At 63.7% G+C, this 56,903-nt stretch carries 52 protein-coding genes (1 of these 52 only partly in view); 28 read left to right on the plus strand and 24 right to left on the minus strand.

Annotation, left to right across the window (positions count from 1 at the left end; translation table 11 throughout):
* Positions 1-122: 122 nt before the first annotated feature.
* The 3 genes from MHM88_RS15430 (at position 123) to MHM88_RS15440 (ending at position 3,269) form a co-directional block, all read left to right on the plus strand.
* Entirely contained in the window at positions 123-1,115 is a 993-nt protein-coding gene (locus tag MHM88_RS15430) for an ABC transporter substrate-binding protein (protein WP_239322828.1), read from the plus strand.
* Positions 1,116-1,203: 88 nt separating this feature from the next.
* On the plus strand, positions 1,204-2,010 hold the full coding sequence (locus MHM88_RS15435; protein WP_239322827.1) for an ABC transporter ATP-binding protein: 807 nt from the start codon (positions 1,204-1,206) through the stop codon (positions 2,008-2,010).
* The gene (locus MHM88_RS15440; RefSeq protein ID WP_239322826.1) at positions 2,007-3,269 is read left to right on the plus strand and encodes an ABC transporter permease subunit; all 1,263 of its coding nucleotides are present in this window, start codon (positions 2,007-2,009) and stop codon (positions 3,267-3,269) included. Before MHM88_RS15435 ends, MHM88_RS15440 begins: the two co-directional genes overlap by 4 nt.
* Positions 3,270-3,386: 117 nt before the next feature.
* Here MHM88_RS15440 and MHM88_RS15445 read toward each other — a convergent pair whose 3' ends face one another.
* From MHM88_RS15445 to ettA, 3 genes are all read right to left on the minus strand, one after another.
* Positions 3,387-3,809, minus strand: a complete 423-nt coding sequence (locus MHM88_RS15445; RefSeq protein ID WP_239367274.1) for a tellurite resistance TerB family protein — start codon at positions 3,807-3,809, stop codon at positions 3,387-3,389.
* Positions 3,810-4,078: 269 nt separating this feature from the next.
* A complete protein-coding gene (locus MHM88_RS15450) occupies positions 4,079-4,618 on the minus strand; it encodes a hypothetical protein (protein WP_239367276.1) in 540 nt (179 codons plus the stop codon).
* 40 nt (positions 4,619-4,658) lie between these two features.
* Entirely contained in the window at positions 4,659-6,326 is a 1,668-nt protein-coding gene (gene ettA, locus MHM88_RS15455) for an energy-dependent translational throttle protein EttA (protein WP_239322823.1), read from the minus strand.
* A gap of 236 nt (positions 6,327-6,562) precedes the next feature.
* Between ettA and MHM88_RS15460 the strand changes: the two genes are divergently transcribed.
* Positions 6,563-6,796 (plus strand): hypothetical protein, encoded by a 234-nt coding sequence (locus MHM88_RS15460; protein ID WP_239367278.1) that lies wholly within the window; start codon positions 6,563-6,565, stop codon positions 6,794-6,796.
* A gap of 194 nt (positions 6,797-6,990) precedes the next feature.
* A complete protein-coding gene (locus MHM88_RS15465) occupies positions 6,991-7,206 on the plus strand; it encodes a hypothetical protein (protein ID WP_239322821.1) in 216 nt (71 codons plus the stop codon).
* 101 nt (positions 7,207-7,307) lie between these two features.
* Here MHM88_RS15465 and MHM88_RS15470 read toward each other — a convergent pair whose 3' ends face one another.
* On the minus strand, positions 7,308-7,985 hold the full coding sequence (locus tag MHM88_RS15470; RefSeq protein WP_239367280.1) for an arylesterase: 678 nt from the start codon (positions 7,983-7,985) through the stop codon (positions 7,308-7,310).
* 51 nt (positions 7,986-8,036) lie between these two features.
* Here MHM88_RS15470 and MHM88_RS15475 point away from each other — a divergent pair, with 51 nt between their 5' ends.
* The gene (locus MHM88_RS15475; RefSeq protein WP_239367282.1) at positions 8,037-8,741 is read left to right on the plus strand and encodes an ABC transporter ATP-binding protein; all 705 of its coding nucleotides are present in this window, start codon (positions 8,037-8,039) and stop codon (positions 8,739-8,741) included.
* Positions 8,738-11,278: an ABC transporter permease gene (locus tag MHM88_RS15480; protein WP_239367284.1), complete on the plus strand. Its 2,541-nt coding sequence runs from the start codon at positions 8,738-8,740 to the stop codon at positions 11,276-11,278. Before MHM88_RS15475 ends, MHM88_RS15480 begins: the two co-directional genes overlap by 4 nt.
* 12 nt (positions 11,279-11,290) lie before the next feature.
* Here the strand turns inward: MHM88_RS15480 and MHM88_RS15485 are convergent, their stop codons facing one another.
* Positions 11,291-11,758, minus strand: a complete 468-nt coding sequence (locus tag MHM88_RS15485; protein ID WP_239367286.1) for an Rrf2 family transcriptional regulator — start codon at positions 11,756-11,758, stop codon at positions 11,291-11,293.
* Positions 11,759-11,861: 103 nt separating this feature from the next.
* Between MHM88_RS15485 and MHM88_RS15490 the strand changes: the two genes are divergently transcribed.
* Positions 11,862-12,428, plus strand: coding sequence for a gamma-glutamylcyclotransferase family protein (locus tag MHM88_RS15490; RefSeq protein WP_239367288.1), 567 nt, complete (start codon positions 11,862-11,864; stop codon positions 12,426-12,428).
* Positions 12,425-13,612: a DUF2254 domain-containing protein gene (locus tag MHM88_RS15495; RefSeq protein ID WP_239367289.1), complete on the plus strand. Its 1,188-nt coding sequence runs from the start codon at positions 12,425-12,427 to the stop codon at positions 13,610-13,612. Before MHM88_RS15490 ends, MHM88_RS15495 begins: the two co-directional genes overlap by 4 nt.
* Positions 13,613-13,672: 60 nt before the next feature.
* Here MHM88_RS15495 and gltX read toward each other — a convergent pair whose 3' ends face one another.
* A complete protein-coding gene (gene gltX / locus MHM88_RS15500; protein WP_239367291.1) occupies positions 13,673-14,998 on the minus strand; it encodes a glutamate--tRNA ligase in 1,326 nt (441 codons plus the stop codon).
* A gap of 229 nt (positions 14,999-15,227) precedes the next feature.
* On the opposite strand from gltX, the gene MHM88_RS15505 reads away from it, so the two are divergent.
* Entirely contained in the window at positions 15,228-16,166 is a 939-nt protein-coding gene (locus MHM88_RS15505; RefSeq protein WP_239367293.1) for an MBL fold metallo-hydrolase, read from the plus strand.
* Here the strand turns inward: MHM88_RS15505 and MHM88_RS15510 are convergent.
* Together MHM88_RS15510 and MHM88_RS15515 are read right to left on the minus strand one after the other, a co-directional pair.
* Positions 16,151-17,464, minus strand: coding sequence for an FAD-binding oxidoreductase (locus MHM88_RS15510; RefSeq protein WP_239367295.1), 1,314 nt, complete (start codon positions 17,462-17,464; stop codon positions 16,151-16,153). The genes MHM88_RS15505 and MHM88_RS15510 overlap by 16 nt on opposite strands.
* Before the next feature lie 137 nt (positions 17,465-17,601).
* Positions 17,602-19,260 carry an NAD+ synthase gene (locus tag MHM88_RS15515; RefSeq protein WP_239367297.1) on the minus strand — a complete coding sequence of 553 codons (1,659 nt, stop codon included), beginning with the start codon at positions 19,258-19,260 and terminating at the stop codon, positions 17,602-17,604.
* 168 nt (positions 19,261-19,428) lie between these two features.
* On the opposite strand from MHM88_RS15515, the gene MHM88_RS15520 reads away from it, so the two are divergent.
* Together MHM88_RS15520 and MHM88_RS15525 are read left to right on the plus strand one after the other, a co-directional pair.
* Positions 19,429-20,868 carry an MORN repeat-containing protein gene (locus MHM88_RS15520; protein ID WP_239367299.1) on the plus strand — a complete coding sequence of 480 codons (1,440 nt, stop codon included), beginning with the start codon at positions 19,429-19,431 and terminating at the stop codon, positions 20,866-20,868.
* 8 nt (positions 20,869-20,876) lie between these two features.
* Positions 20,877-21,917 carry a hypothetical protein gene (locus MHM88_RS15525; protein ID WP_239367301.1) on the plus strand — a complete coding sequence of 347 codons (1,041 nt, stop codon included), beginning with the start codon at positions 20,877-20,879 and terminating at the stop codon, positions 21,915-21,917.
* On the opposite strand, the gene MHM88_RS15530 is transcribed toward MHM88_RS15525, so the two are convergent.
* Positions 21,914-23,437: a cryptochrome/photolyase family protein gene (locus tag MHM88_RS15530; RefSeq protein ID WP_239367303.1), complete on the minus strand. Its 1,524-nt coding sequence runs from the start codon at positions 23,435-23,437 to the stop codon at positions 21,914-21,916. The genes MHM88_RS15525 and MHM88_RS15530 overlap by 4 nt on opposite strands.
* A gap of 360 nt (positions 23,438-23,797) precedes the next feature.
* On the opposite strand from MHM88_RS15530, the gene MHM88_RS15535 reads away from it, so the two are divergent.
* Positions 23,798-25,381, plus strand: a complete 1,584-nt coding sequence (locus MHM88_RS15535) for a 2-isopropylmalate synthase (RefSeq protein WP_239367305.1) — start codon at positions 23,798-23,800, stop codon at positions 25,379-25,381.
* A 200-nt stretch (positions 25,382-25,581) separates the two neighbouring features.
* The gene (locus MHM88_RS15540; RefSeq protein WP_239367307.1) at positions 25,582-27,003 is read left to right on the plus strand and encodes a sulfotransferase; all 1,422 of its coding nucleotides are present in this window, start codon (positions 25,582-25,584) and stop codon (positions 27,001-27,003) included.
* A 16-nt stretch (positions 27,004-27,019) separates the two neighbouring features.
* Here MHM88_RS15540 and MHM88_RS15545 read toward each other — a convergent pair whose 3' ends face one another.
* The gene (locus MHM88_RS15545; protein ID WP_239367309.1) at positions 27,020-27,799 is read right to left on the minus strand and encodes a 23S rRNA (adenine(2030)-N(6))-methyltransferase RlmJ; all 780 of its coding nucleotides are present in this window, start codon (positions 27,797-27,799) and stop codon (positions 27,020-27,022) included.
* A gap of 110 nt (positions 27,800-27,909) precedes the next feature.
* On the opposite strand from MHM88_RS15545, the gene MHM88_RS15550 reads away from it, so the two are divergent.
* From MHM88_RS15550 to MHM88_RS15585, 8 genes are all read left to right on the plus strand, one after another.
* Entirely contained in the window at positions 27,910-28,662 is a 753-nt protein-coding gene (locus MHM88_RS15550) for a hypothetical protein (RefSeq protein WP_239367311.1), read from the plus strand.
* 216 nt (positions 28,663-28,878) lie between these two features.
* Positions 28,879-29,925 carry a rod shape-determining protein gene (locus tag MHM88_RS15555; protein WP_239322803.1) on the plus strand — a complete coding sequence of 349 codons (1,047 nt, stop codon included), beginning with the start codon at positions 28,879-28,881 and terminating at the stop codon, positions 29,923-29,925.
* A 57-nt stretch (positions 29,926-29,982) separates the two neighbouring features.
* Entirely contained in the window at positions 29,983-30,933 is a 951-nt protein-coding gene (gene mreC, locus MHM88_RS15560; protein ID WP_239322802.1) for a rod shape-determining protein MreC, read from the plus strand.
* Positions 30,926-31,465, plus strand: coding sequence for a rod shape-determining protein MreD (locus tag MHM88_RS15565; protein ID WP_239367313.1), 540 nt, complete (start codon positions 30,926-30,928; stop codon positions 31,463-31,465). Before mreC ends, MHM88_RS15565 begins: the two co-directional genes overlap by 8 nt.
* Positions 31,462-33,408, plus strand: a complete 1,947-nt coding sequence (mrdA, locus tag MHM88_RS15570) for a penicillin-binding protein 2 (RefSeq protein ID WP_239367315.1) — start codon at positions 31,462-31,464, stop codon at positions 33,406-33,408. The genes MHM88_RS15565 and mrdA overlap by 4 nt, the downstream gene beginning before the upstream one ends.
* On the plus strand, positions 33,405-34,544 hold the full coding sequence (gene rodA, locus MHM88_RS15575; protein ID WP_239367317.1) for a rod shape-determining protein RodA: 1,140 nt from the start codon (positions 33,405-33,407) through the stop codon (positions 34,542-34,544). Before mrdA ends, rodA begins: the two co-directional genes overlap by 4 nt.
* A 111-nt stretch (positions 34,545-34,655) precedes the next feature.
* The gene (locus tag MHM88_RS15580) at positions 34,656-35,066 is read left to right on the plus strand and encodes a VOC family protein (protein WP_239367319.1); all 411 of its coding nucleotides are present in this window, start codon (positions 34,656-34,658) and stop codon (positions 35,064-35,066) included.
* The gene (locus MHM88_RS15585; protein ID WP_239367321.1) at positions 35,063-35,989 is read left to right on the plus strand and encodes a glyoxylate/hydroxypyruvate reductase A; all 927 of its coding nucleotides are present in this window, start codon (positions 35,063-35,065) and stop codon (positions 35,987-35,989) included. The genes MHM88_RS15580 and MHM88_RS15585 overlap by 4 nt, the downstream gene beginning before the upstream one ends.
* Positions 35,990-36,069: 80 nt before the next feature.
* On the opposite strand, the gene MHM88_RS15590 is transcribed toward MHM88_RS15585, so the two are convergent.
* The 10 genes from MHM88_RS15590 to MHM88_RS15635 form a co-directional block, all read right to left on the minus strand.
* On the minus strand, positions 36,070-38,085 hold the full coding sequence (locus MHM88_RS15590; protein WP_239367323.1) for a M3 family metallopeptidase: 2,016 nt from the start codon (positions 38,083-38,085) through the stop codon (positions 36,070-36,072).
* Between the two features lie 98 nt (positions 38,086-38,183).
* The gene (locus tag MHM88_RS15595; protein WP_239367325.1) at positions 38,184-38,990 is read right to left on the minus strand and encodes an amino acid ABC transporter permease; all 807 of its coding nucleotides are present in this window, start codon (positions 38,988-38,990) and stop codon (positions 38,184-38,186) included.
* A 74-nt stretch (positions 38,991-39,064) separates the two neighbouring features.
* The gene (locus MHM88_RS15600; protein ID WP_239367327.1) at positions 39,065-39,856 is read right to left on the minus strand and encodes a transporter substrate-binding domain-containing protein; all 792 of its coding nucleotides are present in this window, start codon (positions 39,854-39,856) and stop codon (positions 39,065-39,067) included.
* A 2-nt stretch (positions 39,857-39,858) separates the two neighbouring features.
* Positions 39,859-40,938: a molybdopterin-synthase adenylyltransferase MoeB gene (locus tag MHM88_RS15605; protein WP_239367329.1), complete on the minus strand. Its 1,080-nt coding sequence runs from the start codon at positions 40,936-40,938 to the stop codon at positions 39,859-39,861.
* A complete protein-coding gene (gene dut / locus MHM88_RS15610) occupies positions 40,935-41,423 on the minus strand; it encodes a dUTP diphosphatase (RefSeq protein WP_239322792.1) in 489 nt (162 codons plus the stop codon). Before dut ends, MHM88_RS15605 begins: the two co-directional genes overlap by 4 nt.
* A 128-nt stretch (positions 41,424-41,551) precedes the next feature.
* A complete protein-coding gene (locus MHM88_RS15615; RefSeq protein WP_239367331.1) occupies positions 41,552-44,056 on the minus strand; it encodes a chemotaxis protein CheB in 2,505 nt (834 codons plus the stop codon).
* 199 nt (positions 44,057-44,255) lie between these two features.
* On the minus strand, positions 44,256-44,657 hold the full coding sequence (locus MHM88_RS15620) for a hypothetical protein (RefSeq protein ID WP_239367332.1): 402 nt from the start codon (positions 44,655-44,657) through the stop codon (positions 44,256-44,258).
* Between the two features lie 292 nt (positions 44,658-44,949).
* The gene (gene coaBC / locus MHM88_RS15625; RefSeq protein WP_239367333.1) at positions 44,950-46,161 is read right to left on the minus strand and encodes a bifunctional phosphopantothenoylcysteine decarboxylase/phosphopantothenate--cysteine ligase CoaBC; all 1,212 of its coding nucleotides are present in this window, start codon (positions 46,159-46,161) and stop codon (positions 44,950-44,952) included.
* Between the two features lie 134 nt (positions 46,162-46,295).
* On the minus strand, positions 46,296-47,183 hold the full coding sequence (locus MHM88_RS15630) for a ChaN family lipoprotein (RefSeq protein WP_239367335.1): 888 nt from the start codon (positions 47,181-47,183) through the stop codon (positions 46,296-46,298).
* Positions 47,184-47,185: 2 nt separating this feature from the next.
* Positions 47,186-48,064 (minus strand): RNA polymerase factor sigma-32, encoded by an 879-nt coding sequence (locus MHM88_RS15635; RefSeq protein WP_239322787.1) that lies wholly within the window; start codon positions 48,062-48,064, stop codon positions 47,186-47,188.
* Between the two features lie 186 nt (positions 48,065-48,250).
* On the opposite strand from MHM88_RS15635, the gene cobU reads away from it, so the two are divergent.
* From cobU to MHM88_RS15655, 4 genes are all read left to right on the plus strand, one after another.
* A complete protein-coding gene (gene cobU, locus MHM88_RS15640; RefSeq protein WP_239367337.1) occupies positions 48,251-48,769 on the plus strand; it encodes a bifunctional adenosylcobinamide kinase/adenosylcobinamide-phosphate guanylyltransferase in 519 nt (172 codons plus the stop codon).
* A complete protein-coding gene (locus tag MHM88_RS15645) occupies positions 48,766-49,347 on the plus strand; it encodes a histidine phosphatase family protein (RefSeq protein ID WP_239367339.1) in 582 nt (193 codons plus the stop codon). Before cobU ends, MHM88_RS15645 begins: the two co-directional genes overlap by 4 nt.
* A gap of 59 nt (positions 49,348-49,406) precedes the next feature.
* Positions 49,407-50,087, plus strand: coding sequence for a glutathione S-transferase (locus tag MHM88_RS15650; RefSeq protein WP_239367341.1), 681 nt, complete (start codon positions 49,407-49,409; stop codon positions 50,085-50,087).
* Positions 50,088-50,200: 113 nt separating this feature from the next.
* Complete coding sequence (locus MHM88_RS15655; RefSeq protein WP_239367343.1) at positions 50,201-51,703, plus strand: YifB family Mg chelatase-like AAA ATPase; 1,503 nt, start codon at positions 50,201-50,203, stop codon at positions 51,701-51,703.
* Between the two features lie 9 nt (positions 51,704-51,712).
* Here the strand turns inward: MHM88_RS15655 and MHM88_RS15660 are convergent, their stop codons facing one another.
* Genes MHM88_RS15660 through rsmI form a run of 4 tightly spaced genes read right to left on the minus strand, consistent with a single transcriptional unit; the run spans position 51,713 to position 54,836 of the window.
* Complete coding sequence (locus MHM88_RS15660; protein ID WP_239367345.1) at positions 51,713-52,600, minus strand: alpha/beta hydrolase; 888 nt, start codon at positions 52,598-52,600, stop codon at positions 51,713-51,715.
* Positions 52,597-53,532 (minus strand): glutathione synthase, encoded by a 936-nt coding sequence (gene gshB, locus MHM88_RS15665; RefSeq protein WP_239367347.1) that lies wholly within the window; start codon positions 53,530-53,532, stop codon positions 52,597-52,599. The genes MHM88_RS15660 and gshB overlap by 4 nt, the downstream gene beginning before the upstream one ends.
* Positions 53,533-53,592: 60 nt before the next feature.
* Positions 53,593-53,967, minus strand: coding sequence for a YraN family protein (locus MHM88_RS15670; RefSeq protein WP_239367349.1), 375 nt, complete (start codon positions 53,965-53,967; stop codon positions 53,593-53,595).
* Between the two features lie 11 nt (positions 53,968-53,978).
* Positions 53,979-54,836 (minus strand): 16S rRNA (cytidine(1402)-2'-O)-methyltransferase, encoded by an 858-nt coding sequence (gene rsmI / locus MHM88_RS15675; RefSeq protein WP_239367351.1) that lies wholly within the window; start codon positions 54,834-54,836, stop codon positions 53,979-53,981.
* A gap of 97 nt (positions 54,837-54,933) precedes the next feature.
* Between rsmI and MHM88_RS15680 the strand changes: the two genes are divergently transcribed.
* Together MHM88_RS15680 and MHM88_RS15685 are read left to right on the plus strand one after the other, a co-directional pair.
* Positions 54,934-56,109 carry a penicillin-binding protein activator gene (locus tag MHM88_RS15680; protein WP_370687499.1) on the plus strand — a complete coding sequence of 392 codons (1,176 nt, stop codon included), beginning with the start codon at positions 54,934-54,936 and terminating at the stop codon, positions 56,107-56,109.
* On the plus strand, positions 56,069-56,903 hold the 5' end (the start) of the coding sequence (locus MHM88_RS15685) for a [protein-PII] uridylyltransferase (RefSeq protein WP_239367355.1). 1,994 nt of this gene lie beyond the right edge of the window; 835 of the gene's 2,829 nt are visible here — the first part of the coding sequence; its start codon is at positions 56,069-56,071; its stop codon lies beyond the right edge, outside the window. The genes MHM88_RS15680 and MHM88_RS15685 overlap by 41 nt, the downstream gene beginning before the upstream one ends.

Here is a 56,903-nt window from a genome sequence, read left to right on the forward strand (position 1 = left end):
GACAGTTGTCAGCGAGGACATGGATCGTAACCATTTGCGAAGGTCCGCATAAAAATTCGCAAAGAAAGCGACCTCCCACATACGCGACACACTCGCGAACCGGTTCAACACGGAGGAACCCCATGTCTCTTAAGACCAAACTCAGCGCCACATCCGCCGCGCTCGCCCTGATGCTGGGCTCGGCTGCTGCCGCAGAGGACATCACCGTCGCCTATTTCCTCGAATGGCCGATGCCGTTCCAATACGCCAAAGCCATGGGCACCTATGAAGAGGAGCTGGGCGTCGGCATCAACTGGGTGTCCTTTGACACCGGCACCGCAATGTCGGCCGCGATGGCCTCCGGCGACGTCCAGATCGCCGTCAGTCAGGGCCTGCCCCCGTTTGTGGTTGCGGCCTCCGCCGGTCAGGATCTGGTGATCACCGACGTTGCCGTCAGCTATTCCGAAAATGACAACTGCGTGGTCGCCGACACGCTGGAGATCGATGCCTCCACCGCCAAGGAACTGGAAGGCAAGCGCGTCGGCGTTCCGATCGGCACCGCTGCGCATTTCGGCTTCCTGAAACAGATGGAGCATTTCGACGTCGACCTCTCGACCATGGAAATCGTCGACATGGCGCCGCCGGAAGGGGCCGCCGCCTTTGCCCAGGGATCGCTCGACATGGTCTGTGGCTGGGGCGGTGCCCTGCGCCGCATGAAGGAACACGGCAACGTGCTGATGACGGGCGCAGAAAAAGAGGCTGCGGGCATTCTGGTGTTTGACGTGATTTCCGCCCCGTCAGATTTCGCCGCCGAAGAGGCCGAGCTGATGTCCGCCTTCCTGAAGGTGACAGCAGAGGCCAACGCCATGTGGAACGCCGGCACCAACAAGGACAAGATGCTCGAAGTGATCGCCAAGGACGCGGGCATGGATCTGGCGGATACCGAAGCCACCATCGCCACCTTCACCTTCCCGTCGACGGACGAGGCCCTGAGCGACAAATGGCTTGGTGGCGGTGTGCAGGAGTTCATGATCGGCGTCGCTGGCGTCTTTGCCGAGGCGGGATCGATTCCGCAGGCCCTCGATACCTACGATTCTGCGGTCGACGCCAGCTTCCTTTCGGCGGTTGCCGAATAGACCGGGCGCGCATCGCCTTTGGGGCCGGCGTGCATCTGCGGATGCCACACCGGCCCACCCCATCCACACCTAACAGCAGGAGCAGCCCATGGACGGCCTCCATATCGACCGCCTGTCGATGCGATTTGACTTGCCCAACGGTTCGCACATCCAGGCGTTGAAAGATGTTTCCATCGAAATCGGCAAGGGCGAGATCATGTCCGTCCTTGGCCCCTCGGGCTGTGGCAAGACCACGCTTTTGAACATTGTCGCAGGCTTCCTTGCCCCCACCGAGGGCGCGGTGCGCATGAATGACCACGAGGTCAAGGGCCCTGCCCCGGAACGCGGCATGGTGTTCCAGCAGGGCGCCCTGTTCGAGTGGATGAGCGTGCGTGAAAATGTCGAATTCGGCCCGCGCATGAAGGGCATGCCGCCGGCGGGTCGCACCGAGATCTGCGATCAGTTGCTGGACACCGTCGGATTGCAGGATTTCGGCGAAAAGGCGGTGTATGAGCTATCGGGCGGCATGCAGCAACGGGTGGCCCTGGCGCGCTGCCTGGCCAATGACCCGGATGTGATCCTGATGGACGAACCGCTGGGCGCACTCGATGCGCTCACCCGGGAGAAGATGCAGGCACTGGTGCTGAAGCTCTGGAAGGAAAGCGGCAAGACCGTGATCCTGATCACCCACTCGGTCGAGGAGGCGCTGCTGCTGGGCGAACGCCTGCTGGTGATGGCCCCGCGCCCCGGCCGCATCCACAAGGAATACCGCCTGCCCTTTGCCGATCAGGGGGTGAACATGGACCTGCGCGAGGTGAAGAAACAGCCGGGCTTTGCGGAAACCCGGGACGAGATCCTGTCGATGATCTGGGAGATGGAAGAGGAAATCATGGGCCGGACGGAGAGCGCGGCATGACCGGCCTTCTGATCCTGCTGGCCTATGTGGCCCTGTTCACCGTCACCTATTTCATCGTCAACGCAATCCAGGAGCGCCGCCGCAACGGGGTCAATTTCACCAGCCTGAAGACGGTGACCTTCGGCGATGAAAGCGCGATCACCCCCAACCGGGCGGCCTCGGTGATCTCGATCCTGGTGATCTTCCTGATCTGGGGCGCGTTCACCGGCTCCAGGCTGGTGCCGGTACATGTGCCGGGGCCATTCCGGGGCGAGACCAGTTTCACCTACACGGCAACCGCCCCGGATGGCGAAACCGCCGAGGCCACCGTGCATGTGCGGGTGCATGACTTCGGCGCGGATGCCGAGCTGCCGGAGGTCACGCCGCGCAGCGGATTTGCCCAGGACGACGCCGACAAGGTCGCCGCCTGGCGCTCGGTGCTGATAAAGGCCGCCAACAACGATGGCGATGATGTCACCGTCACCGCGGTCGAGGGCCAGCCGCTGCAACCGGGGGACACGGTCTCGGTGCCCAACGGCACGGTCACCATGTCCCGCCGCGGCGCGCTGAACTTTGCCCCCGACAAGGGGTTTCAGATGGAGCCGATCTGGATGCCGAGCCCCGAAGCGGTGGTGGCGCGTTTCATCGAGATCGCCTCCGAGGGCTATCAGAACTTTACCCTCTGGGAGCACCTCGGCTGGTCGCTGCTGCGGGTTCTGGCGGGGTTTGCCCTCGGCGCGCTGGTGGGCATTCCTCTCGGCTACGCCATGGGGCTCAGCTCCTGGGTGCGCGGCTGGTTCGATCCGATCGTCGAGTTCATGCGCCCGGTGCCCCCCTTGGCGCTGATCCCGCTGGTCATAATCTGGTTCGGCATCTGGGAGTCGGGCAAGATCGTGCTGCTGTTCCTGGCCGCACTCTGGATCATGACCATCGCCGCCCGTGCCGGCGTGTCCGGGGTCAATATCACCAAGGTGCACGCGGCCTATTCCCTCGGCGCGTCCAAGGCGCAGATCCTGCGGCATGTGATCGTGCCCAACTCGCTGCCGGAGATCTTCACCGGCGCGCGAGTGGCGATGGGGGTCTGCTGGGGCACCGTGGTGGCGGCAGAGCTTGTGGCCGCGCAAAAAGGCGCCGGCATGATGATCATCGCCGCCTCCAAGTTCCAGCTGACCGATATCGTCATCATGGGAATCATCCTGATCGGCGTCATCGGCTACGGCATCGACATCCTGATGCGCAAGGCCGAGGACATCCTGGTGCCGTGGAAGGGGCGCAGCTGAGGCCGGACACCAGACAGCTACAGCATCAAAAAGGGGCGGTCCCGATGCGGGCCGCCCTTTGCAGTGATCCGGTCAGTGTCGCGACCAGAGATCTTTCCCCCTGCGCCGGGGCAGTTCCTAGACCATATGGCGCGCCCGCGAGCCGCGTTCGATGGCCGCCGCATGCAGGCGCTCCACGTTCAGCTCATAGCGGATCTCTTCCAAGAGGCGCAGTTCGTTGTCGTTGAGCGTCCCATCCGCCGCCGCCACGTCGCAGGCCAGCGCATAGCAGGTCTCAAACAGGCGTTCGGGCAGAATATCGCGAACCAGGCCGAACAACGCATCCAGCCCGTCCTCCTGTTCAAAGAGATCAAAGACGGTCCGCGACACCGCCGGAATACGGTCGGCGTCATACTCGGCAAAGATCGGCAACATGTTGACCGCATTCTGGATCTTGACCAGCTCGGCGGTTCGGATGTCCTCGTCCGACGCCGACACCGCCACCATTACCGCCACGAGGCAGTCCTGCGGGGTCAGCAACTGGATGGTCTCTTCTGTCATCTGGAGCGTCCTTTGTCTGTCGTCCGTGCGGGAACCATATGGACCCGCCGCGCCGCGTTCAACGACGAAACCCGCCGCCGGAGGATTTCCGCGTGCCAAGGGCAGCGACGCCTCAGCCGGCCACCGGGATCGGTAATTGCAGAGCCAAGCCTTTCGTTATGGCCCAGGGCCGTAAGGCAAAGCCGCACGGCCCGCGCCTGACCTTCCCCTAGGGAAGGCGCTTTGCACCTTCCCAAGGTCAAGCACGGGCCTGATGTTTGCAGATGTTATCAGTATTCCTCATAACCATCTTCAAACGGAAAGTCAGGATGGTACAGCAAAGCACCAAAACTGCCGGTACTACCTCTCACTAGACCGTGCTTTAGCATAATTCTCGAAAAGGAATAGGTAGCGAACCCAATGTGTCTGCTAACATAGCTTGTATATGCTGAAAACTGCTCCAGACTGTAGCCGAAGCGTTCCCAGTCACCTGGTAAAAGTACTTGCTCCATAAGACGATGTATAAAGTCGTTGCGAAGATCGACGATAGCATTCAAATAAGTAATGTCGCGCCCTTCGATCCCACTCTTCCTTATAGCTTTCATTAGGATGCCGAGAGGGGCACGCCGAATGGAACCGTTTCTAGAAGCGAATAGCTCGACTGCATCAGCTTCATCTAAATCAAGCTTCATCGCGATTTCTGTTTTCGAAATTGAGATGGTCGTTGCGACCGAATCTTCAAAAACGGAAATCGCGCTGAAGGCCCGACCCAGATTTGCCATGGCGATGAGGTTATCGAGGGATTGACTGTCATGGCTAACTGAATTCAACAGTTCGCTCCGACTATCAAATCCCCCGAAGTTCATAAAATTACCGCACGAACTTTTTGTGCTTCAGGCGCTTGGGCTCCAATGCGTCCGGGCCCAGACGGCGTTTCTTGTCTTCCTCATAGTCCTCGAAGTTGCCCTCGAACCACTCCACATGCGCGTCGCCTTCAAAGGCGAGGATGTGGGTACAGATCCGGTCGAGGAAGAAACGGTCGTGCGAGATCACCACCGCGCAGCCCGCAAAATCGACCAGCGCATCCTCAAGCGCGCGCAGGGTCTCGACGTCGAGGTCGTTGGTCGGCTCGTCGAGCAGCAAGACGTTGCCGCCTTCCTTCAGAAGGCGCGCCATGTGGACGCGGTTGCGCTCACCACCGGACAGGAGGTTCAGCTTCTTCTGCTGGTCGCCGCCCTTGAAGTTGAACGAGGAACAATAGGCGCGCGAATTGACCTGCGCATCGCCCAGCTCAATGATCTCGGCGCCGCCGGAAATCGCTTCCCAGACCGTGTCATTGTCGTTGAGGTCATCACGGGACTGGTCAACATAAGAGAGCTTCACCGTGTCGCCATAGGTGACGGAGCCCTCATCGGGCTGTTCCTGGCCGGTGAGCATCCGGAACAGCGTCGATTTACCGGCGCCGTTGGGGCCGATCACGCCGACGATGCCACCTGGCGGCAGCGAGAAGGACAGCCCTTCGACCAGCTGCTTGTCGCCGTAGTGTTTGGCGAGGTTTTCGACCTCGATCACCTTGCCGCCAAGGCGCGGGCCATTGGGGATGACGATCTGGGCGCGGCCGACCTTTTCCCGCTCAGAGGTGCTGGCCATCTCGTTATAGGCGGCGATACGGGCCTTGGATTTGGCCTGACGGGCCTTTTGACCCTGACGCATCCATTCGAGTTCGCGTTCCAGCGTTTTCTGCTTGGCCTTGTCCTCGCGGGCTTCCTGCTCCAGACGTTTGGCCTTTTGCTCCAGCCAGCTGGAATAGTTGCCCTCGTAGGGAATGCCGCGCCCCCGGTCGAGCTCCAAAATCCAGCCGGTGATATCGTCGAGGAAATAGCGGTCGTGGGTGACGCAGAGGATGGTGCCCTTGTAGTCGATCAGGTGCTGTTGCAGCCAGGCGATGGTTTCTGCGTCCAGGTGGTTGGTCGGTTCGTCGAGCAGCAGCATGTCGGGCGCTTCAAGCAGCAGTTTGCACAGCGCCACACGGCGTTTTTCACCGCCCGAAAGATCCTTGATCGCCGCATCATCCGGCGGGCAGCGCAGCGCCTCCATGGAGACGTCGACCTGACTGTCGAGATCCCAGAGGTTCTCGGAATCGATGGCGTCTTGCAGCGCGGTCATCTCTTCCATCAGCTCGTCGGAGTAGTTTTCCGCCATTTCCACCGCGATCTGGTTGAAGCGGTCGACCTTGGCCTTTTTCTCGGCCACGCCCAGCATCACGTTTTCACGCACGCTGAGGCTCTCGTCGAGCTGCGGCTCCTGCGGCAGGTAGCCAACCTTGGCGCCCTCGGCCGCCCAGGCCTCGCCGGTGAAGTCCTTGTCGAGGCCGGCCATGATCTTCATCAGGGTCGATTTACCGGCGCCGTTGACGCCGACGACACCGATTTTCACGCCGGGCAGGAAGGACAGATGGATGTTCTCAAAGCATTTCTTGCCACCCGGGTAAGTCTTGGAGACGCCCTGCATGTGGTAAACGTACTGGTAGGAGGCCATGGGATTGCTCCGTCATTAGGGGAATGAGGTTGGCAGAGGTGATAACCTGTGCGCCGGTCAGGAGCAATCGCTGCCATTCGATCACCACCGGTCATTCTCCGCCGGTTTCGTCAGCATCCACAACCTAAGGTTTACCTGCCGCAAAAACTTCCATATTCTGACCATAATCCTCTGCCAATAATTCCCTGGGGAGAGACTCGGATCATCCCCGAGGGGATGACACCAGGAGGTGAACCATGATTGTGGCAGCAGTCTTGATTGCGATCATCACAAGTGGCGTACTGGCCGTGACAGCCGGGCTGGCCTTTGGCGCACCGGTCTGGCTCTGCCTGTTGATCTACATGCTGAGCGGCTGCGTCACCACCCTGCTGGTGACCGGGATCGTTGGTCTGTGCCAGTGGGTGCGCGGCACATCCGCTGCCCCCGAGCCCGAACCGGACGAGGCCGAAGCAGCGCTGGTTCACGTCTAGGCCGGGATATCCGGGGCAAACCGCGCTCCAATCTGCAAAATATTTGCGCTTTGGCGCCGGCGGTAGGTATGTTAAAAATTTATTAAGCCGAAATTGGTAAGGCTTCTGTGCAGCCGAGGAGAAACACTGCAAGACCTTAACCGGATTGCGGTTTTCTCTGTTTCTGGACGCCAGATAGGGAGGACTTCGGTCAGATGGCCTTTTCGGGTTTCTTATTCGGGATGATTGCCGGGCTGGTCACCGCCGGCATTTCCTTTTTTGCGCTTTCCCTTCCGCTGTGGACTTGCCTCCTGATCTATTCCGGGGCGGGGGCCTTCGGGACCCTCAGCGTGATCTGCATTGGCTATGTGCTGCAGGATCACCGATCAGACTGCTCTCCCGCGGAAGACCAGAGAACCGTCGTCGGCTAGGCCGCACCACACCCGCCGCGGGCAGCGCAAAACGCGGCGATCTGGGCGCGGCGCGCATGCGGTCGCGCGCCAGTGTTGCACGCCCGACAGGGGCCGCAACATCAGCCATCTACGCCGTTGTCGGACGCGTTGATCCGCCGGATCAAGTCCAGCACCTTGGGCCCGAGTGCCGCAACGTTGAGCGCCACCCCGCGCGCGTTTGGATGAATACCGTCGGCTTGCAGGAACTCAGCGATGCGGGAGGGATCCCCGTCCGTTTCTGACATGATGCCGGCAAAAGCCGACGGATGCAGCACAACGTCATGCGCGGCGGCCAGCTCCGGATAGATGCGATCAAAGTCCTCTTTGTAGTCTGCGCCATAATTCCCGGGGGCCTGCATCCCGATCAGCAGGACCTCTGCCCCGGCAGACCGTGACGCCGTGATGATCTGCGCCAGGTTGGCGCGGGTCTCCTGCGGTGGCAGCCCCCGCAACAGGTCATTGCCCCCCAGAAGCACGATCACCCCATCCGGGTCATCCGCCAGCGACCAGTCGATGCGCGCGGCTCCGCCGGTTGTGGTGTCGCCGGACACGCCGGCATTGCTCACGCTCACCGCATGCCCCTGATCGCGCAGCCACGCTTCGAGCTGCGGCACAAAACCATCCTCCTGCGCCAGCCCGTATCCCTGCACAAGACTGTCGCCAAAGGCGGTCAGCCGGATCGGCTCTGCCCAGGCGAATTGCGTCAAAGCCAGGATCGTGGCGAAACTCGCTGCAATTTGCCCTAGAAACTTGCGCATGGCCTCAGACACTCCATATCCATTTGAGATCAAAAAGACAGGTAGCCCCGAATGAGCAACGACGCCCGCCCCGTTCTTACGCTGCAAGATGTGCATTTGTCGCTCAATGGCAATACCGGCCCGGTGCGTATCCTCGAAGAGATCACTCTGGATGTGGAGGCGGGCGAGACGTTGGCGCTGGTGGGGCCATCGGGGTCCGGGAAGTCCTCGCTCCTGATGGTGATGGGTGGGCTGGAGCAGGCCACCGGCGGCAGCGTGCGCGCCATGGGCGAGGATCTGACTCAGCTGAGTGAGGACGCCCTGGCCCGGTTCCGCCGCGCCCATATGGGGGTGGTGTTTCAGAGCTTTCACCTGATACCGACGATGACGGCGTTGGAAAATGTCGCCACACCGTTGGAACTGGCTGGCGCGCGTGATGCGTTTGACCGCGCCCGCGAGGAACTGAAGGCCGTGGGGCTGGGCCATCGTTGCGATCATATGCCCGCGCAGATGTCCGGCGGCGAACAACAGCGGGTGGCGCTGGCCCGTGCGGTGGTGACGCGGCCCGAGATCCTCCTGGCGGACGAACCCACAGGCAATCTCGATCAGGCCAATGGTGCACAGGTGATGGATCTGCTGTTTGACCTGCGCGACCGGCATGGCTCCACGCTGGTGATGGTGACGCATGCGCCTGAGCTGGCCGAGCGCTGCGACCGTACCGTACATTTGCGCGATGGTCGCATCCTGACAAGCGCCCAGCGTGAGGCGGCGGAATGAGCGCTGAGACAGCGGCTCCGAGCCAGCTTCGACTTGCGTGGCGCTTTGCCCTGCGCGAGTTGCGCGGCGGCCTGCGCGGCTTCCGTCTGTTTCTCGCCTGTCTTGCGCTGGGTGTCGGTGTCATAGCCGCCATCGGCTCCATCCGGGCGTCGATCGAGGCGGGGCTTGCGCGCGAGGGCGCGAGTCTCTTGGGGGGCGATGCGGAACTGACATTCACCTATCGCTTTGCTTCCGAGGATGAATCCGCTTGGATGGACAAGATCGCCCGTGATCGCTCCGAGGTGGTTGAGTTTCGCTCCATGGCCGTGGTGGGGGAAGAACGCGCGCTGACCCAGGTAAAATCGGTGGATACCGCCTACCCTCTGCGCGGTGAGGTCCGCCTGACCTCGGGCCAGCCCCTGCACGCGGCACTGGCTGAGGTCGATGGCCGCCCCGGCGCGGTGATGGAAAAGGTGCTGGCTGACCGGCTGGGCCTGAGCGAGGGCGACGGGTTTCGGCTCGGCACGCAGGAGTTCCGCCTGAGCGGCCTCCTCGCGTGGGAGCCGGATGCCGCCGGGTCCGGGTTTTCCATCGGGCCGCGCACATTGGTGCACACCGACGCCTTGGCGCAATCGGGCCTTTTGGCGCCGGGAACGCTCTATTCCACCAAATACCGCCTGACCCTCCCCCCCGAGGCTGACTTGCAGGCGCTGGAACAGGACGCCCGCGCACGATTTGAGGACAGCGGCATGCGCTGGCGCGATGCCCGCAACGGCGCGCCGGGAATTGCGCGTTTTGTCGAACGTCTGGGCGCGTTTCTGGTGCTGGTCGGCCTCTCTGGTCTGGCGGTCGGGGGCGTCGGGGTCTCAACGGCGGTGCGCGCGTACCTCGCGACCAAAACAGAGACCATCGCCACCCTGCGCACCCTCGGAGCCGAACGGCGGGTGATCTTTCTGACCTATTTTCTGCAAATCGGTGTGCTGTCGCTATGCGGGATTGCCCTCGGGTTGCTGCTCGGCGGACTTGGCCCGCTGGTGCTGGGGCCATTGATCGCGGCGCAACTGCCCTTTCCGGCGGTGTTCTCGGTCTATCCCGGCGCGCTGACGGAATCGGCCCTTTACGGTGTTTTGACCGCATTGCTGTTCACCCTCTGGCCCCTTGCGCGGGCGGAACGCATCCGGGCGGCGGCGCTCTACCGGGATGCGGTGGGCGGGACACTCCATTGGCCCGCGCCACGGTACATCCTCGCGACACTTGCGACGCTGGGCCTGCTGATCGCGGCTGCGGCGTTTTTTAGTGGCTCTCCCCGGCTGGCGCTCTGGACTGCGGGCGGGTTGATCGGCGCGCTCATCGTGCTGCTGATTGCCGGGGCCGCCATCGGCGCGCTGGCGCGGATGGGCAACCGGGTGGCACGGGGGCGACCGGCCCTGCGCTGGGCGCTGGCGTCCATCTCTTCGACCCGCGAGGGCGCAATGCCGGCGGTTCTGGCGCTGGGGCTTGGCCTCACGGTGCTGGCCGCGATTGGCCAGATCGACGGCAACATGCGCCGCGCCATTGCGGGCAACCTGCCGGATGTCGCGCCCTCCTATTTCTTTGTCGATATTCAACGCGACCAGATGCCCGCCTTTCTGGAGCGCGTCGAGGGGGACCCACAGGTCAGCAAGGTCGACAATGCGCCGATGCTGCGCGGCATCATCACCCGTATCAATGACCGCCCGGCCAAGGAGGTCGCGGGCGATCATTGGGTGATCCGGGGGGATCGCGGCGTGACCTATGCGGCTGCCAAACCCGCAAGCACCAAAGTGACCGCAGGCACATGGTGGCCCGAGGATTACAATGGGGAGCCGCAGATCTCCTTTGCCGCCGAAGAGGCGGAGGAAATGGGCCTGAAGCTCGGCGATAGCATGACCATCAATGTGTTGGGCCGCGACATCACCGGCACCATCACCAGCTTCCGCGAGGTGGATTTTTCCAACGCGGGCATGGGGTTTGTGCTGACCATGAACGAGGCCGCCTTGCGCGGCGCGCCGCATAGTTATATCGCCAGCGTCTATGCCGAAGAGGAGGCCGAGGCGGCAATCCTGCGCGACGTGGCCCGCGCCATGCCCAATATCACCGCAATCCGGGTGCGCGACGCGATCAACCGCGTGTCCGAAATCCTCGGCCAGCTGGCCACCGCCACCGCCTATGGCGCGGCGGCGACCTTGTTCACCGGGTTTCTGGTTCTGTTGGGCACGGCGGCCGCGGCGGAACCTGCGCGGCGCTACGAGGCGGCACTCTTGAAAACGCTTGGCGCGCCGCGCGGTCAGATCCTGCGCAGCTTTGCGCTGCGCTCGGCCCTGCTGGGCGCGGCGGCGGGGAGTGTGGCGCTGTTGGCGGGCATCCTTGGCGCATGGTCGGTGAGCCATTTTGTACTGGAGACCGACTATGTGGTGATCTGGCCCAATGCGCTTGGGGTGATCGGCGGCGGCATATTAGTAACGCTCTTTGCCGGGCTGGCCTATGCGCTGCGCCCGCTGGCCGCCCGGCCCGCCCGGGTGCTGCGCGCGCGCGACTAGGGGCGCAGCCCTCTAGGCGTGCGCGGCCACCGCTGGCCCTGGACAGGACACAGGTGTCAGAATGCGTTGCAGATCAAAGTTATCGCAGGTCAGGCTTTCCAATGTGACCCCGTCGAGCGCGCCGTAAAAGGCCTCCCCCGCGCGGGTGAGCGCATCGCGCAACCGGCAGGCATCGACCAGCGGGCAGGTGTTGTCGACATCGGCAAAGCACTCCACCATCGGCAGACCGCCCTCGACCTGCCGGAACACATCGCCAATGCAGATGTCGGTGGCGGAGCGGCTGAGCGCAAGCCCGCCATTGCGCCCGCGCTGAGTGTTCAGAAACCCAAGCTGGCTCAGCTGGTTGACCACCTGCGCCAGATGGTTCTCCGAGATGTTGCAGCGCTCCGCGATTTCGGATTTTGTAACCAGGCGCCCCTCATTGAGGGCGCAGTACATCAGCAGACGGACCGCGATATTGGTTCTCTTTGTGATACGCATGACAGGGGCCCTCTCCCATTGGGGATGATGGCCCACTGTTGCAAATCAGGACAAAAAGCGGTTTGACATACATCAAAGCTCGCTCAGAAAACGACAAGGCCCCATGACCCCGCATTTCTTCGGCTTCGGCAGCCTCGTGAACACCGCCACCCACATCTACGGCAACACCCGTCCCGCCCGGCTGGAGGGCTGGCGCCGCACCTGGGTGCAGACCCCGGACCGCCCATTGGCCTTTCTCAGCGTCCGCCCGGCGGCGGGTCACGTGATCGAAGGGTTGCTGGCTGCCGTGCCGAATGGCGACTGGGCCGCGCTCGACGAGCGGGAAACCGGCTACGTGCGGGTGGATGTGTCGGCCCAGGTGGCCCATGACATGATGCCCGCACCGCAGATCTCGCTCTATCAGGTGCCGGAGGACACGCAGGACAACACCGCCGGTCAGGCCATCCTGCTCAGCTATCTGGATGTGGTGCTGCGGGGCTATACGCAAGTCTTTGGCGAAGGCGGCGCGCGCGCCTTCATGGCGACGACCGATGGCTGGGACACGCCGATCCTCGATGACCGCGCCACCCCGCGCTATCCGCGCCACCAGGAGATGTCCCCCGCAGAGCAGGCGTTTCACGACGGGCTGATTGCAGATGCAGGCGCACGGATCATGGCGGGCAGCGCATGATCTCGCGCAGCCTCCTGCTGCTGCGGCGCATCACGCGCCAGCTGTGGTTCCGGGTGGTTGCGATTTCGCTGTTCTCTCTGCTGGCACTGGCCCTGGCTCCGCTGCTGGCCCCTGTGCTGCCGCAAGAATGGGAAGACCGCTTTGGCCGCGAAGCGGTGCTGCCGGTGCTGACGATCCTGGCCTCCGGCATGCTGGCGGTGACGACGTTTTCGCTGAACGTCATGGTCAGCGCCTATCGCACCGCCTCCTCCATGGCGACGCCGCGGGTTTACCGGCTGCTGCTGGAAGACACAGTCACCCAGAGCGTGCTGGCGACCTTTACCGGCGGCTTTGTCTATTCCTTAAGCGCGATCATCCTGTTTCGGGCGAAGATCTATCCGCCGGGCGCTGCCTTTGTGGTGTTTGTGATGACGGTGCTGGTGGTGGTGCTGATCGTGATCGCCATTCTGCGCTGGATCGATCACCTGTCGGATCTGGGCAGCATGGATCACACGCTGCGCCTGATCGAGACCCGCACCCGCACCAGTCTTCGGGCCCGCAAGGACACGCCCTGTCTTGGCGGCTGTTGTGGCAAGACCGAGCCGCCGTCAGATGCACGTCCCATTGCCGCCGCCCGAAGCGGCTTTGTGCGCTTTGTCGACATGGCTGCGCTGAACACACGGGCCGAGGAGGCGGGCGTCACGCTCTACCTGACCCGCCTGCCCGGCGAATTTGTCTTGCGCGGTCGCCCCGTCGCGGTGGCTGAGGGGGCGGATGACGCCTTTTGTGACGCCGCAAGCGGCCTCATAGACATCGGCGATGTCCGCAGTTTCGAACAGGACCCGACCTTTGGCCTGACCCTGCTGGCCGAAACCGCACAGCGCGCCCTGTCGCCGGGGATCAACGACCCCGGCACCGCGATCGAAGTCATGGGCCGCATCGAACGCCTGTTGTGGGAAACCCTGCCCGAAGACACCGAAACCGCCAAGGCGGACGCGAGGTTTCCGCAGATCCACCTGCCGCCGGTCACCGCCGCATCACTGCTGAAAGCGAGCTTTCCGCCCATCGCCCGCTGTGCCGAGGATGCTGCACCGGAGGTCATGGACTGGATGGAATCCGCCCTCAAGACGCTGGAGCATCACCCCAATGACGCGATGACCCGGGCCGCCGGTGAGATGCGCCGCGGCTATTTCGGCGCGGCATAGCCCATAAAAAACGGGCAGAGCCTGTGCCCTGCCCGGTCTTATCCGTCGGTGTTTCCCGGCTCAGTCGCGCGCGCGCACGGTCTGCATCAAGGCCAGCAGAGCCGACATGTCGGGGCCGCGTTCCATGCCGGTTACGGCCTTGCGCAGCGGCATGAACAGACTTTTGCCCTTGCGGCCGGTCTTTTCCTTCACGGCGGCGGTCCATTTGCCCCAGCTTTCGGAATCATAGGGGCCTTCGGGCAGCAGGGTCATCGCCTCGGCGATAAATTCCTTGTCCTCGTCGGCAATCAACGGCTCCGCCCCGTCGCGGCACAGGATCCACCAGCCCTCAAGATCCTTGAGCGTGGTGATGTTTTCCTTTGCGACCGCCCAGAAGGCCTCCTGCTTGTCCGCTGGCACCCCGATGGCATCCAGCTCTGCCTTGACGGTCTCCACCGGCAGGGTTTGCAGGTAGCGCGCGGTCAGCGGGTAGAGGTCTTCGGCGTCGAACTTGGTCGGAGCAGAGCCGAACCGGTTGATGTCAAAGCCCTCGATCAGCTCTGCCATATCGGTACGCAATTCCACCGGATCAGACGACCCCAGACGCGCCATCAGCGACAGAAGCGCCATCGGCTTCACGCCCGCCTCACGCAGATCGCGCAGCGCCAGCGTGCCGAGGCGTTTCGAAAGCGCCTCCCCTTGCGGTCCGGTCAGGAGCGAGTGGTGCGCAAATTCCGGGTGACCAAAGCCAAGGGCCCCCATGATCTGGATCTGGGTCGCGGTATTGGTCACATGGTCAGAGCCGCGCACCACATGGGTGACGCCCATGTCGGTGTCATCCACCACCGAGGCGATGGTATAGAGCACCTGCCCGTCACCGCGGATCAGCACCGGGTCCGAGACAGACGCCGCATCAATGGAGATATCGCCAAGAATGCCGTCGGTCCATTCGATGCGCTCGTGGTCGAGCTTGAAGCGCCACACACCATTGCCACGCTCGGCGCGCAGGGCGTCCTTTTCCGCATCCGACAGCGCCAGTGCGGCGCGGTCATAGACCGGCGGCTTGCCCATGTTGAGCTGTTTCTTGCGCTTGAGGTCGAGTTCGGTCGGGGTCTCGAAGGCCTCGTAGAACCGGTTGATCTCGCGCAGCTTGTCGGCGGCCTCAGCATAACGGTCGAGCCGCTCGGACTGGCGTTCGACCTTGTCCCAGGTGAGGCCGAGCCATTCGAGATCCTGCTTGATCGCGTCGACGTATTCTTCTTTCGAGCGTTCGGGATCGGTGTCATCGATGCGCAGGATGAAGGTGCCGCCAGCCTTGCGGGCGATCAGATAGTTCATCAAGGCGGTGCGCAGGTTGCCCACGTGGATATAGCCGGTGGGCGACGGCGCAAAACGGGTGGTGGTCATCGCATATCTCCTGTTGGGGTTGCTCTGTCACAGGCGCGCGGAATTGTCCAGTTTTCGCGTCTCTCTCGCCGCCAAGAGCGCCCCTGCCGGGGCGCGGCCTCCGGCGGGGATATTTGGGAGAAGTTGAAGGCGGTGTGGTGCTCCCACGCATTCGTGATCGGGCTTCAGGGGACTTTGCGGGCTGGCGCGCTAGGCTTGGATCATATCAATCAACAGGGAGACCAAGAGGATGACAGTAAAGCTATCCCGCCGTGCCGCGCTGGCCGGTGCCGCCGCCGCCCCGATTGCCGCCAGTGTTGCTGCGCCCGTGAAGGCCGCTGGCGAAGGGGGTGCCATGAAACCCTTGCATGCCCGCGCCTTCAAGGTTGGCGATTATACCGTGCACAGCCTGCTTGCGGGCAGCACCGGGCGCGATGGGGTGAAAGATATCTTTGGCGGCGGGGCCTCGGATGAAGCGTTTGCAGAGGTCGCTCAGGAGAATTTCATCTCCGACATCAGCGCGCAGTTCTATTTCACCCCGACGCTGGTCGATACAGGGTCAGAGAAAATCCTGTTTGATACCGGCCTCAACGCGGGCGGCATTACCTCGGCGCTGGCGGATGCGGGTGTGACACCTGACGAGATCGATGTGGTGGTGCTGACTCATATGCATGGCGACCACATCGGCGGCATGACGGATGACAGCGGCGCGGCCACTTTTGCCAATGCGCGCTATGTGACGGCGGCGGCGGAATACGACCACTGGACCGGGTTGCCCGAGGACAATGGCGGCGCGGATCGGGTGCGGGCCAAGGTTGCGCCGCAGGCCGAGAAGATGAGTTTTATCGAGGATGGCGGCGCGGTGGCCTCGGGCGTGACCGGCATGGCGGCCTTTGGGCATACGCCGGGGCATATGGTCTACATGATCGAGAGCGGCGGGCAGCAACTGCTGCTGACGGCGGATCTGGCCAATCACTATGTGTTCCCCTTTGCCCATCCCGAATGGCAGACCAGCTTTGACACCGACAAGGATGCGGCCTCGGCAACGCGGCGGCGGGTGCTTTCGATGCTGGCGGACAGTCGCACGCCGATGATCGGCTACCATATGCCGTTCCCGGCTGCGGGCTATGTGGAGACGCGGGGCGACGGGTTCAGGTTTGTGCCGGTCAGCTATCAGATGATGGGGTAAGACCCGAAGCGGCTGAGACGGAAGGGGCGCGGGTCCACAATGGGCGCGTCCCCCGTCACCAGATCCGCAGTGAGCCGCCCGGCACCGGGACCAAGGCCGAAGCCGTGCCCGCTGTAGCCCGTGGAGACAAACAGGCCGGGGCGGGCCTGCACCTCGGAGATCACCGGAATTTCATCCGGGGTCACATCAATCAGGCCCCCCCAGCTTTGGGTGACATCGGCCTTTTCCAGCGCCGGGAAGGCATCGCGCACCGCCGCAAGCCCACGGCGCAGGGCCTTTTGCGAGGGCTGCGGATCAAGCACGCGGGTTTCCTCAAACGGGGTGCGATCCTGCCCGGTCCAGGGGCGGGCCTCGCGGGTCTCGATGCCCCAGCGGTTGGACAGGCGGAACCGCAGGGCGGTGACATCCTGCAGAAAGGCCGGAATGAAGCGGTGACCGATGCGGAACGTGTCGGGCACGATGTCAAAGGTGTTCTCGCCGCCCGAGGCAACGGTGTAGCCGCCATCGGCGCGTTTGCGCAGCCCAAAGCCCGCCGCCCAAAGCGCGGTTTCAGGGACACCTTCGACCGGCGACAGCCGCATCACGGAATTGAGCACCTTGAGTTGCGGCAGGAAGATGCCCTCGTTGCGCAGGAACAGACGCGACCAGGCCCCGCCCGCAACCACCACGGCCGTTGCGGTGACGCGGCCCTTCTCGGTCAGCACGCCACGGATGCGCCCGGCTTCCACGTCCAGCCGGCGCACGGCACAGCCGGTGACCACCACGGCGCCCTTGTCGCGCGCAGCAGAGGCAATCGCATGCGTCGCCATCTGCGGTTCGGCGCAGCCGTCCTGCGGCGTGTGAAAGCCCGCGCGCAACCGATGGCCATAACCCGGTGTCAGCGCCTCCAACGCATCGCCGCGCAGCATATGCCCTTCGCCGCCGATCGCCTTCAGATGTTCCGCCCAGGCCAGCAACTCCGCCTCGCGCTTGCGGCTGCCTGCGGTGAACATGATGCCGCATTTGGTATAGCCCGTGGCGTAGCCGGTGCGTTCGTCCAGCCCTTCCCAGATGCGCTGGGAATGGGTCATCAGCGCCATTTCGCGAGGGTCGCGCTGCGACATGCGCACCCAGCCCCAATTGCGCGAGCTTTGTTCGCCCGCGATCTGGCCCTTTTCGCACAACAGCACCGAATGGCCCCGTTCGGCCAGTTCCAGCGCCGTGGACGCACCTACGATGCCACCGCCGATCACGACGACATCAACCGCGTTTGGCAGCGCGCGGTCCGAATTGAAATGAGGCAGCTGAGGTCCGGGCATGGGGCAGTTCTAGTCCGTGGGCAAAGAGCGGGTCCAGCCGCGCATGAGGCACTTGGGACCAGTTCCTGCGGCCTGTGTTCTTCCGGCCTCAATCAGGGCCGGAACCCTCCTGTTTCAGAACGATGCCGCCGCGTTTTTCAGTTCGGGTCACGCCAGCGATTGACAATCGGGTAGCGCCGATCAAGCCAGAAGGCGCGTTTGGTCAGGCGGGCACCGGGTGCGGACTGAAAGCGTTTGTATTCGCTGATATAAAGCAGGTGCTCGACCCGTTTTGCCACGTCGCGATCAAAGCCCGCGGCGACGCAATCCGCGATCGATCCGTCCTGATCCACAAGAATATCGAGAATCGCATCAAGCTCGGGATAGTCCGGCAGGGAATCGCTGTCCTTCTGGTCTTCGCGCAACTCGGCTGAGGGGGGCTTGTCGATGACGTTGGGGCGGATCACCTCGCCCTCCGGCCCCATCATCCAGTCGCGGTGATTGGCGTTGCGCCAGCGGCAGGTTTCAAAGACCCGTGTCTTGTAGAGATCCTTGATCGGGTTATAGCCACCGTTCATATCGCCGTAGATGGTGGCGTAGCCCACCGCGACCTCGGATTTATTGCCGGTGGTCAGCAGCATCTCGCCAAATTTGTTGGACATCGCCATCAACAACAGACCGCGCAGGCGGGACTGGATGTTTTCTTCGGTGAGGTCCGCGTCACGCCCGGCAAAGAGCGGTGCAAGCGTGTTGGTGATCGCTTCGCGCCCCTCGGAAATCGGCACATAGTCGTAGTGCACGCCCAGCGCCTTGGCGACTGCCTCGGCATCCTCCAGCGAGTCCCTGGAGGTATATTCCGAGGGCAGCATGACACAGCGCACGTTCTCCGCGCCCAGCGCATCGACCGCGATGGCGGCCACGATGGCAGAGTCCACACCGCCCGAGAGGCCCAGCAGCGCTTTCTTGAACCCGGTCTTGCCCATGTAATCGCGCAAGGACAGCACCATGGTGCGATAGTCCTGCTCCCACGCGTCCGGCAGATGCGCCTTCTCGCCCTCCTTGATGCGCCAGCCATCGGCGGTGCGCTCCAGATCGAGCTGCGCGATGCATTCGTCAAAGACCGGCATCTGAACCGCCAATGCGCCATGCGGATTGAGCGCAAATGTCCCACCGTCAAAGACCTGATCGTCCTGACCGCCCACCATGTTGAGGTAGATCACCGGCAGGCCGGTCTCGACCGCGCGGGCCACCATGTGGTTGTAGCGGGTTTCCATCTTGCCGCGATAATAGGGCGAACCATTGGGGATCAGCAGGAACTCGGCACCGGTTTCTTCCAGCGTCTCGGCGACATCCTCATGCCAGCCGTCCTCGCAGATCGGGCTGCCGATACGGGTGTTGCCAACGGAGTATGGCCCGCCCAACGGCCCGGCATCAAAAATCCGCACCTCGTCAAACACCGTTTCATTCGGCAGGTGGTGTTTCAGGCATTTGGACGCGATCTTGCCGCCCTTGAGGATCAGATAAGCGTTATACAGCTTGCCCCCTTCGACCCAGGGGCTGCCGATCGCCAGCGCCGGACCCTCTGCCGTGGCCGCGGCCAGTGTCTCGACCTCGGCAATCGCGGCCTGATGAAAGGCCGGTTTCATCACCAGATCCTGCGTATTGTAGCCGGTGATGAACATCTCCGGCAGCGCCACCAGGTCAGCCCCGGCGTCGCGCCCCGTCTGCCAGGCGTCCAGCGCCTTGGCGGCATTGCCGGCCAGATCCCCCACCGTCGGGTTCAATTGCGCAAGCGTGATGCGAAACCTGTCAGCCATCGTCCGGGTCCTTGAATGCATATCCTCCCCCGCCATGTATCAGATCCCCGCCGAAGGAAAAGACCAATGGGGCAAAACCGTTGCGACATCATCCCCGCTGGCATAAGTTCCGGGCAAGCACCCCATGACAGGCAGCTCTCGCAATTCACTGAGGCAACTGAGGTTTCCATGACCCGCATCGGCTCCACTATCGTATTGACCTCCCTGCTTGCGCTGGCGACGGCGGGCGCGCCCCTCCCCGGCTTCGCGCAGGAGGATCAGGTTCTGACCACCCAGGACGAGATCGGCGGCGTCTATGAAGGCGAGTTCAAGGGCGGGCTGCAACATGGTCAGGGCACCTACACGCTGCCGAACGGGTACGAATACAGCGGCCAATGGGTCGAAGGCGAGATCCGCGGCCAGGGGGTTGCGCGCTTTCCCAACGGGTCCGTCTACGAGGGCGAATTCGCCAAGGGCAAACCCGAAGGCATCGGCAAGATCACCTTTGCCGACGGCGGCACCTACGAGGGTGAATGGCAAGATGGGGTCATCAATGGCCATGGCGTCGCCGTCTATGCCAATGGCGTGCGCTACGAGGGCGATTTCGTCAATGCGCAGCACCATGGCCGCGGCACCATGCAGAACCCCGGTGGCTATACCTACGAGGGCGATTGGGTCGAGGGCCGCAAGGAAGGTCTGGGCAAGATCACCTACCCCAACGGCGCCACCTACCAGGGCGGCGTCAAGGACGGCAAACTCGACGGTCTCGGCACGCTGGTGATGCCCGACGGTCTCAAATACGACGGCGAATGGGCCGACGACCAGATGAACGGCAACGGCACGCTGACCCAGCCCAACGGCGACGTCTACGAAGGTCCGCTGGTGAACGGGCGCCGGGTGGGCAAGGGCAAGCTGACCTATGCCAACGGCGATGTCTACGAGGGCATGTTCGAAGACGATCTGCGCCAGGGCGAAGGCACGTTCACCGGCACCGATGGCTATGTCTACACCGGCCTGTGGCAGGCCGGCCAGATCGAGGGCACCGGCAAGGTCACCTACCCGGATGGATCGGTCTACGAGGGCGAATTCCGCGATGACCTGGCCCATGGCACCGGCAAAATCACCTATCCCGACGGCTCCACCTACGAGGGCGAATGGGTGGCCGGCGTGATCGAGGGCGACGGGCTGGCGACTTACCCCAATGGCGTCACCTACGAGGGCAGCTTCAAGAACGCCAAGAACGATGGCCAGGGCACCATGACCTACCCCGACGGCTATCGCTATGAGGGCGGCTGGAAGGACGGTCTGCGCCATGGGGAGGCCACGGTCACCTATGCGGATGGATCGGTCTACGAAGGGCAATTCGAGAACGGTCAGCGCCATGGCACCGGCAAGATCACCATGGTCGATGGCTTCAGCTATGAAGGCGACTGGGTCGACGGCAAGATCAGCGGTGAGGGCACGGCCACCTATGCCAATGGCGATGTCTACGAGGGCAGCTTTGTGAACTCCAAACGGCAGGGGCCGGGCACCATGCGTTACGCCTCCGGGCAGGAGGCTTCGGGCACATGGGACAATGGCGCGTTGACAACCCCGGCTGAGGACGCGGCCGAGGACGACGGCAACTAACCCGCCAGATGGCCACGCTCCTCTATCTTGTGCATGGGCGCGCGCCGCGCCAGCAACAGCAGCTCTCCTACAGCATCCTTTCCGCCCTGAAACAGGGGCTGGAGGGGGTGGAGATCCTGCTGATGTGCGATGAGGCCAATCGCCGCCCGGATCTGCCCGTGCACCATCATATCCTGTCAGCCGATCAAATCGCACAGTGGACGGACGCCGGGCGCACACCTGCCCGCGCACAGCTTCACGCACTCCAACTGGCCCTTTCAGAACGCAACACCCCGGTCTGCTGGGTGGCGACCGACACGGCGTTTACGGCACCGCCCCGGCAGATGACCGAGCGCATCGCGGCCCAGGTGCCGCTGTTCTATGATCGCGACGGTTGGCTGGCGGGACGTCCGGAATGGGCGCCCATCATTGACGCCTGCAAAGGCACCGCGCTCGAAGACCAGATCCAGACCGGTACAGAGGTGCTCGACACAGGCATTCTGGGCCTGACAGAGGCCGAAAACGATATCATAAATCAATCATTGAAGCCGCATGAAGCACTGAATACCAATCCAAAAGTATCAAATATGGAACAAATCCGCCTTGGCGCGCTCCTTGCGCAAACTGCGCGTGAAGTGCGCTTTGGCAACGATACGGTCAGCCGGTATTCGACCTATATGCGCCATGTGTATCACGGGCGTTTTGACGCGATGTTCCCGCCCGGCGCACCCGTGAACACCGCGCTTGCGGAGCGCCTTCCCGTGATAACAGAGCCGCCCAAGCCGTTGCATTTGCGCCTGAAAGCCAAGGCCTACGCGCTGCGCCACGGGTTCCGGCGCGGCACCGAGTTTGGCTATCTCGCCTATCTCTGCGCCTTTGCCGCCCCAACGCCGGAGGGGCGCAACGTCTGGGCCAATATCGCGCTTGATATGATCGAACGCTCGCCGCGCGTGCCCGACAAGCTGATCAAGGATCTGCCCAGACTGGCACCGGATGCCCTGGCGCTGGCCGAGCTGTCGCCCGAGACAGAAGACAGATGGCGCACGTTCTGGATGAACAAGACCCGCTAAACCTTTTCGCCCGCCTCCAGTTTGGCAAGGAAGGCGTCGGCCTCCTGCAAGATCACATCCCGCTTGTCAGCATCCATCCGATCCCATGTGCGGTACATATTGCTCATGCGCGGATTGCCCTCGAACCGATCCCGGTGACGGTTCAGAAAATGCCAGTAAAGCAAGTTGAACGGACAGGCCCCCTCGCCCGTTTTCTGCTTCACCTTATAGGCGCAACTGGCGCAATAGTTGGACATTCTGTCGATATAGGCGCCGCTGGACACATAGGGTTTGGAGGCAATGATCCCGCCATCGGCAAACTGGCTCATGCCGACCGTATTGGGGGCCTCCACCCATTCAAACGCATCCGCGTAGACCGCCAGATACCAGTCGTGCACCTCGGCGGGATCGACCCCGGCCAGCAATGCAAAATTGCCGGTCACCATCAACCGCTGGATATGGTGGGCATAGGCCTCTTCCTGGGTTTGCCGCACCACTTGCGACAGGCAGTGCATCTCGGTTTCCGCCCCCCAATAGAGCGGCGGCAAGGCGCGCGTCTGACCCAGCGCGTTGCGACTGGGGTAATCCTCGCCCTCGATGAAATAGATGCCGCGGACAAATTCGCGCCAGCCCAGGATCTGGCGAATGAACCCCTCCACCGCGTTGAGCGGCGCGCGCCCCGCCTGCCATTCTGCCTCTGCGGCCTCACAGACCTCCAGCGGTGACAGCAGGCCGATGTTCAGATAGGGCGACAGGATCGAATGATAGAGCCAGCGCTCATCCGTCATCATCGCGTCCTGAAAATCACCAAACTGCGGCAGGGCATGGGTGATGAAATGCGCCAGCGCCTCCAGCGCCTGATCGCGGGTGGTGGCAAACCAGAACGGACGCAAATCGCCAAAATGGGTGCCAAATCGTGCCTCGACCAGATCCAGCACCTCATTGACATCGTCATCTGGCTCAAACCGGGGCGGGCCGGCATGGTCGATCTCCTTTGGTGGCGCTTTGCGGTTCTCGGAATCATAGTTCCACTTGCCGCCCGCCGGGTCGTCCCCCTCCATCAACAGGCCGGTTTTCTTGCGCATCAGCCGATAGAAATACTCCATCCGGAGCTGCTTTTTTCCCGCTGCCCAGTCGGCAAAATCCGCGCGCGTCGCCAGAAAACGGTCATCCGCGTGGAAATGGACCTTGAGAGGGACGTATTTCAGCGCCCGGATCAGCCGCCATTCGCCAGGCGTGGTCGCCAGCACCTCAGAGGCGTCAAATTCCTCGGCCCGTCGCAACAGCTCGCCAACGATGCTGTCAGCGCCCTCCTCATCCAGACGGCGATAGGCCACCTGCCAGCCCTGCGCACGCAAATGGGCCGCAAACTTTCGCATCGCTGCCAGAACCAGAGCGATCTTTTTGGGGTGATGCGGGACATAGGTGCCCTCATCCATCGCTTCGGCCATGACCACCACATCGCGTGCGGGATCAGCCGCCGTCAGCGCTGATAATCCTTCGGACAGCTGGTCGCCCAATACCAATACAAGCCGTGTCATGCCCGGCCTAACTGGCGCGCTGCGTGGAAAATTCCACCCTTTGCTTTCAACTTCTTACAAATATCCACTTCCCAGGGTGGCGCCAAAATCTTCACCGTGCTGCGGCGCAGAGACATTTGCCCCTTTCCATTCGCCGCATGGCCTGTATAACTCGGCCCATGACCACGTGTGCCGATATCCAGATTGCCGACGCTGCGACCCGCGGCGCGCTTTCGCGTGGCCTACTGCTCCTAATCCGCCTCTGAGCGTGCCATCCGGCGCGCCCGCTCAGAGGATGTGCATGCGCGCCATGGATTGGACCCTTCCCCCCGAACAGGACGCCACAGCGCCGCGGGGACCCGAGCAAGAAAGACATCTGACATGACCAGCATTACCGACACCGTGAACCCGCAGGATCGCGTTCTCATTTTCGACACCACCCTGCGTGATGGCGAGCAGAGCCCCGGCGCCACCATGACCCATGATGAGAAGCTCGAAATTGCCGAGCTTCTGGACGATATGGGCGTCGATATTATCGAGGCCGGCTTTCCGATCGCCTCTGAGGGCGATTTCAAGGCCGTGAGCGAGATTGCAGAACGCTCCAAGAACTCCATGATCTGTGGTCTGGCCCGTGCCAACCTCAAGGACATCGACCGCTGTGCCGAGGCCGTGCGCAAGGCCGCCAAGCCGCGCATTCATACGTTTATTGGCACCTCGCCGCTGCACCGCGCGATTCCGAACCTCACCATGGACGAGATGGCCGAGCGCATCCATGAGACCGTGACCCATGCCCGCAACCTCGTGGACAATGTGCAATGGTCGCCGATGGATGCGACCCGCACCGAATGGGATTACCTCTGCCGGGTGATCGAGATCGCCATCAAGGCGGGTGCCACCACCATCAACATCCCCGACACGGTTGGCTACACCGCCCCGCGCGAAAGTGCCGACCTGATCCGCCGCCTGATCGAAACCGTCCCAGGCGCGGATGAGATTGTCTTTGCCACCCACTGCCACAACGACCTTGGCATGGCGACTGCGAACTCGCTTGCGGCCGTCGAGGCGGGCGCGCGCCAGATCGAGTGCACCATCAACGGCCTTGGCGAACGCGCCGGCAATACCGCGCTCGAAGAGGTGGTGATGGCGATGAAGGTGCGCAATGACATCATGCCGTTTGCCACCGGCATCGACACCAAGAAGATCATGCATATCTCGCGCCGTGTCGCCACCGTGTCGGGCTTCAACGTGCAGTTCAACAAGGCCATTGTCGGCAAGAATGCCTTTGCCCATGAGAGCGGCATCCACCAGGATGGCATGCTCAAGAACAAGGAAACCTTTGAGATCATGCGCCCCGAGGACGTGGGTCTTGCCGGGACCTCGCTTCCGCTTGGCAAACATTCGGGCCGCGCGGCGCTGCGCGACAAGCTCACCAACCTCGGCTACGAGGTCGGCGACAACCAGCTCAAGGACTTGTTTGTCCGCTTCAAGGAACTGGCCGACCGCAAGAAAGAGGTCTTTGACGACGACATCATCGCGCTCATGCGCACCAGCGGCGATGAGGACGATCATCTGAAGCTGGTCTCGATGAAGGTGGTTTGCGGCACCGGTGGTCCGGCGGAATCCACCGTCGAGATGGAAGTCGACGGCACCGATGTCACCGAAACCGCCGAGGGCGACGGTCCGGTGGATGCGACCTTCAAGGCGATCCGCAAGATCCATCCGAATTCCGCGCATCTGCAACTCTATCAGGTGCATGCGGTGACCGAGGGGACCGATGCGCAGGCGACGGTGTCCGTGCGCCTCGAAGAGGACGGCGTCATCGCCACCGGTGACAGCGCCAATACCGATACGGTGGTGGCATCTGCCATGGCCTATATCGATGCGCTCAACCGCCTGATCGTGCGCCGCGACAAGATGGGCGAAGGCGCTGACGCGCGCGAGATTTCCTACAAGGACATCGGCTGAAGCTCGTCACACCCGGGATTACGATGAAGGGGCACCAATGGGTGCCCCTTTTTTCTGTGGAAGACGCGGAGGCTATGGGAGACCCGGAGCGGGACAGCGCTTGGTTTTCCGGTGGTTTCGCGGTGGTGGAACCCGGCATTCATGGTTTCTCAAGCTCGAGCGGCCAGTCTTGGTGGCAACACCAAACGAGAGGCTCGCCCATGTCCGCGCTTCAGCCCTGCCATGCCCCCGCAGCGGGCCGGTTCGACATCGCCCGGCACCACGCGCTGATCGATGCCGGCCGCTATGTGACGGCCCTGCGCGCGATCCAGCCGCTGCTGGCCGCCGATCCGGCGAACCCTGCGCTGCTGGAGGCGGCGTCGGATTGTTACTGGCATCTGGAACGCAGGGACCGCTCGGTGCATATCCTGCGCACCCTCCACGAGCACTGGCCGGCCCGGCAATCCGCCGCGCTGCGCTTTGCCGCCCGCCTCGCCACGTTGGGCGCTCAAGACGAGGCGCGCGCCGTCTTTGAGGACATCCTGGCCCGTGACCCTACGTGCAGCGCCGCCGTCCTGGGGCTCTGCGGGCTCCGCCGTCCGGCGCCGGACAGCCCCGAGACGCAGCTGTTGCGCGAGATGAGCACCGATGACAGCCGCCCGGCCGCCGAGCGGGCCGCCCTGCACACCGCCCTGGCCAAAGTGTTGCGCCCCCACGACGCGGAGGCCGCCTTTGTGCATTTCACCACCAGCAACAGCCTGCTGGCAGGCGGCCATGACCCGGACAAGATCGACCGCCGGGTGGCCTCGCAGCGCCGCTGCTATACCGTCCCCGCGCCGCAGCCACCCCATGCCGCGCCAAAGCTGGCGTTTGTGGTTGGCCCGGCGCGATCCGGCACCACATTGCTGGAAACCATGCTGCTGCAACATCCGGAGATTGCCAGCATCGGCGAAAGCCCCGCCTTGCAGACCGCCTTTTATGCCTGCCGCGCGGCCTCGAATGATCCGGCGGCCATCCCGCATGTGCACGACTGGACCGCTGGCGCGTCGGAGGCCCTGATCGACCAGGGGCGCACGACCTTTATGGCTCAGGCTCGGTTGCAGACCCCGCCGCCAGAGCCGGTTGTGCTCGACAAGATGCCGACCGATAGCTTCTATCTCGGATTTGCGCGGATGATCCTGCCCGGGAGCCGCGCGATCTTCATGCTGCGCCACCCGCTGGATGTCGGGCTTTCGATGTTCACCACCCATTTCGCCGAACGCCATCCCTACACCCGACAGCTGGCATGGATCGGCCACATGCTGCGCCGCACTTACGACAGCCTGGAGGACTACATCCCGAAACTGGGGCCGGATCTGCGGCTGCAATCCTATCGGGCGCTGGTGACGCAACCGGAGGCGCAATTGCGCGACATTCTCGACTTTCTGGGCCTGCCCTGGGAGCCGCGTTGCCTGATGCCCGAGGCCAGCGACACGGCGATCCTGACCGCCTCCAGCCTTCAGGTGCGACAGGGGCTCAATACCGACGGCCTTGGCAAATGGCGGCAATACGAGGCGGAGCTTGCGCCGCTGATTGCCGCCCTCGGCGGCTGGGACTGGATCGCGCAGTGGCAAGCCCGCGACGACGCCCTCCAATCGGCCTGAAGCCCGCCCCGGTGGGTCAGAGCGCCGCGAACAGCTGATCGAGCCGCGCCGCCTCCGCCGCAAGCCCGAAGGGCGCGTTGACCACGAACAGCCCCGACCCGATCATGCGATGGCCCTCGCGCGCAGGTGGAAAACGCACCTCATGCGTCAGGGTGCCGGACAGGCCCTGCCCCTCCAGTGCCCGCAGCATGGCACCATGAGAACCATCTGTCAGGATCGGATACCACAGCGCGATGACTCCCACGTTCCATTTGCGGTGCAGCTTGCCGATGATGCCGGGAAGGCGTGTGTAGTCCGATTTGATTTCGTAGCTGGGGTCGATCAGCAGCAGCCCGCGACGCGGGTCCGGTGGCGCCAGCGACTGCGCCATCTCGAACCCGTCCTGCGCATGAACCCGGGCGCCGGTGCTGCGCATCGCCGCGCGCAACGCCTCGGCCTCCTGCGGGTGCAGCTCCGCCAGATGCAGGCGGTCCTGCACGCGCAACAGCTCTGCCGCGATCCTCGGCGAGCCCGGATAGGCCTGCGGCCCATGCGCACCGGCAACCCGGTCCAGCACCCGTGCGTAAGGGTGGTCCGCGTCGAACCAGTCCCGCACCGCCGCGATCCCTTTGGAAGCCTCGCCTGTTTTCACCGCTTCGGCAGAGCCGAGATCATAAAGCGCCCGCCCCGCGTGGGTCTCAAGATAGCTGAGCGGTTTGTCCTTGCGGGTCATATAGTCCAGCATCCACGCCAGCAGGGCATGTTTGTGAACGTCCGCCAGGTTCCCGGCGTGATAGATATGTTGATACGACAGCATGCAGATCCCATAGCCGCAAAGCCGCCGCTGCGAAAGGGCGCAGCCTAAACGAAATCTCAACCTCGATGGCGCAATCTGATCCCTGAAATCGCCCGCAGAAGCAGGTTCAGATGCCCCTCAGAACGAGTTCCCTTGCCAGTGCGCTCACCGCGCTGATGCTGATATTGCCGCTCTGGAGCGGTCCGGCCCCTGCAAATTCCGCCGGTTTCTCGCTGGTGGGGGATGGCGGTTTCTTCATGCGGACATCCGCCCCCGCCTCTGGCGCGGTCTTCCTCAACGATGATGAAACCGGCCGCGGCGCGGTCTCGATGAACCCCGGCGCGGCGAGCCTGTTTCGCGGTCGCATGAGCGGCAGCCTGTTTGCCAGCCCGCCACCAAAGGCGGGTGTGGACGTTGCCGAGATCATGAATGTGATCGCCAGCGCCGAAGCGGGTCAGGCCGACTATGATGCCGTGCAGCACGGCGCCCGGGTCAAGCCGCCGGCTGCGCCCACCGACATGACCCTGCTGGAAATCTACGCCTGGATCGATGCCACCCCGGGCCAGCCGCATGCGATCGGGCGCTATCAGTTCATTCCGGCCACCCTGCGCCGTCTCGCCAAACACCAGGGCGTGCCGCTGGGGCGCCGCTTCAGCCCCGAATTGCAGGACCAGCTTGCCCATCAGCTGATCGAAGAGGCCGGCCTGTCGGATTTCAAGGCGGGCGAGATCACCCAGACCGCCTTTATGAACAACCTGGCCAAGATCTGGGCCGGGCTGCCGACCTCGAGCGGGAAATCCTATTATCACGGCTACGCCGGCAACCGCGCCACCAAGACCTGGGCGACCTACAAGGCGCAGATGGATGCGATCTTTGCCAGCTGAGGGCACCGTTTGGACGCCGGCGCGGTGCGCAGGCGCACCGAAATCGTGAATCCCGGCCGCAGAGATCGAAATCCACCCGTTTCACAAGCGAAAAGACGCTAGGTGATCGGATTCCTCCCTTTTACGGCAGGCCCGCCCTGCTTATAAGATCAAGGTCTGCGGCCCGACGAGAGAGTCGCGGTCAGATAAATGCAGTACTCACAGGATCCCTCTTACATGGCGCTCTTCGGAAATCTCGGCGGTCTGTTCACCTCGGACATGGCCATTGACCTCGGCACCGCGAACACGCTGGTTTACGTCAAGGGTCGAGGCGTCATCCTGTCGGAGCCCTCGGTGGTCGCCTATCACGTCAAGGATGGCGTCAAGAAGGTTCTCGCCGTTGGCGAGGACGCAAAACTGATGCTGGGCCGGACGCCCGGATCGATCGAGGCGATCCGCCCGATGCGCGAAGGCGTGATCGCGGATTTCGACACCGCCGAAGAAATGATCAAGCATTTCATCCGCAAGGTGCACAAGCGCTCCACCTTCTCCAAGCCGAAGGTCATCGTTTGCGTCCCGCATGGCGCGACTCCGGTGGAAAAACGGGCGATCCGTTCGTCGGTGCTGGCTGCCGGCGCGCGCCGTGCCGGCCTGATTGCGGAGCCGATCGCCGCGGCCATCGGCGCGGGCATGCCGATCACCGACCCGACCGGCAACATGGTCGTCGACATCGGCGGCGGCACCACTGAGGTTGCGGTTCTGTCGCTGGGCGACATCGTCTATGCGCGCTCCGTGCGTGTCGGTGGCGACCGGATGGACGAGGCGATCATCTCCTACCTGCGCCGCCAGCAAAACCTGTTGATCGGTGAGGCCACCGCCGAGCGCATCAAGACCTCCATCGGCACCGCCCGCATGCCCGACGATGGCCGCGGCCAGTCGATGCAGATCCGTGGCCGCGACCTGCTGAACGGGGTGCCGAAGGAAATCGAGATTTCGCAGGCCCAGGTCGCCGAAGCGCTGGCCGAACCGGTGCAGCAGATCTGCGAGGCGGTGATGACCGCACTGGAAACCACACCGCCGGATCTGGCCGCCGACATCGTTGATCGTGGCGTCATGCTGACCGGCGGCGGAGCATTGCTGGGCGATCTCGATCTGGCCCTGCGCGAACAGACCGGCCTTGCGGTGTCGATCGCCGACGAAAGCCTGAACTGCGTGGCCCTGGGCACCGGCAAGGCGCTGGAATACGAAAAGCAGCTGCGCCACGCCATCGACTACGAAAGCTGACGCCTGCGCCCTGATCGGGCATGTCTCTGGTATTGAACCATGTCTGGAAGGAGAGCCTTGGCCAAAGATCGGTCACAGCGCGATGATTATGCTGGCCCGCTCAAGCGTCTGCTTGTCGGGCTTCTGGTGTTGGTGCTGGCGGTCATCTTTCTGGTCTGGCGCATCGACAGCCCGCGCGTGGAGCGGTTCCGGGCCCAGGTGGTCGATGCGGTGGTGCCCAATATGCAATGGGCCATGGTGCCGGTCACCAGCGTGGTGAACCTGCTGCGCGACTTTCAGAGCTATCAGCGCCTGTCGGAGCAGAACCAGGAATTGCGCTCCGAGTTGCGGCAGATGCGCGCCTGGAAAGAGGCGGCCCTGCAACTGGAACAGGAAAACGCGCGGCTGCTGGACCTCAACAATGTGCGCCTCGATCCGCAGCTGACCTATGTCACCGGGGTGGTGCTGGCGGATTCGGGGTCACCGTTCCGCCAGTCGGTGCTGCTGAACGTGGGCGCCCGGGACGGCATCCAGGATGGCTGGGCCGCGATGGACGGGATTGGCCTGGTGGGGCGTATCTCCGGTACCGGGCTGGATACCGCCCGCGTGATCCTGCTGACCGATGCCGCCAGCGCCGTGCCCGCCACCTTGCAGCCCTCGGGCCAGACCGCGCTGGTCAGCGGCGACAACACCGCCGCACCGCTGCTGAACTTTGTCGAGAACCCGGAACTGATCCGCCCCGGCGACCGTGTGGTGACCTCGGGGGACGGGCATGTCTTCCCGCCCGGTCTGCTGATCGGACAGGTTGCGCAGGACCGGGCCGGCCGCCTGCGGGTGCGCCTGTCGGCCGATTACGAACGGCTGGAGTTCCTGCGGGTTCTGCGCCATCAGGGCAGCACCCCGATTTCCGACCCGGGCGCGCTGATCGCACCCGTGCCGGAGGACATGATCCCCCTGCCCCGCCCGGACAGCCTGCTGGAGGGCAGCGACGCCGAAACCGCCCCGGCCCGTGAGGCCGACAATGGCTAGGACGACGCCAACGGCGATCTGGCTCATGCGCGCCGCTTACGCGGGCCTGGCGCTCCTGATCATGTTCTTTCACCTGCTGCCGCTGGACACGCTGCCGCGACGCTGGAGCCCGCCGGATCTGCTGCTGGCGATGTCGCTGGCCTGGTCGGTGCGTCGTCCGGATTTCGTGCCGCCGCTGCTGATCGCGGCGGTGATGTTCCTCGCCGACCTGCTGTTTCAACGCCCGCCCGGCCTCTGGGCGCTGCTGGTGCTGCTGGCCTGCGAGTTTGCGCGCTCGCGTCTGTCCCCGCATCGGGAGACCCCGTTTCTGGCGGAGTGGTTTGCGATCTCCGTCATTGTGATCGGCATAGCGTTGCTCAATCGCGTGATCCTTGGCATTCTTGCCGTGGAACAAGCCCATATTGCTCTGATACTGGTGCAAGTCATCATGACCATCGCCGCCTATCCTCTTGTCGTGCTTCTCAGCCAGAGCGTGATCGGGGTTCGGCGCCTTTCGGCGGCAGATGCCGAAACCCTGGGAGCCCGCCCGTGAAACGCAACCCGAAAGAGCTCGACAACAGCCATCGCACCGTGACCCGCCGCACGCTGGTGCTGGGCGGGCTCCAGCTTGGCTTTGCCGGTGCGCTGGCGATGCGGATGCGGTTCCTGCAGGTGGATCAGGCGGATCAGTTCCGCCTGCTGGCGGAAGAGAACCGGATCAACATTCGCCTGCTCGCGCCCAGCCGTGGCGAGATCTATGACCGCAACGGGATGATCATCGCCCAGAATTCCCCCTCCTATCGGATCGTCATGGTGCCCGAAGACGCAGGCGATGTTGAGGCGGTGATTGCCAACCTCAGCCGCTTGTTGCCGCTGGACGAAGAGGACCTGGAGCGCGCCCGCACGGAAATGCGCCGCTCGCGCCCGTTTCTGCCGATCACGCTGGCCGATCAGCTGTCCTGGGATGATATTTCCAAAGTGGCGGTGAATGCGCCGGCCTTGCCCGGGATCACCCCCGAGGTCGGCCTGTCGCGGGTCTATCCGCAAGGCGAGGATTTTGCCCATGTCGTCGGCTATGTCGGCCCGGTGTCGGACTATGACCTCTCCAAGATGGAAGATCCCGACCCGGTGCTGCTGACCCCGCGCTTCCAGTTTGGCAAGGTCGGGTTTGAATCCAAGCTGGAGGAAACCCTGCGCGGCAAGGCGGGCACCAAACGGGTGGAGGTCAACGCCGCAGGCCGCGTCATGCGAGAGCTGGACCGCCGCGAGGGGGTTGCGGGCGCCGACATGCAGCTGACCATGGATGCGGAACTGCAGAGCTATGTGCAGGCCCGCCTTGGGCGCGAAAGCGCTGCCGCCGTGGTCGTTGACATCGAAAACGGAGACATCCGCGCGATCTGCTCCAGCCCGAGTTTCGACCCGAACCTGTTCGTGCGCGGCATTTCCGTCGCCGATTATCGCGCGCTGACCGAAGACCCCTATCGGCCGCTCGCCAACAAGACCGTGCAGGGCACCTATCCGCCCGGCTCCACCTTCAAGATGGTGACGGCGCTTGCGGGACTGGAAAACGGTGTCATCACGCCGGAGGAAACCACCTGGTGCCCGGGCCACCTCGAAGTGTCCGGGCGGCGGTTCCACTGCTGGAAACGGGCCGGGCACGGACATGTCAACCTGCTGGATTCGCTCAAGAGTTCCTGCGACGTCTATTATTATGACCTGGCCATCAAGGTCGGCATCGACCGCATTTCGGAAATGGCCAACAAACTGGGGCTCGGCATCCGTCACGACCTGCCGATGTCCGCCGTCGCCGCAGGGCTGGCGCCGGACCGGGCGTGGAAATCCCGCACCTATGGTCAGGACTGGCTCGTTGGCGATACGGTGAACGCCTCGATCGGGCAGGGCTACGTGCTGGCCTCGCCGATGCAGCTGGCGGTGATGAGCGCGCGGATCGCCTCCGGCCGCAGCGTCACCCCCCGGCTGGTGAAATCCGTCGATGGCGTCGAGGAGCCTTCGGGCGCCGGCACCCCCCTGGACATCAGCGAAACCCATCTGCGACATGTGCGCAAGGCCATGTATGCGGTCAGCAATGACCGGCGCGGCACCGGCTACCGATCACGCATCATCGCCGATGGCATGCGGATGGCGGGTAAGACCGGCACCAGCCAGGTGCGCAACATCACCGCCGCCGAACGCGCTGCGGGGGTGATCCGCAACGAGGACCTGCCATGGGAGCGCCGCGACCACGCGCTGTTTGTCTGCTTTGCCCCCTTCGACAATCCCAAATACGCGGTTTCGGTTGTCGTCGAACATGGCGGCGGCGGCTCAACCGCGGCCGCACCGATTGCGCGGGACGTGATGTTGCAGGCGCTCTATGGGGGCACACCGTCGCTGGACGCCTACCCGGCCGGAGATCGCCGCAAGATCGAAGCGCAACAGGACCGTCTGGAACGCGAACGGCTGAAGCGCGCTGAAAGTGGCGGGAACGATCAGGCATGAGCTATCTTGAATATCATGCCAAATCGACCCCCACCGGGCTGCGCAAGATCTTCTACCTGAACTGGCCGCTGGTGCTGCTGTTGTCAGCGGCAGCGGGAATCGGGTTCCTGATGCTGTATTCGGTGGCGGGCGGATCGTTCACGCCCTGGGTCGAACCACAGGCCAAACGTTTCATGGTCGGCCTGGGCGCCATGCTGGTGGTGGCGATGGTTCCGATCTGGTTCTGGCGCAATATCTCCGTGCTCGCCTATCTGATCGCGCTCCTCTTGCTGGTCGCGGTTGAGCTGTTCGGCTCTGTCGGCATGGGCGCGCAGCGCTGGGTCGACATCGGTCCGATCCGGCTGCAACCCTCGGAACTGATGAAGATCACGCTGGTGATGGTGCTGGCGGCCTATTACGACTGGTTGCCCGCCAACCGCACCTCGCGCCCGCTGTTTGTGATCCTGCCGGTGCTGCTGATAATCCTGCCGACCTTTCTGGTGCTGAAGCAGCCGGACCTTGGCACCTCGATCCTGCTGCTGGCGGCAGGCGGCGGCGTGATGTTTCTCGCCGGTGTGCACTGGGCCTATTTCGCCGCCGTGATCGCCGCGGCGATCGGGCTGGTCACCGCCGTGTTCCAGAGCCGGGGCAGCGACTGGCAACTGCTCAAGGACTATCAGTACCGGCGGATTGATACCTTCCTCGATCCCTCTCAGGATCCCTTGGGGGCGGGCTATCACATCACCCAGTCCAAGATCGCGCTGGGATCGGGTGGCTGGTCCGGTCGCGGCTTCATGCAGGGCACCCAATCGCGGCTGAACTTCCTGCCGGAAAAACAGACCGATTTCATTTTTACCACGCTGGCCGAGGAGTTCGGCTTCGTGGGCGGCGTGACCCTGCTGGTGATCTACATGCTGATTATCCTGTTCTGCATCGTCACCGCGATCTCGACCAAGGACCGGTTTTCGTCGCTGGTGACCCTGGGCATTGCGCTGAACTTCTTTTTGTTCTTTGCGGTCAATATGTCGATGGTTATGGGGCTGGCGCCGGTTGTCGGTGTCCCCCTGCCGCTGGTGTCCTATGGCGGATCGGCCATGATGGTGCTTCTGGCTGCCTTCGGCATTGTTCAGAGCGCCAACGTCCACCGCCCGCGCTGACACCGCTCAGATGGCGCCGCTGCGCAGGACCCGGTCAAAAACCGGCTGGCCCCGCCCCCGGCCCGGGGGCTATGGATGGCACACCCGATTTTCCGATGCAGGAGACACCGCATGAGCATCTTTCATCTCGCCTACCATGTCGATGACCTTGATGCCGCCCGTCATTTCTATGCCGAAACGCTCGGCTGCCGCGCCGGGCGCAGCACCGACAGCTGGATCGACTTCGACTTTTTCGGCCACCAGATCTCGCTGCACAAGGGCACCCCGTTTGCAACAGCAAAGACCGGGCGCGTCGGCGAACATCTGGTGCCGATGCCGCATCTCGGGGTGATCCTGCCGCAGGAGCAGTGGGAACGCCTCGCCGAACGTCTGCACGAGGCGGGCGTCGAATTTGAGATCCCCCCGACCACCCGCTTCAAGGGCGAACCGGGCGAACAGAGCACCATGTTCTTTTACGACCCGGCCGGCAATCCGATCGAGGTCAAGGGCTTTGCCGATATGGATGGGGTCTTTGCCACATGATCAATGCCCTGTTTGCTGCCCGCCCCGAACGCTGGGAGACCTACGAGGCCCCGCTCGAAACCGCCTTTGCGGACGCAGGGCTGAAGGTCGATCTGCGTCAGGATTTTGCGCCGGAGGAGGTGGACTATATCATCTACGCGCCCAATTCCGACGTGCAGGACTTCCGCCCCTATACGCGCTGCAAGGCGGTGTTGAACCTCTGGGCCGGGGTCGAAAACATCACCGGCAATGAAACCCTGACCCAGCCCCTGTGCCGGATGGTTGATCCGGGCCTGACCCAATCCATGGTCGAATGGGTCACCGGCCACGTGCTGCGCTATCATCTGGAAATCGACCGGTCCGTCGCGTTGCAGGACCGCTGGCTGCCCTATGTGCCCCCATTGGCAGAGGAACGCCCGGTGACCATCCTCGGCCTCGGCGCGTTGGGTCAAGCCTGCGCCAAGGCGCTGACTCAGCTAGGCTTTCCGGTATCGGGATGGTCGCGCACCGCCAAGGACCTGCAGGATGTGACCTGCCACCACGGCTCTGACGGTCTCAAACCCGCGCTCGCAGACGCGCAGATCGTGGTGCTGCTGTTGCCAGACACTCCGCAGACGGAAAACATCCTGAACGCACAGAGCCTCGGGTATCTCCCCAAAGGCGCGCGCCTCATCAATCCGGGACGTGGGCCACTGATCGATGACACGGCCCTGCTGGCTGCGCTGGACAGCGGTCAGATCGACCATGCGACGCTGGATGTCTTCCGGGTGGAGCCCCTGCCCCACGACCATCCCTACTGGGCACATCCGCGTGTCACGGTCACACCGCATATTGCCGCCGAAACCCGGCCCCTCACCGCATCGCGCGTGATTGCAGAAAACATCCGCCGCGGCGAGGCAGGCGAGGATTTTGTGCATGTGGTAGACCGCGCCCGCGGCTACTGACAAAGAAGGGCGCCGCATCGCGCCCCTCTTCATCTTTTTCAAAATACCTCCGCCGGAGGCCGCGTCCCCGCAGGGGGCGCTTACGTCGCTGCCAGCCCGCGCCCTTTCAACAGCGCCTCAACACCGGGCAACCGTCCCCGGAACGCCGTATAGAGATCCGCCGCATCCTCCGACCCACCTTTGGAGAGGATATGCGCCTCCAGCGCCTTGGCACGTTCGGGGTCAAACGCGCCACCGGCCTCCTCAAAGGAGGCAAAGGCATCCGCGTCCATCACCTCTGACCACATGTAGCTGTAATAGCCCGACGAATAGCCATCGCCCGAAAACACATGCGCAAACTGCGGCGTTGCATGGCGCATGACAATGGCTGAGGGCATGCCGATCTCGGCCAGCACTTCGGCCTGTTTTGCCATCGGATCAGCGGGGGCGGCACCGTCGTGGAACTCCAGATCCACCAGAGCCGAAGCGACATATTCCACGGTCTGAAAGCCCATGTTGAACGTCGCCGCTCCCAACACCTTGTCGAGCATTGCCTTCGGCATCGGCTCGCCAGTTTCCGCGTGGGTGGCAAATTCTTGCAGCACCTCGGGCACTTCGAGCCAATGCTCATAAAGCTGGCTCGGCAATTCCACAAAATCACGCGCCACGGAAGTGCCCGAGACACTCTCGTAGGTCACATCCGACAGCATCTGATGCAGCGCGTGGCCGAACTCGTGAAACAGCGTGCGCGCATCGTCATAGGACAACAGCGCCGGGTCCCCTTTGGCGAAATTGCAGACATTGACCACGATGGGCGTCTGCGCCTCTGGGAACCTCGCCTGCGCCCGCATCGCCGAACACCATGCGCCCGAGCGTTTGGAGCCACGGGCAAAATAATCCCCGATGAACACGGCCAGATGCTTGCCGTTCCGGGTCACCTCCCACGCGCGGCAATCCTTGTGATAAAGCGGCACATCCAGCGGTGCGAACTCCAGCCCGAACAGGCGATTGGCACAGGCAAAGGCCGCCTCGATCATCCGGTCAAGCTGCAGGTAGGGCTTCAGCTCTGCCTCATCGAGGTCATGTTCGATCTTGCGGCGCTTCTCTGCGTAATAGTGCCAGTCCCACGGCTCCAGATCGCCGTTGATGCCATCCTCATGCATCATCTGCGTCAGCACCTCGGCGTCCTTGTCGGCCTGCGCCTTGGCCGGCCCCCAGACATCCATCAAGAGACCGCGCACGGCCTCTGGCGTCTTGGCCATTTCGGTTTCCAGCTTGTAGGCGGCGAAATTCTTATACCCCAGAAGCTTGGCGCGCTCTTCCCGCAGGGTCAGGATTTCAGCGGCAATTGCGCGGTTGTCGTGGTCGCCACCATTCGCGCCACGCGCCGCCCAGGCGCGGAAGGCTTTTTCGCGCAGATCCCGTCGGGGCGAAAATTGCAGGAAGGGCGTCACGATCGAACGCGCGAGCGTAATCACCGGACCGGACGCCCCCTTTTCCTCGCCCGCCGTGCGCGCGGCTTTGACCACAAATTCGGGCAGGCCTTCGAGGTCACTCTCCGAGAGCTCCATGAACCACTCCCGCTCATCCGCAAGGAGGTTCTGGGTGAAATTGGTCCCAAGCGTTGCCAGGCGCGATTTGATCTCCTGCATGCGCGTATCTTCCGCACCCTGAAGCGCCGCGCCCCCACGCACAAACCCACGGTGGGTGAGCATCAGCACACGGGCCTGCTCATCCGTCAGGTCAAGGTCATCGCGCTGCTCCCAGACCGCCTGCACCCGGGCATAGAGCGCCTTATTGGCGGTGATTGTTGAAAAATGCGCGGCCAGCTTGGGCGAAAACTCCCGTTGCAGTGCCTCACGCGCCGGGTTGCTGTCCGCCCCGGCAACCGAGAAAAACACCGACAACACCTGCTCAAGCGGCTGACAGGGGGTCTCCAGTGCCTCCACCACATTGGCAAATGTGGGCGGCTCGGGATTGGTGGCGATGGCCTCGATCTGCGCCTGATGCGCGGCAAGGGCCTGATCGAGCGCGGGGGCAAAATCATCGTCGGAAATCTGATCGAAGGGCGCAATCCCAAAGGGGGTTTGCCAGTCGCGCAGCAGCGGATTTGTCATGTGAGGTCTCCTTTGGGTCGACGCTAGCGCCTTCCCCTCCGACCTGCAATCTGTCCGCAGCCCTTCGGATTTCTACGCCCGCAATCCGACCTGACGTGCTATCGCTGATCCTGCTTGTTGCGCAGATGGCGTTCCAGGGCGCGCAAGCCCAGCGACAGAGAAATGGTCATCGCCAAATAGATCAGCGCCACCATGTTGTAGGTCTCGAAATAGCGGAAATTGCTCGCCGCCGTGACCTTACCAAGCTGGGTGATGTCGAGAACACCAAGCACCGACACCAGCGAGGAATCCTTGACCAGCGCCACAAAATCATTGCCAAGCGGCGGCAGGATCGTGCGGATCGCCTGCGGAAATACAATGAACCGGAACCGCTGCCAGCAATTGAGACCCAGCGCCTTTGCCGCCTCGACCTGACCTTCGGGCACCGATTGCAGTCCGGCGCGAAACACCTCGGCGATAAAGGCGGAATAGGCGATCATCAGCGCCACAATGGCGCGCCACAACAGCGGGAAGTTTCGCGTGCGGATGTCCTCCAGCCCGATGAAACTGCCCAGCCAGTTGCGCAGATCCACCAGGGCCGGTGCCAGCACAAAGGCCACATAAAGCAACAGCACGATGATCGGCACGCCGCGCACCACCTCGACGTAGAACCGGCAGGTCTGACGCAGCAGAAGCCAGCGTGAATCCGCGCCCAGCGCCAGTGCCATGCCCAGAACTGAGGCCGAAAAGAAGCTCACAACCGTCACAAAGACGGTGATCCCCACGCCACGCCAGAGGGTGTTCATGATCTGGGCATAGACATCACTGCGCGCGACCTCGATGCCCAGATAGAGCGCCGTGAGCCCGACGGCCACCAGCCACCACGGGAAATCTTCTTTGTCTTCGCGCTTGTGGCGATTGGTCATGTGCTTGCCCTGTCACGACAAACCCCGGCCTGAGGACTGGCCGGGGCGGTATTGAGGTTCAAAATATGGGGCGTTTATTGGCCCATCTTGTAGTCGAGGAACCATTTCTTGTTGAGCGCATCAAGCGTGCCGTCGGCCTTCATTTCCGCCAGCGCCGCATTCACGGGCTCCACCAGATCGCTGCCCTTGGGGAAGATGAACCCAAAATCCTCGGTGCCGAGCGGTTCGCCAATGATCTTCAGCGCGCCATCCGACGCCGCAACCACACCCGCAGCCGCGGTGCTGTCGGACAGAGCCAGATCAACGTCGCCCGTGCGCAGCGCCTGCAACGAGGCGCCGAAGGTCTCAAACAGCTTGATGCGCGGGTTGGCCTCGTCGCCATCCAGCACGTCATAGACGGTCACATAAAAGGGCGTGGTGCCGGGCTGGGCTGCGGCCAGCAGATCCTGATCGGCGGCAAAGCCTGCCGCATCGGCAAACCGGTCCTCATCCCCCGCCACGATCATGCGCATCTGCGAGGTCAGGTAACTGTCAGAAAAATCGACCTTTTCCTTGCGGTCGTCGCGAATGGTAATGCCATTCATCGCCATGTCGTACTGGCTGGCGGTGATCGCGGGGATCATCGCGTCCCAGCTGGTGTTTTCATACACCACCGTCATGTTCAGCCGGTCTGCGATCTCGGCCACCGCGTCATATTCCCAGCCGATCGCCTCAGCGCTGTTGGGGTCGATGAACTGCAACGGTGGATAGGTGTTCTCGCTTGCGACCACGACCTCGCGCCCGGCAAGATCCGGCAGATCGGCGGCAAATGCGCCAGTGGCAAAGACGGCCGTCGCAAGGGCGGCCAAAGCAAAGGGGCGGGTCATGGTCAGTTTTCTCCTGTCGGGGCCGGGGTGCCGTTATCGGGTCCACAAATCGGACACTCGGCGCGCGCTTTCAGCGCGATCCGGCGGGTTTCACCATAGAGACCATCGTAGATCAACATCTGCGAACGCAAGACCTCTCCGGCGCCGGTGATCTGTTTCACGGCCTCCACAGCCATCATTGTACCCAAAACACCGGGCAACGGACCGATTACGCCCGCTTCGGCGCAGCTTGGTGCAAGACCTTCGGCGGGGGCTTCGGGGAAGATGCACTGATAGCACGGGCCACCGCGTGTCGGGTCGAAGACGGAAATCTGCCCTTCCCATTGCGACAGCGCACCGGAGATCAGCGGTTTCTGCTGCGCGACCGCGGTGCGGTTGGCGAGGTACCGGGTGGCGAAATTGTCGGTGCCGTCCAGGATCAGATCATAATCGGCAAACAGCTCTGCCGCGACGTCCTCGGTCAGGCGGCGCCGGTAGGGGCGCACGGTGACAAAGGGGTTCTGTGCCTCCATCGCGGCCTGGGCCGAAAACACCTTGGGCAGGCCGATGTCGCGATCCCGGTGGATCACCTGTCGTTGCAGGTTGGCGTTTTCAACCGTGTCATCATCCACCACACCAATGGTGCCGACGCCGGCGGCGGCCAGATATTGCAGTGCCGGCGCACCAAGCCCGCCGGCCCCGATCACCAGCACCCGGGCGTCCTTCAGCCGTTTCTGGCCCAGGCCGCCGACCTCACGCAGGACGATATGGCGGGCATAGCGATTGAGTTCGGCATCGGAGAACGCAGGCGCATCGTGCCCGGCCTCGTCCGAATCCGACTGCGTCGGCGCAGCGCGCGCGCGCAACCGCCGCAACACCGCGGAATAGAGCGCAACCAGAACGCCCCCGCCTGCCAGGAGGAGCCACAGGCTGGCAGAGCCTCCCGTCGCCTCTCTCAGCGGTGCGCCGTCGGGCAGGGTCAACTGGATCGCCAGCACCGCACAGAACAGCACCCCCAGCAACGCCGCCCGCAGGCTGCGCTCCAGTCCAAGCAGGCGCCCGCCCCACCAGATCAGCCCGGCCACTCCAAAGACCAGGATCATGCGCCGCCCCCTGTGCCGGTGGACCCGAAACCCCCCGCCCCGCGCTCGGTCGCATCAGAGAAGGTGTCGACCACATCGAGGGCGGCATGCAGAACCGGCACAAACATCAGCTGGGCAATGCGCTCTCCGGGCTCGATACGGATGGGATCGGCCCCGGCCGGGTTGCGGTTCCAGGTGCTGATAAAGACCTGACCGGTATAATCCGCATCGATCAGCCCGACGCTGTTGCCCATCACCAGGCCTTTCTTGTGTCCCAGACCGGAGCGCGGCAGCACCAGGGCGGCACAGCTGGTGTCGCCCATGTAGAACGCCAACCCCGAGGGGACGAGCACCGCCGGCGCCTGCGGTGCAATCTCCATCGGGGCATCGATACAGGCAAACAGGTCGATCGCCGCCGCCCCTGAGGTCTGATACGCGGGCATGCCCCACTCGCGAATGCGCGGGTCAAGAATCTTCACTTCCACAGCAAAGGGCGCTGATGTCATGGGACTTTCCTCTTCGTCATCCGTCGCACCCGACGTGCAGCACGGACGGGCGCGCTCCGGTTATGCCCCGGTTCGGGCCCGGATTGCCACATGACATATGCAATTGACACAGACCCGGGCGAGCCTGTTCACACGATGGTGACCGCAACGCCGATCAGACCGCGGCCATCTTTCTGATGAAACGGGGTAAAGGTCAGTTCATGACGCGCGCCCTGGAATTCCGCATTCTCGACCAGCGCTGAGCGGGAGCGGAACACCCGGTTGATCCGGCTGGTGAGATCCGGCATCCCGGCGACGGCGGCGCATTGATTGATGTGAACCCCCGCTTTCGGCAGGCTGTCCAGTTCGAACAAGCGCATCGCCTGGCGCGAGGCGTGACGGACCTGCAAGGCTTGGTCCACCACGATCATCACAAAGGGGTTGGCACGCAGCACTGCCGCCAGTTCCGCGCTGAGGTGCTGAATCTCGGCAGAATTGACCTGGATTTCCTCGTTGACGGTGATCAGCTCCTCATTGGTGGACTGCAATTCCTCGTTCGAGCTTTCCAGTTCCTTGTTGGTGGATTGCAGTTCCTCATTGGCGGCCTGCATTTCCTCGTTCACCGATTGCAATTCCTCATTGGCGGTCTGCAACTCCTCGATCGTTTGTTGCAGCGCCTCGCGGGTGGAAACCACTTCGTCCTCGATCTGGCGGATGTATTGCTCCTGCTCGCCCGGCTCCAGGTTTTCCGGCGTGCTGGAGGGCGCCTGCCGAGGGCGTGTCTCCACCGCGATAAGGACAACGCCGCCGCCATCGCTGTCGCCGCCGGTCGTGATCGGGTAGCAGGTCAGTCGCACCTCTTCGTGCGCGCTGTCGGCCAGGCGGTGCCATTGGCCACGGCGCATCGCATTGCAGCGCAGGGACACATTGAGCAGGCTTGCGGCCTCACCGCGCAGCTGCGGCAGCAGGATCTTCAGGTCCACCTGCAACCCCGTGCTTTCGGTCAGGGCGGTCACAAAGGAAATATCGCCGATGACACGCAGGATCGCACCGGTGCTGCTGGCCAGGAACCCGTTTGGAGCCAGGACCCGGATCAGGCTGTCGAACTGTTGCGATGCAGCGTGATTGCTTGCAGTCTCGGCAACACGCCGGGTCGGGTCCGGGGTGTGAGGGTCCTCGCCGGTTGGCGGCGGCAGAAACGACTCGACCACGGGTTTGCGTGTCATCACCCGTTTGCGAAAGATCCGGTCAGAGGTCTGAGTGGCCTCGAACACATTGTCCATTGATCCGATGGTTTCTGCCGCGCCAAGGAACAGCAGCCCCTGGGGCGCGAGCGCATATCCCGCCCGGGCCAGCACCTTGTCCTGCAACGCGCTGCTGAAATAAATCAGCAGGTTGCGCAGGCTGATGCAGTCGAGATTGGTGAACGGCGGATCCTGGATCACGTTGTGGCGCGAGAACAGCACAAAGGCGCGCAGGGATTTGCGGACCTCGACCGTCTCCGAGCGCACCAGGAAATACCGATCCAACAGGTCGTCCGGAATATCGCTGACGGCGGAAATCGGATATGCGCCACGCCGCGCCACATCCAGCGCCTGTTGGTCGATATCGGTGGCAAAGACCTGCAACCGGCGCTGCGCAACCTTTTCGATGCCGCCCATCGCTTCGAGGATCAGGATCGCAACCGAATAGGCCTCTTCGCCGGTGGCGCATCCTGCGACCCAAACCCGGATGGTGCGCTGATCGCTGTGGTCCATCTTCTCCAGCATGTCACAAAGACTTGCCTTCAGCGCGTCGAACTGCTGCGGGTCGCGGAAAAAGCGCGTCACCGAGATCATCAGATCCTTGTAGAGCGCCTCAACCTCGGCCGGATCACCGCGGCAAAAATCGACATAGGCACCGTAGTCCGCAAACCCCAAGGCCAACATGCGCCGGGTGATACGCCGACTGATCGTGGAGGCCTTGTATTCGCGGAAATCCACCCCGGTGCGGGCCGACAGCACCTGAAGCAGGTCTGACAGCTTGTTCGGCTTTCCGTGCAAGTCCTGCAAGGCGCCCAGATCGCGTGGCCGGGACAGGATCTTGCCAAGGTGGGTTCCGATCTCGTCCGGGGACAGGGTCAAGTCAACGCAGCCGGTATGCAGGGCCGAGGATGGCATGCCGGCATATTTCGAACGCTCCGGGTCCTGCGCGATGGTGATCCCGCCCGCTTCGCGGATGGCGCGCACCCCATAGCTGCCGTCGCTGCCGGTTCCCGACAGGATGATGGCGGCGCAGGCGTCGCCACACTGCTCTGCCATGGATTTGAACAACCGGTCCGCCAGCGGTTTCGGGCGGCCGGGCGGTCCCTCCGGCGCGCGCAACCCGAGCAACCCCTGCTCGGTCACCACCACGTCATAGCCGGGCATGGCCACATAGATCGTGTCGGGCTCCGGGCGCAGGTCCAGATCGTCGGTCAGCTCCGTCACCGGCAGCTGCGTTTCGCGTGAAATCAGCGCGCTCAGCATGCTCGTATGTGTGGGCGACATGTGCTGCGCGATCACGAAGGTGGCGCCATGTCGATCCCCCAGCGCCTGAACAAGGTCCGACACAGCCTCCAGGCCACCGGCGGATGCGGCGATCCCCACGATAAATGGAATGCTGTGATCGCTCATACGGCCCGTTCCCATGGATGCGACTTGGACGGGCCCCCGCCCCGCTGCAAGCTTCGGTTGGCGTCAGGATAGCGGCCGACGCACGGGTGGAACACCCATGAATGCCACCGCGCCCGGCCGCCGCCCTTTACCACGGCGGGGGGCAGGTGCAAATCACCGCCGGTCGATCCTGCGAAACGGGACAGGCCCGCGCGGACCGCTAGGCGTCTTGCATCAACTCGGCCAAGGCCCGGCGGATGTCCTCCTCATGCGCCGGTTTCTGTACCGCGATGCCGTGATCCGGCCGCACCGCGCCGCTTGCGTCCTCGATCCCGTTGGTGAGCAACAGAACCGGCAGGCGCTGCGCATTTGCCATGGCGACCGCCTCGGCACTGGCCAGACCGCGCAGATGCGCAGCAAGGATGCAGATGTCAAAGCTCTGCGCCTGCATCATCTGGCAGGCATCCACTTCGCTTGTCGCCAGCTGCAGGGATCCGACCCGGTGCAGCCGGAGCATGTCGCACAGGACCTGCCCGAGCATGACATCCTCCTCCAGCACCAGAACATTCATGTCGCGCCGCATCACGGCACCGCCGCGCGCTGAGACCCGAGACCGGGCCATTGAGGACAGACCCCCGTTTGCGGGCAGACTGGCAGGGGCACACCTGCAACACCATGAGACATATTCACACCTGTTAACACAGCGCGTCGGGACACACGACGCGGACACACCTGGAACGACACAACAGCGCGCAACACGGCGCCATTGCGCTCAATCTGTTCTGTTCTACTCACAAATTGGTAAACGCTGCCGATGACTTTCCGTAAAAAATTCCGTTTTCCGGATGTACACCGTGACCGGGGGCGTCCGGTTCGGTCGGCCCTGCCCTGAAATCAAAGGCAATTTCACCGGGTCAAGTCACCGGCTTTGGCGCGGCCAGCGCGTCGGCGATTTTACGGGCGAGTTTTTCGGCCACCGCCTCCTTGGCCATGCGCGGCCAGGCCTCTGCCCCGGAATCGGAAATGACGGTCACGGAATTCTCCTGACCGCCCATGATTCCCGTGGCGGGCGAGACATCATTGGCCACAATCCAGTCGCACCCCTTGCGCAGCCGCTTGGCGGTGGCGTGTTCGATCACATCGTTGGTTTCCGCGGCAAATCCCACAACCAGCGCCGGGCGGCCAGTTTGCCGCTGGGCCACCCCTTTCAGGATGTCGGGGTTCTCGGCAAAGTCGAGCGTGGGCAGCCCGTCCTTGGACTTCTTCAGCTTGCGGTCCCCGGCAGACGTGACGCGCCAATCGGCCACGGCCGCCGCAAACACGGCAGCATCCGCCGGTAACGCCGCATCCACGGCCGCAGCCATCTCACGTGCGGTTTCCACCGGCACCACCTCCACCCCTTCCGGCGGGGGCACCGTTGCAGGGCCGGTGACAAACACGACCTCCGCCCCCAACGCCCGCAGAGCACGGGCCACCGCCGTGCCCTGCGCGCCAGAAGAACGGTTGGCAATGTAGCGCACCGGATCGATCGGTTCATGGGTCGGGCCGGAGGTGACGACGATCCGCTTGCCCGCGAGCGGCCCCGCGTCGAAATACGCGGCAATCGCGCGCACGATCTCATCGGGTTCTGCCAGCCGCCCCGGGCCGAATTCGCCACAGGCCATGCCGCCTTCATCCGGCCCGACGACCTGCACGCCGTCCCCCATCAGTTGCGCCAGATTGCGCCGGGTGGCCGGGTGCTGCCACATCCGCACATTCATCGCGGGCGCCAGCAGGATCGGCGTATCGGTCGCCAAAAGCAGCGTCGAGGCCAGATCATTGGCGTGGCCCTGCGCCATCTTCGCCATCAGATCCGCGGTTGCCGGCGCCACCACCAGAAGATCGGCGCTGCGCGACAGCTGGATATGCCCCATCTCCGCCTCTGCGGTCAGATCGAACAGATCCCTGTGCACCGCGGTGCCGGCCAGAGCGGAGACCGACAGCGGTGTCACGAACTCCTCTCCCGCGCGGGTCAACACCGGGGTCACCCGCGCGCCTTTGTCCTGCAGGCGACGGATCAGCTCCAGCGATTTATAGGCCGCAATGCCGCCGCCGATAATCAACAGAATATGTTTACCTGACAACATGATGTGCCCTCGCGCAGCCCGATGCCCCTCACCCTACTGTGCCCGCGAGGGAGAGGAAACCGGTTTCCTGTCTCCGGGACAGGCCCGCGCCGCCGGCCCTGGAACAGAGGACCGGCCCCGGTCCGTCACATGGGTCAGTCGAAGGCCGCGCAGGGGTCCGGGCGTTCGACCGGCGGGGCGGAGACAACCGCATCGAAGTCCCCCTCGATCCGACCGGCCTCGGCCTGCCCCAGGGCGAACACTGCCACCTCGTCGGACGCCCTGTGCAGATAGACCGGTACGCCGCGATCGCGACGCGCATGGCCATTGCCCGTGATCACCACAACCGGTCCCCCAGTCTCAGTCAGCGCCGCCAGCGCGGCCCGGGCAAGGGTGGCATCCCGCAAACGTTGAATATCAACCATTGCGGGCAGCAGATGTTCTGGCAGCGCATTGCAATGGGCCGCCTGCTGGTCGGCCTCGCGTTGGGCCTGTTCTGGCGCGGCAAGGGGCATCTCCAGACCAAACCGATCGGCATCGGCCCCAAAGAAGCTGATCACACCTGCGCGCATCGCTGTCCGCGCGTCGGCACGCGGCACCGCCGCGCCCCAGTGACGCGCCGCGCGGGCGGCTTCAAACACCGGTCTGTACAGGGAAAACTCGGGCCAGCCGGACTGCTGCCACGCCAGCACCTGCGGCAGGTCATCCGCCGCTTGCAGCGCCTCAGGCGTCAAACGCGCCGCCTGCTGCTGCGTCAGCATTTCCCATACCACGGCCGCAGGGGCGATCTCGGAAATCAGGGCAGCCTGCGTCCTGTGGTGGTCCGGGTTGTCATGCACCTCGCCCAGAATGACGATGTCGGCCTGCGTTGCACGCCGCAAAAGATCCGGGGAAACCTCCGATTGCGCCATCGCAGGCCCGAAAAGGCACAGGACCCAGACAACGATCCAGCCTGCCAGTGTCAACTGTGTCAGGGCTTTCAGGTGCCCGGCGATTGCGCGGGCCGGGCCCGGCAGGCCAGCTCTGCGTGTTCCAGTCGTCATCCTCATAAGAGGAAGTTCTGCACCTCGCGGGACTGACCTTCAAGCGTCTTGCGCATTTTCACAAAGGCTGCGGCCTCCAGCTGCCGCACCCGTTCCTTGGACAGGCCCAGCTCGGTGCCGAGGCTTTCCAGCGTGCGGGGATCTTCGCGCAGCTTGCGTTCACGCACGATAAAGCGCTCCCGCTCGTTGAGCCCATTGAGCGCCGTCACCAGCCAGTTGCGCAGCTTGCGCGTGTCATGATCGGCCTCGACCAGCTCTGCCGCCTGTTCGCGATCGTCCTCCAGCGCGTCGATCCACTCCCGCCCGTCCTCATCGGCGGATTGCACGGCATTGAGCGAGAAATCCGCCCCGGCCAGGCGACCATCCATCATTTCGACATCACGCAGCGGCACGCCGATTTCCTCGGCGATCATCTGGTGCAGCTTGTGCCGGTCCAGCTCGACCCCTTCGCTCTCTGCGGCGCGTTCCAGCTGTGCCTGAACCCGGCGCATGTTGAAGAACAGGGATTTCTGCGCCGAGGTGGAGCCGGTGCGCACCATCGACCAGTTGCGCATCACGTAATCCTGGATCGACGCCTTGATCCACCATACCGCATAGGTCGAAAATCGCACGCCGCGATCCGGATCGAATTTCTCCGCTGCCTTCATCAGCCCCAGGCCCGCTTCCTGGATCAGGTCGTTCATGGGCGCACCGTAGCGACGGAACTTCGAGGCCATCGACACCGCAAGCCGCATATACGCCGTGATCAGGCGATGCAGCGCCTGCACATCCTTTTCGTCCCGCCATGCATAGGCGAGCGCCAACTCGGTTTCAGCATCCAGAAGCTCGGCTTTCATCGCCCGCTTCGGGAGGGGGTTTTCGGTGGTCTCGTCCAGTGCCATTTTAAACTCCCTGTTCTAAGAACTACGTTGACAACGCGTGAGGGCCGGCTTTGGTTCAAAAATAGTCTAGCTGACTGTCGAAAGTGATCGTGGCATTGAAGGGTTCGGCAGCAGCGCCGTATTGTTTTGCCGGTTGCGAGACCTGTCGCAACGCGAAGCACACTTACAACTTTGAGGGTACCCATCTTGTCGGGCAGAGTCACAGTTATTCTCGGCGGCGCCGCATCCGGAAAATCCGCGTTCGCCGAGCAAGCCTGTGTGAACACAGGAAAAAACCGGATCTATTGGGCAACATCACAAATACTTGACCCCGAGATGCAACAGAAGGTCGCCCGCCATCTGACCCAGAGAGGCGGGGACTGGACCACGATCGAGGAACCCTTTGATGCCAGCCGGGTGATGCCGCGTGTGCAGGCAGAGGATGTCCTGCTGATGGATTGCGCAACAATGTGGCTGACCAACCACCTGCTGGCCGAGCATGATCTGGAGCAGGAAACCGAGGCGCTGCTGGCGGCCATCGCCAACTGCCCTGCCGAGGTCGTGATCGTCACCAATGAAACCGGGCTTGGCATCGTACCGGAGAACGCCCTCGCCCGCCGCTTCCGCGAGGCTCAGGGGAGATTGAACATCGCCCTGGCCGAACAGGCGGAGCGCGTCGTCCTGGTTGCGGCAGGGTTGCCTCTGGTGCTGAAGGGGGCGCTGTGATCACACGATTTCACATGGTCCGCCACGGGCCGACCCACGCAAAATGCATGGTGGGCTGGTCCGACCTGCCTGCCGACCTGTCGGATACCGCAGCGCTTGCACGTTTGTCGGAAACCCTGCCCGCGGATGCGGTTGTGGTCTCCTCCGACCTGCGCCGCGCAGTCACCACGGCGGATGCCATTCAGGGCCCCCGCCGCCGGTTGCCACATGCCCGAGACCTGCGCGAGATGCACTTCGGTGACTGGGAGCAGCAACGCTGGTCAGAGGTTGATGCGCACTCCCCGGACCACATCCGCGCTTTCTGGGAACAGCCCGGTGACATTGCGCCGCCCAATGGCGAAAGCTGGAACACCCTGTTGCAGCGCGTGTCTGACCAGATCGATACGCTATGTCGGACCCATCGCGGCCAGGACATCATCGTCGTGGGTCACTTTGGCCAGATCCTGTGTCAGGTGCAACGCGCCGCCGGCCTGACAGCCTCCGAAGCCTTTGCGCATAAGATCGACAATCTCTCCGTCACCCGGATCGACCACACTCCGGCGGGGTGGCAACTGGGGGCGATAAATCAAATTTTGTGATATGTTATCGCGCAAATATTCGTTTTACTGATGTGCTGCGTGACCCGTAGGATCACCCCATGACATACACACTCTACATCGGTGATCGCATGTATTCCAGTTGGTCTTTGCGCGGCTGGCTCATGCTCGAAAAGTTCTCCCTGCCGCACGAGCTGCGCATGGTGGGACTGTATTCCGGAACCATGGCACAGGACATGGCCGCGCTTGCGCCCGCGCGGCTGGTGCCGACCCTGACCCTGCCCGACGGCACCGTGGTCGGCGAAACCCTGGCGATGGCCGAAACCCTGGCCGAGCGCCATCCGGACGCGGGCCTGTGGCCCAAGGAGGCCGCACATCGGGCCACCGCGCGCTGGCTCTGTGCCGAAATGGTCGCGGGGTTCACCGCCCTGCGCGGCGATTGCTCGATGCAGCTCAGCCATATTTGGCAGGGGTTTCAGCCCTCGGAGGCGGTACTGGCAGATCTGCGGCGGATCGAGACGCTGTTCGCCCACGCGCGCCAGACTTCCGGTCACGCCAGCGGCCCGCTGTTTGGCACCTACAGCCTGGCGGATGTGTTCTACACCCCCGTGGCGGCGCGGATCATCGGCTACGATCTGCCGGTCTCGGCCGAGACCGGCGCCTATTGTGTCGAACTGCTGCGCGATCCGGCTGTGCTGTCCTGGCAAGAGGCCGCACGCGAGGTGACCTATGATCCGGAGCCCTATCAGCTGGACCTGGCCCGCAGGCCTTGGGTGCTCTGAACCGGGCCGCGCACGATTTCGCGGTGGCTTCACGGCCCCTTTAACCAATCAGTAACCACGATTTCCAATGCTGCTCCCTGAGCACCTCATTCGGGGTGTCTCTGGGGGCAGCTATGATTTCACGCGCTCAAACTGTTGCATTTCAGGGGGTTGAGGCCTACCCGGTCGAGGTCCAATGCGCTGTCGCACCGGGGCTTCCGGCCTTTTCCATCGTCGGTCTGCCGGACAAGGCGGTGAGCGAGGCGCGCGACCGGGTGCGCTCGGCGCTGGCAGTGATGTCCATCGCCCTGCCCTCCAAACGGATCACCATCAACCTGTCGCCTGCGGACCTGCCCAAGGAGGGCAGCCATTTTGATCTGCCGATCGCCGTGGCCCTGCTGGCGGCGCTGGAAATCCTGCCCCCCGAAGCGGCCAATGAAACCCTGTCTCTGGGCGAGTTGTCGCTGGACGGCACCCTGGTTGCAATCACCGGCGCCCTGCCCGCCGCGCTGGCGGCTGCGGAACAGGATAGGCTCCTGCTCTGCCCCAGGGGCTCCAGCGCCGAAGCCGCCTGGGTGGAGGCCACAACCGTGATCGGGGCCGCGTCCCTGTCGGATGTGATCCGCCATTTCACCGGCCAGAGCGTCATCACGCCCGCACAGCCCGGCGAGGTGATCGACGGTCCTCCGGACAAGGATCTCTCGGATGTCAAAGGCCAGGAGGTCGCCCGCCGGGCGCTGGAGATCGCCGCCGCCGGACGGCACCACCTGTTGATGAGCGGTCCTCCCGGGGCCGGGAAATCCATGCTGGCCGCCCGCCTGCCGTCGATCCTGCCGCCGCTCACCCCGCAAGAGGCGCTGGAGACGTCGATGATCCACTCCATCTGTGGCCTGATCGAGGCCGGAGGCGTCAGCCGCGCCCGCCCCTATCGCGCGCCGCATCACACCGCCTCGATGGCGGCCATCGTCGGCGGCGGGCGGCGGGCCCAACCGGGTGAAATCAGCCTTGCGCACAATGGCGTCTTGTTTCTGGACGAGCTGCCCGAATTTGCCCGCGCGGTTCTGGAAACCCTGCGCCAACCGCTGGAAACCGGCGATGTGATGGTGGCCCGCGCCAATGCGCATGTGCGCTATCCGAGCCGTTTCATGCTGGTGGCTGCCGCCAATCCCTGCCGCTGCGGCTACATGACCGATCCTGCCCGCGCCTGCCCGCGCGCCCCGGCCTGCGGCGCCGATTACATGGGGCGCATCTCCGGCCCGCTGATGGACAGGTTCGATCTGCGGATCGAGGTGGAGCCCGTGGCCTTTGCCGATCTGGAGCGCAGCCGCCCCGGAGAAAGCTCTGCCACCGTCGCAGATCGCGTTGCGCAGGCCCGCGCCATTCAGGCCGACCGCTACGCGGCGTGCGACGGGGCCACGGTGAATGCCGATGCAGAAGGGCGAATACTGGAAGAGATCGCCCGTCTGGACGCCGACAGCCGCGCCCTGATGATGCAGGCCTCCGAGCGCTTTGGCCTCAGCGCACGCGGCTATCACCGGGTGTTGCGGGTGGCGCGCACCATTGCTGATCTCGATGCCACGCCCGACATCGCGCGCGATCACGTCGCCGAGGCGCTGTCCTACCGGTTGCCGCACTAACCCCGTGGATTACAGCGACATGCGTGCAAAATAGGCGATATCGCACAGCGATCTGCGGGCTTCCGGTATCCAGCCATCAAACAGGTGCCAGACATGGGGCGCTGTGGGGTGCACATCCTCCGAAACCGCCGCACCAGATGCGCGCAGCCGCGCGGCCATGCGGCGGCAATCGTCAAACAGGATCTCGGTCTCGCCATAGTGCAGCAACACCGGCGGACAGTCCGGAAAGGTCGCAAACAGCGGCGAGATACGCGGATCGGCGGCCTCCATCCCCGGGGGCAGGACATAGCCCACCAGTTCCCGAATGCGCGCCGCGGGCAGGAAGGGATCGCGATCCGCATTGCGAGTCAGGCTATCGCCACTCAGGGTCAGATCACACCAGGGCGACATGGCAAACAGGGCCGCTGGCGGGGTGCCCTTGCGGCACAGATGCGACAGCAGTGCCAGCGCCGCGCCGCCCCCGGCGGAATCCCCGCCCAGCACCACATCAGCGGGCGCATAGCCCGATGCGATCAGATGCTCCCAAGCTGCAACCGCGGCGTCAAAAGCCGCCGGAGCGGGGTGCTCTGGCGCGAGCGGATAATCCGGGGCACAGATCTCGAGCCCGGAGAGCAGCGACAACCGACCCAGCATCGGGGCGTAGCTTTTGGGGCTGCCGGCGATATAACCGCCACCGTGGATAAAAAGCACGATCTTGCCGGGCGCACAGCGGCCACACTGGATGCGGTCCAGCCCGGCGCGATCCTGGATATGGCACAGATAGGGCGACGATCGGAACGCCAGCCGCGCCATGCGCTCAAACTCGGCGCGCGCCACCTGTGGCTCTTTTACAGTCAGCAGACGGGGCCGCGCCACATGGCGCAACCCGGTCACCAGCAGATCAAGTGCGCGGCTCACGCGAGGCGCGCCTCGATCGCCTCCCAGACCTTTTCGGCGATATTGACGCCGTTGAACCGCTCCAGCTCCTGAATGCCGGTGGGCGAGGTCACGTTGATCTCGGTCAGGTAGTCACCGATGACGTCGATGCCGACAAACACCTGGCCGCGCTCTTTCAGCAGCGGGCCGATCGCGGCGCAGATTTCAAGGTCACGGTCGGTCAGGCCAATCTTTTCGGGCCGCCCGCCCACATGCATGTTGGAGCGTGTTTCCCCCGCTGCGGGCACGCGGTTGATCGCGCCGACCGGTTCGCCATCCACAAGGATCACCCGCTTGTCACCATTGGACACATCCGGCAGGAATTTCTGCACGATCAGCGGCTCGCGGCTGAAGCCGGTAAACAGCTCGTGCAGAGACGACAGGTTGCGGTCATTGGCATCCAGCCGGAACACGCCGGCCCCGCCATTGCCATAGAGCGGTTTCAGGATCACATCGCCATGTTTGGCCTTGAACGCCTTGATGGTGTCCAGATCGCGGGCGATGGTGGTCGGCGGCGTCAGCTCCGGGAAGTCCAGAACCAGCAGTTTTTCCGGGTAGTTGCGCACCCAGAAGGGATCATTCACCACCAGCGTCACGTCCTTCAGCCGGTCAAGCAGATGGGTCGCGGTGATGTAGTGCATGTCGAACGGCGGATCCTGGCGCAGCCAGACCACGTCGAAATCCGCCAGATCGACCTCGCGCATGTCTCCCAGCGTGGCCGGGGTACCGGCAACGCGCTGCACCACCATGTCCTGACCGCGCGCGGTAATGCGCCCTTCCTGATAGGCCAGTTGATCGGGATCGTAATAAAACAGGTCGTGCCCGCGCTTCTGGGCTTCTTCGGCGAGGCGAAAGCTGCTGTCGGCATTAATGTCGACGCCCATGATCGGGTCCATCTGAAATGCGATTTTCATACTATGTGTCCCTTGTTTCACCATCGTTACATGGCGCAGGCGCGGGCCATGTTCAATGGCTCAGCCGTGGCCATAGGCATTTTCGATAATCTCCACCTCGCCCGCGCCCCAGACCAGCACCACATCAAGCCGCGCGTCGGTGAGTTGCCCCTTGGGTTCGGCATCGAGGAAGGCCGCCGCGCTTGCCATCACCCGCTGCATTTGCGCAGGGCGAATACGGGCGGCGGCTGCGTCGCGGGTGGCGCTCGACTTGACCTCGGCAAAGATCACGCCGTCGCCGTCCCGCAGGATCAGATCAATCTCGCCATGCGGGCCGCGCCAGCGGGTTTCGGCCACCGCATACCCACGGGCGAGATACGCGCGAATGGCGATCTCCTCGGCGGCAGCGCCTGCGATATGAGACCGTTGCCCCGTCGCCCGTTTGCCCTGCCCCATGCTGACCGCCCTCAGTCCTCGCGCGCGATCTGAAGCGCTTGTTGATAGATCTTGCGACGTGGCTCGCCATGCGCCTCGGCGACAATGGCGGCTGCATCCTTGACCGAGTTGTCCCGCAACGCCGCGCGCAGGTCGGCCTCCAGATCCGCGGCGCTGGCCGCGGCCGCCCGCTGACGGTCCACGAGGATGACGATTTCACCCTTTACCGGCGCGTCGGCAAGTCCCGCGGCAAGATCGGCGAGCGATCCGCGGCGGACCTCTTCAAATTTTTTGGTGAGCTCACGGCACAGCGCCGCCTCGCGCCCGCCAAGGACTGCCGCCATATCCGCAAGCGAGGCCGCGACGCGTTTGGGTGATTCGTAAAACACCAGGGTGCCGGGGATATTCGCCACCTCTTCCAGGCGCTTGCGCCGCGCGCCGCTGGCGTTGGGCAGGAACCCGGCAAAGAAAAACGCATCCGTCGGCAGGCCTGCAAGCGTGAGCGCGCAAAGCGCGGCAGAGGCCCCCGGTGCCGCGGTCACCAGATGGCCTGCCTGCGCCGCCTCCCGGCTCAGGTCATAGCCCGGGTCGGCAATCATCGGCATGCCCGCCTCGGACGCATAAGCCACCGATTTTCCTGCCGCAAGATCCGCCATCAGACGCGCGCGTGCCCCGGCCCCGGAGTGGTCATGATAGGCCACGACGGGGCGTTCCCCCAGTGGCACCCCGTGGATGTCGAGGAGCTTGCGCATGGAGCGCGTATCCTCGGCCGCGATCACGTCCGCCGAGGCCAGGACGTCGAGCGCGCGCAGGGTGATGTCCCGTGCGGTGCCGATGGGCGTTGCGACGAAGTACAACCCCGGCGGTAAACTGACGATTTTATGATTCACGCTGGACCCGCTTTTCTGGTCGTCTATGATCGCCCCGAACCAAAACGGGTGCGCGATGCATAACGCCGCAGCCCGGAACAGGGAGTTTATGCGCTTTATGTTTGCTGTTTTCAATCGGGCCCGCAAGATTGTCCTGACCGCCACCGCCGTAGCGGCCTCCGCCCTTGTGGCGGCCTGTGACCCCGGCGCGATTTCCGGCGGGGGACCGACCATCAACACCTCGAAACCTGTCCCTGTTGCTCTGCTGGTGCCACGCGGGTCGGCGCAGCGCGGCGATGATGTGCTGGCGAAAAGCCTGGAAAACGCGGCGCGTCTGGCAATCGCCGACCTCAACGGTGTGCAGGTGGACCTGCGCGTCTACGACACCGCCGGCAACCCGCAGACCGCCGCCAATGTGGCGACACTGGCGGTGCAGGACGGGGCGCGCATCATCCTCGGCCCGGTCTACGCCGAAGCCGCCAATGCCGCAGGCATCGCGGCGGCCAAGCGCGGCGTCAACGTGCTGGCCTTTTCCAACAACACCTCGATCGCCGGCGGCAATGTCTTTGTCATGGGCGCCACCTTCGACAACTCCGCCAACCGGCTGACGCAATATGCGGCCCGCCAGGGCAAACGCACCATGGTCGTGGTCTCCGGCAACAATGCCGCAGGCCAGGCGGGCCGCTCGGCCATCCAGCTGGCCGCCGTTCAAAGCGGCATGACGCTGGCCGGCAATGTGAGCTACGACCTGTCGCAGCAGGGCGTCATCAACGCGGTTCCAACCATTACCAACAGCGTGCGCCAGTCCAATGCGGATGTCATGTTCATGACCGCCACCACCGCAGGTGCGCTGCCGCTGCTGACGCAGCTGCTGCCCGAGGCCGGCGTGAAGACCACCGACGTGCAGTACATGGGCCTCACCCGTTGGGACATTCCCGCCCAGACGCTGGAGCTGCCCGGCGTGCAGAACGGCTGGTTCGCCCTGCCCGACCCGCAGAAGACCGAAGCCTTCCGGGCGCGCTATCAATCCACCTATGGTGCAGCCCCGCACCCCATCGGCGGCCTCGCCTATGACGGGATCGCCGCGATCGGCGCGCTTGTCAGCGCCGGCAATTCCGGTGCCCTCACCGGCGCTGCCCTGACCCAGCCCGCGGGCTTCCAGGGCACCGGTGGTATTTTCCGCCTGCGCCCGGATGGCACCAATGAACGCGGCCTTGCCGTTGCCACGATCCAGGATCAGAAAGTCGTCATCATTGACCCAGCGCCCAGAAGTTTCCCCGGAGCCGGTTCCTGAACCGGCGGACGCCAACACCAAAATCCTTCCTGAACCTCTGGGGTCGCTGATCTGCGACCCCAGTGCGATTTTTGACACCGACGCGATCCGCGCCCGGGTGCATGAACTGTCTCAGGAGGTGCAGGGGGCCGAGTTTCGCGCCGCCGTGGTGACGCTGTTGCGCGAGGCCAACCAGGCCGGGCGCAGTGCCATTGCCGAGGCCTTTGAACTCCAGCCCTTTGCCGCCCGGGAGCTCGCGCGGTCCTATACCTATCTGACCGATGGGCTGGTGACGACGGCACTGACTGCGGCGGTGGACGTGCTGCACCCGATCGCCACCCCCACGACAGGTGAACGGATCTCTGTCTTTGCGGTGGGGGGCTATGGCCGGGGGGAGATGGCGCCCTTTTCCGACGTCGACCTGCTGTTCCTGACGCCCTACAAGATCACCGCCTGGGCGGAGAGCGTGATTGAATCCATGCTCTATATCCTGTGGGATCTGCGGCTGAAGGTCGGCCATTCCAGCCGCACCATCAAGGACTGCATCCGCCTAGGCTCCGAGGATTTCACCATCCGGACCGCCATGCTGGAGCACCGGTTTCTGGCCGGTCACGGCCCCCTCGCGGCAGAATTGGAAGAGCGTTTGGCCAAGGATCTCTTTGCCAAGGACGCCGCCGAGTTCATCGACGCCAAGCTGGCCGAACGCGACGCCCGCCACCTGAAGCAGGGCGAGCGCTACATGGTGGAGCCCAACGTCAAGGAGGGCAAAGGCGGCTTGCGCGATCTGCAATCGCTGTTCTGGATCGCCAAGTATC

This window comes from Epibacterium sp. MM17-32 (assembly GCF_022348205.1).
Lineage (GTDB): Bacteria > Pseudomonadota > Alphaproteobacteria > Rhodobacterales > Rhodobacteraceae > Epibacterium.

What these genes read in the sequence shown, in the direction of transcription:
- MHM88_RS15430 (WP_239322828.1), top strand. Translation starts at nt 123, where the DNA reads ATGTCTCTTAAGACCAAACTCAGCGCCACATCCGCCGCGCTCGCCCTG.
- MHM88_RS15435 (WP_239322827.1), top strand. Translation starts at nt 1,204, where the DNA reads ATGGACGGCCTCCATATCGACCGCCTGTCGATGCGATTTGACTTGCCC.
- MHM88_RS15440 (WP_239322826.1), top strand. Translation starts at nt 2,007, where the DNA reads ATGACCGGCCTTCTGATCCTGCTGGCCTATGTGGCCCTGTTCACCGTC.
- MHM88_RS15445 (WP_239367274.1), bottom strand. Translation starts at nt 3,809, where the DNA reads ATGACAGAAGAGACCATCCAGTTGCTGACCCCGCAGGACTGCCTCGTG.
- ettA (WP_239322823.1), bottom strand. Translation starts at nt 6,326, where the DNA reads ATGGCCTCCTACCAGTACGTTTACCACATGCAGGGCGTCTCCAAGACT.
- MHM88_RS15460 (WP_239367278.1), top strand. Translation starts at nt 6,563, where the DNA reads ATGATTGTGGCAGCAGTCTTGATTGCGATCATCACAAGTGGCGTACTG.
- MHM88_RS15465 (WP_239322821.1), top strand. Translation starts at nt 6,991, where the DNA reads ATGGCCTTTTCGGGTTTCTTATTCGGGATGATTGCCGGGCTGGTCACC.
- MHM88_RS15470 (WP_239367280.1), bottom strand. Translation starts at nt 7,985, where the DNA reads ATGCGCAAGTTTCTAGGGCAAATTGCAGCGAGTTTCGCCACGATCCTG.
- MHM88_RS15475 (WP_239367282.1), top strand. Translation starts at nt 8,037, where the DNA reads ATGAGCAACGACGCCCGCCCCGTTCTTACGCTGCAAGATGTGCATTTG.
- MHM88_RS15480 (WP_239367284.1), top strand. Translation starts at nt 8,738, where the DNA reads ATGAGCGCTGAGACAGCGGCTCCGAGCCAGCTTCGACTTGCGTGGCGC.
- MHM88_RS15485 (WP_239367286.1), bottom strand. Translation starts at nt 11,758, where the DNA reads ATGCGTATCACAAAGAGAACCAATATCGCGGTCCGTCTGCTGATGTAC.
- MHM88_RS15490 (WP_239367288.1), top strand. Translation starts at nt 11,862, where the DNA reads ATGACCCCGCATTTCTTCGGCTTCGGCAGCCTCGTGAACACCGCCACC.
- MHM88_RS15495 (WP_239367289.1), top strand. Translation starts at nt 12,425, where the DNA reads ATGATCTCGCGCAGCCTCCTGCTGCTGCGGCGCATCACGCGCCAGCTG.
- gltX (WP_239367291.1), bottom strand. Translation starts at nt 14,998, where the DNA reads ATGACCACCACCCGTTTTGCGCCGTCGCCCACCGGCTATATCCACGTG.
- MHM88_RS15505 (WP_239367293.1), top strand. Translation starts at nt 15,228, where the DNA reads ATGACAGTAAAGCTATCCCGCCGTGCCGCGCTGGCCGGTGCCGCCGCC.
- MHM88_RS15510 (WP_239367295.1), bottom strand. Translation starts at nt 17,464, where the DNA reads ATGCCCGGACCTCAGCTGCCTCATTTCAATTCGGACCGCGCGCTGCCA.
- MHM88_RS15515 (WP_239367297.1), bottom strand. Translation starts at nt 19,260, where the DNA reads ATGGCTGACAGGTTTCGCATCACGCTTGCGCAATTGAACCCGACGGTG.
- MHM88_RS15520 (WP_239367299.1), top strand. Translation starts at nt 19,429, where the DNA reads ATGACCCGCATCGGCTCCACTATCGTATTGACCTCCCTGCTTGCGCTG.
- MHM88_RS15525 (WP_239367301.1), top strand. Translation starts at nt 20,877, where the DNA reads ATGGCCACGCTCCTCTATCTTGTGCATGGGCGCGCGCCGCGCCAGCAA.
- MHM88_RS15530 (WP_239367303.1), bottom strand. Translation starts at nt 23,437, where the DNA reads ATGACACGGCTTGTATTGGTATTGGGCGACCAGCTGTCCGAAGGATTA.
- MHM88_RS15535 (WP_239367305.1), top strand. Translation starts at nt 23,798, where the DNA reads ATGACCAGCATTACCGACACCGTGAACCCGCAGGATCGCGTTCTCATT.
- MHM88_RS15540 (WP_239367307.1), top strand. Translation starts at nt 25,582, where the DNA reads ATGTCCGCGCTTCAGCCCTGCCATGCCCCCGCAGCGGGCCGGTTCGAC.
- MHM88_RS15545 (WP_239367309.1), bottom strand. Translation starts at nt 27,799, where the DNA reads ATGCTGTCGTATCAACATATCTATCACGCCGGGAACCTGGCGGACGTT.
- MHM88_RS15550 (WP_239367311.1), top strand. Translation starts at nt 27,910, where the DNA reads ATGCCCCTCAGAACGAGTTCCCTTGCCAGTGCGCTCACCGCGCTGATG.
- MHM88_RS15555 (WP_239322803.1), top strand. Translation starts at nt 28,879, where the DNA reads ATGGCGCTCTTCGGAAATCTCGGCGGTCTGTTCACCTCGGACATGGCC.
- MHM88_RS15565 (WP_239367313.1), top strand. Translation starts at nt 30,926, where the DNA reads ATGGCTAGGACGACGCCAACGGCGATCTGGCTCATGCGCGCCGCTTAC.
- rodA (WP_239367317.1), top strand. Translation starts at nt 33,405, where the DNA reads ATGAGCTATCTTGAATATCATGCCAAATCGACCCCCACCGGGCTGCGC.
- MHM88_RS15580 (WP_239367319.1), top strand. Translation starts at nt 34,656, where the DNA reads ATGAGCATCTTTCATCTCGCCTACCATGTCGATGACCTTGATGCCGCC.
- MHM88_RS15585 (WP_239367321.1), top strand. Translation starts at nt 35,063, where the DNA reads ATGATCAATGCCCTGTTTGCTGCCCGCCCCGAACGCTGGGAGACCTAC.
- MHM88_RS15590 (WP_239367323.1), bottom strand. Translation starts at nt 38,085, where the DNA reads ATGACAAATCCGCTGCTGCGCGACTGGCAAACCCCCTTTGGGATTGCG.
- MHM88_RS15595 (WP_239367325.1), bottom strand. Translation starts at nt 38,990, where the DNA reads ATGACCAATCGCCACAAGCGCGAAGACAAAGAAGATTTCCCGTGGTGG.
- MHM88_RS15600 (WP_239367327.1), bottom strand. Translation starts at nt 39,856, where the DNA reads ATGACCCGCCCCTTTGCTTTGGCCGCCCTTGCGACGGCCGTCTTTGCC.
- MHM88_RS15605 (WP_239367329.1), bottom strand. Translation starts at nt 40,938, where the DNA reads ATGATCCTGGTCTTTGGAGTGGCCGGGCTGATCTGGTGGGGCGGGCGC.
- dut (WP_239322792.1), bottom strand. Translation starts at nt 41,423, where the DNA reads ATGACATCAGCGCCCTTTGCTGTGGAAGTGAAGATTCTTGACCCGCGC.
- MHM88_RS15615 (WP_239367331.1), bottom strand. Translation starts at nt 44,056, where the DNA reads ATGAGCGATCACAGCATTCCATTTATCGTGGGGATCGCCGCATCCGCC.
- MHM88_RS15620 (WP_239367332.1), bottom strand. Translation starts at nt 44,657, where the DNA reads ATGGCCCGGTCTCGGGTCTCAGCGCGCGGCGGTGCCGTGATGCGGCGC.
- coaBC (WP_239367333.1), bottom strand. Translation starts at nt 46,161, where the DNA reads ATGTTGTCAGGTAAACATATTCTGTTGATTATCGGCGGCGGCATTGCG.
- MHM88_RS15630 (WP_239367335.1), bottom strand. Translation starts at nt 47,183, where the DNA reads ATGACGACTGGAACACGCAGAGCTGGCCTGCCGGGCCCGGCCCGCGCA.
- MHM88_RS15635 (WP_239322787.1), bottom strand. Translation starts at nt 48,064, where the DNA reads ATGGCACTGGACGAGACCACCGAAAACCCCCTCCCGAAGCGGGCGATG.
- MHM88_RS15650 (WP_239367341.1), top strand. Translation starts at nt 49,407, where the DNA reads ATGACATACACACTCTACATCGGTGATCGCATGTATTCCAGTTGGTCT.
- MHM88_RS15655 (WP_239367343.1), top strand. Translation starts at nt 50,201, where the DNA reads ATGATTTCACGCGCTCAAACTGTTGCATTTCAGGGGGTTGAGGCCTAC.
- gshB (WP_239367347.1), bottom strand. Translation starts at nt 53,532, where the DNA reads ATGAAAATCGCATTTCAGATGGACCCGATCATGGGCGTCGACATTAAT.
- MHM88_RS15670 (WP_239367349.1), bottom strand. Translation starts at nt 53,967, where the DNA reads ATGGGGCAGGGCAAACGGGCGACGGGGCAACGGTCTCATATCGCAGGC.
- MHM88_RS15680 (WP_370687499.1), top strand. Translation starts at nt 54,934, where the DNA reads ATGTTTGCTGTTTTCAATCGGGCCCGCAAGATTGTCCTGACCGCCACC.